This is a genomic window from Streptomyces sp. NBC_00425 (genome assembly GCF_036030735.1).
In the GTDB taxonomy this organism is placed as follows: Bacteria; Actinomycetota; Actinomycetes; order Streptomycetales; family Streptomycetaceae; genus Streptomyces.
In genome coordinates this window covers 516,198-572,079 of record NZ_CP107928.1, presented here as the reverse complement: position 1 = coordinate 572,079, position 55,882 = coordinate 516,198, and the positions used below count along the sequence as shown (strand labels likewise).

53 protein-coding genes and 8 pseudogenes (1 of these 61 running past the window's edge) are annotated in these 55,882 nt (G+C 68.6%); 28 read left to right on the top strand and 33 right to left on the bottom strand.

The window, feature by feature from the left end:
• The 7 genes in view from OHS82_RS02560 to OHS82_RS02530 are tightly spaced (at most 14 nt apart) and all read left to right on the top strand, a layout consistent with a single transcriptional unit that may run on beyond the window.
• A protein-coding gene (locus OHS82_RS02560; protein ID WP_328433159.1) for a lantibiotic dehydratase crosses the window boundary here: on the top strand, window positions 1-1,490 show its 3' portion. Its footprint begins 856 nt before the window's first position; the window shows 1,490 of its 2,346 coding nt (coding positions 857-2,346); its start codon lies off the left edge, out of view; its stop codon occupies window positions 1,488-1,490.
• The gene (locus OHS82_RS02555; RefSeq protein WP_328433158.1) at window positions 1,438-2,214 is read left to right on the top strand and encodes a thiopeptide-type bacteriocin biosynthesis protein; all 777 of its coding nucleotides are present in this window, start codon (window positions 1,438-1,440) and stop codon (window positions 2,212-2,214) included. Before OHS82_RS02560 ends, OHS82_RS02555 begins: the two co-directional genes overlap by 53 nt.
• Window positions 2,215-2,228: 14 nt before the next feature.
• Window positions 2,229-3,473, top strand: a complete 1,245-nt coding sequence (locus OHS82_RS02550; RefSeq protein ID WP_328433157.1) for a YcaO-like family protein — start codon at window positions 2,229-2,231, stop codon at window positions 3,471-3,473.
• Window positions 3,470-4,831 carry a TfuA-like protein gene (locus tag OHS82_RS02545; protein WP_328433156.1) on the top strand — a complete coding sequence of 454 codons (1,362 nt, stop codon included), beginning with the start codon at window positions 3,470-3,472 and terminating at the stop codon, window positions 4,829-4,831. Before OHS82_RS02550 ends, OHS82_RS02545 begins: the two co-directional genes overlap by 4 nt.
• Window positions 4,824-5,747 carry an MsnO8 family LLM class oxidoreductase gene (locus tag OHS82_RS02540; RefSeq protein ID WP_328433155.1) on the top strand — a complete coding sequence of 308 codons (924 nt, stop codon included), beginning with the start codon at window positions 4,824-4,826 and terminating at the stop codon, window positions 5,745-5,747. The genes OHS82_RS02545 and OHS82_RS02540 overlap by 8 nt, the downstream gene beginning before the upstream one ends.
• On the top strand, window positions 5,744-6,346 hold the full coding sequence (locus tag OHS82_RS02535; protein ID WP_328433154.1) for a DUF6445 family protein: 603 nt from the start codon (window positions 5,744-5,746) through the stop codon (window positions 6,344-6,346). Before OHS82_RS02540 ends, OHS82_RS02535 begins: the two co-directional genes overlap by 4 nt.
• The gene (locus tag OHS82_RS02530; RefSeq protein WP_328433153.1) at window positions 6,343-7,248 is read left to right on the top strand and encodes a cupin-like domain-containing protein; all 906 of its coding nucleotides are present in this window, start codon (window positions 6,343-6,345) and stop codon (window positions 7,246-7,248) included. The genes OHS82_RS02535 and OHS82_RS02530 overlap by 4 nt, the downstream gene beginning before the upstream one ends.
• A 28-nt stretch (window positions 7,249-7,276) precedes the next feature.
• Here OHS82_RS02530 and OHS82_RS02525 read toward each other — a convergent pair whose 3' ends face one another.
• Window positions 7,277-7,618, bottom strand: coding sequence for a hypothetical protein (locus OHS82_RS02525; protein WP_328433152.1), 342 nt, complete (start codon window positions 7,616-7,618; stop codon window positions 7,277-7,279).
• 454 nt (window positions 7,619-8,072) lie between these two features.
• Between OHS82_RS02525 and OHS82_RS02520 the strand changes: the two genes are divergently transcribed.
• Complete coding sequence (locus OHS82_RS02520) at window positions 8,073-8,429, top strand: hypothetical protein (RefSeq protein ID WP_328433151.1); 357 nt, start codon at window positions 8,073-8,075, stop codon at window positions 8,427-8,429.
• A gap of 126 nt (window positions 8,430-8,555) precedes the next feature.
• Window positions 8,556-9,026, top strand: coding sequence for a helix-turn-helix domain-containing protein (locus OHS82_RS02515; protein ID WP_328436013.1), 471 nt, complete (start codon window positions 8,556-8,558; stop codon window positions 9,024-9,026).
• Between the two features lie 118 nt (window positions 9,027-9,144).
• Here the strand turns inward: OHS82_RS02515 and OHS82_RS02510 are convergent, their stop codons facing one another.
• From OHS82_RS02510 to OHS82_RS02480, 7 genes are all read right to left on the bottom strand, one after another.
• Window positions 9,145-9,504: a hypothetical protein gene (locus OHS82_RS02510; RefSeq protein ID WP_328433150.1), complete on the bottom strand. Its 360-nt coding sequence runs from the start codon at window positions 9,502-9,504 to the stop codon at window positions 9,145-9,147.
• Between the two features lie 457 nt (window positions 9,505-9,961).
• Complete coding sequence (locus tag OHS82_RS02505; protein ID WP_328433149.1) at window positions 9,962-10,531, bottom strand: hypothetical protein; 570 nt, start codon at window positions 10,529-10,531, stop codon at window positions 9,962-9,964.
• Between the two features lie 142 nt (window positions 10,532-10,673).
• On the bottom strand, window positions 10,674-10,988 hold the full coding sequence (locus tag OHS82_RS02500; RefSeq protein WP_328433148.1) for a hypothetical protein: 315 nt from the start codon (window positions 10,986-10,988) through the stop codon (window positions 10,674-10,676).
• A gap of 397 nt (window positions 10,989-11,385) precedes the next feature.
• Window positions 11,386-11,511, bottom strand: coding sequence for a hypothetical protein (locus tag OHS82_RS02495; protein ID WP_328433147.1), 126 nt, complete (start codon window positions 11,509-11,511; stop codon window positions 11,386-11,388).
• A 23-nt stretch (window positions 11,512-11,534) separates the two neighbouring features.
• Window positions 11,535-12,026 (bottom strand): hypothetical protein, encoded by a 492-nt coding sequence (locus OHS82_RS02490; RefSeq protein WP_328436012.1) that lies wholly within the window; start codon window positions 12,024-12,026, stop codon window positions 11,535-11,537.
• Between the two features lie 147 nt (window positions 12,027-12,173).
• Window positions 12,174-12,536 carry a hypothetical protein gene (locus tag OHS82_RS02485; protein ID WP_328433146.1) on the bottom strand — a complete coding sequence of 121 codons (363 nt, stop codon included), beginning with the start codon at window positions 12,534-12,536 and terminating at the stop codon, window positions 12,174-12,176.
• Complete coding sequence (locus OHS82_RS02480) at window positions 12,533-12,748, bottom strand: hypothetical protein (RefSeq protein ID WP_328433145.1); 216 nt, start codon at window positions 12,746-12,748, stop codon at window positions 12,533-12,535. Before OHS82_RS02480 ends, OHS82_RS02485 begins: the two co-directional genes overlap by 4 nt.
• Before the next feature lie 174 nt (window positions 12,749-12,922).
• On the opposite strand from OHS82_RS02480, the gene OHS82_RS02475 reads away from it, so the two are divergent.
• From OHS82_RS02475 to OHS82_RS02465, 3 genes are all read left to right on the top strand, one after another.
• Window positions 12,923-13,660: a DUF6879 family protein gene (locus tag OHS82_RS02475; RefSeq protein ID WP_328433144.1), complete on the top strand. Its 738-nt coding sequence runs from the start codon at window positions 12,923-12,925 to the stop codon at window positions 13,658-13,660.
• 10 nt (window positions 13,661-13,670) lie between these two features.
• Window positions 13,671-14,528, top strand: a complete 858-nt coding sequence (locus OHS82_RS02470; protein WP_328433143.1) for a helix-turn-helix domain-containing protein — start codon at window positions 13,671-13,673, stop codon at window positions 14,526-14,528.
• 504 nt (window positions 14,529-15,032) lie between these two features.
• Window positions 15,033-15,671, top strand: a complete 639-nt coding sequence (locus OHS82_RS02465) for a substrate-binding domain-containing protein (RefSeq protein ID WP_328433142.1) — start codon at window positions 15,033-15,035, stop codon at window positions 15,669-15,671.
• 230 nt (window positions 15,672-15,901) lie between these two features.
• Here OHS82_RS02465 and OHS82_RS02460 read toward each other — a convergent pair whose 3' ends face one another.
• The 7 genes from OHS82_RS02460 to OHS82_RS02430 form a co-directional block, all read right to left on the bottom strand.
• A complete protein-coding gene (locus OHS82_RS02460; protein WP_328433141.1) occupies window positions 15,902-18,352 on the bottom strand; it encodes a hypothetical protein in 2,451 nt (816 codons plus the stop codon).
• A gap of 348 nt (window positions 18,353-18,700) precedes the next feature.
• On the bottom strand, window positions 18,701-19,000 hold the full coding sequence (locus OHS82_RS02455) for a hypothetical protein (RefSeq protein WP_328433140.1): 300 nt from the start codon (window positions 18,998-19,000) through the stop codon (window positions 18,701-18,703).
• A 524-nt stretch (window positions 19,001-19,524) separates the two neighbouring features.
• Window positions 19,525-20,646, bottom strand: coding sequence for an IS630 family transposase (locus OHS82_RS02450; RefSeq protein WP_328433139.1), 1,122 nt, complete (start codon window positions 20,644-20,646; stop codon window positions 19,525-19,527).
• 82 nt (window positions 20,647-20,728) lie between these two features.
• The gene (locus tag OHS82_RS02445) at window positions 20,729-21,043 is read right to left on the bottom strand and encodes a hypothetical protein (RefSeq protein WP_328433138.1); all 315 of its coding nucleotides are present in this window, start codon (window positions 21,041-21,043) and stop codon (window positions 20,729-20,731) included.
• 80 nt (window positions 21,044-21,123) lie between these two features.
• Window positions 21,124-21,351 (bottom strand): hypothetical protein, encoded by a 228-nt coding sequence (locus tag OHS82_RS02440; protein ID WP_328433137.1) that lies wholly within the window; start codon window positions 21,349-21,351, stop codon window positions 21,124-21,126.
• Window positions 21,352-21,815: 464 nt separating this feature from the next.
• Window positions 21,816-22,331 carry a transposase gene (locus tag OHS82_RS43375; protein ID WP_443061766.1) on the bottom strand — a complete coding sequence of 172 codons (516 nt, stop codon included), beginning with the start codon at window positions 22,329-22,331 and terminating at the stop codon, window positions 21,816-21,818.
• A 52-nt stretch (window positions 22,332-22,383) separates the two neighbouring features.
• Complete coding sequence (locus OHS82_RS02430) at window positions 22,384-22,851, bottom strand: hypothetical protein (protein ID WP_328433136.1); 468 nt, start codon at window positions 22,849-22,851, stop codon at window positions 22,384-22,386.
• 124 nt (window positions 22,852-22,975) lie between these two features.
• On the opposite strand from OHS82_RS02430, the pseudogene ku reads away from it, so the two are divergent.
• Window positions 22,976-23,859 (top strand): annotated as a pseudogene (gene ku / locus OHS82_RS02425) (non-homologous end joining protein Ku).
• 1 nt (window position 23,860) lies between these two features.
• Here the strand turns inward: ku and OHS82_RS02420 are convergent.
• Complete coding sequence (locus OHS82_RS02420) at window positions 23,861-24,208, bottom strand: DUF6233 domain-containing protein (RefSeq protein ID WP_328433135.1); 348 nt, start codon at window positions 24,206-24,208, stop codon at window positions 23,861-23,863.
• 184 nt (window positions 24,209-24,392) lie between these two features.
• Between OHS82_RS02420 and OHS82_RS02415 the strand changes: the two genes are divergently transcribed.
• Entirely contained in the window at window positions 24,393-24,830 is a 438-nt protein-coding gene (locus tag OHS82_RS02415; RefSeq protein ID WP_328433134.1) for a VOC family protein, read from the top strand.
• Between the two features lie 48 nt (window positions 24,831-24,878).
• Here OHS82_RS02415 and OHS82_RS02410 read toward each other — a convergent pair.
• Window positions 24,879-26,068 (bottom strand): annotated as a pseudogene (locus tag OHS82_RS02410) (IS110 family transposase).
• Between the two features lie 597 nt (window positions 26,069-26,665).
• Between OHS82_RS02410 and OHS82_RS02405 the strand changes: the two are divergent.
• A pseudogene (locus OHS82_RS02405) lies at window positions 26,666-27,423 on the top strand (IS6 family transposase).
• 493 nt (window positions 27,424-27,916) lie between these two features.
• Here the strand turns inward: OHS82_RS02405 and OHS82_RS02400 are convergent.
• The 4 genes and pseudogenes from OHS82_RS02400 to OHS82_RS02385 all read right to left on the bottom strand — a co-directional run.
• Entirely contained in the window at window positions 27,917-29,209 is a 1,293-nt protein-coding gene (locus OHS82_RS02400; RefSeq protein ID WP_328433133.1) for an endonuclease domain-containing protein, read from the bottom strand.
• A gap of 201 nt (window positions 29,210-29,410) precedes the next feature.
• Window positions 29,411-29,698 (bottom strand): annotated as a pseudogene (locus OHS82_RS02395) (HNH endonuclease); the annotation flags it as partial.
• Between the two features lie 152 nt (window positions 29,699-29,850).
• A complete protein-coding gene (locus OHS82_RS02390) occupies window positions 29,851-32,085 on the bottom strand; it encodes an arylsulfatase (RefSeq protein ID WP_328433132.1) in 2,235 nt (744 codons plus the stop codon).
• Window positions 32,086-33,049: 964 nt separating this feature from the next.
• Window positions 33,050-33,739: pseudogene (locus OHS82_RS02385) on the bottom strand (IS6 family transposase); the annotation flags it as partial.
• Between the two features lie 110 nt (window positions 33,740-33,849).
• On the opposite strand from OHS82_RS02385, the gene OHS82_RS02380 reads away from it, so the two are divergent.
• Window positions 33,850-34,341: a hypothetical protein gene (locus OHS82_RS02380; protein WP_157876271.1), complete on the top strand. Its 492-nt coding sequence runs from the start codon at window positions 33,850-33,852 to the stop codon at window positions 34,339-34,341.
• 168 nt (window positions 34,342-34,509) lie between these two features.
• Here the strand turns inward: OHS82_RS02380 and OHS82_RS02375 are convergent, their stop codons facing one another.
• On the bottom strand, window positions 34,510-34,713 hold the full coding sequence (locus tag OHS82_RS02375) for a hypothetical protein (protein WP_057574994.1): 204 nt from the start codon (window positions 34,711-34,713) through the stop codon (window positions 34,510-34,512).
• Window positions 34,714-34,792: 79 nt separating this feature from the next.
• Window positions 34,793-35,927, bottom strand: a pseudogene (locus OHS82_RS02370) (IS30 family transposase).
• A 145-nt stretch (window positions 35,928-36,072) separates the two neighbouring features.
• On the opposite strand from OHS82_RS02370, the gene OHS82_RS43370 reads away from it, so the two are divergent.
• Entirely contained in the window at window positions 36,073-36,210 is a 138-nt protein-coding gene (locus OHS82_RS43370; protein ID WP_443061827.1) for a DUF3885 domain-containing protein, read from the top strand.
• A gap of 147 nt (window positions 36,211-36,357) precedes the next feature.
• On the opposite strand, the gene OHS82_RS02365 is transcribed toward OHS82_RS43370, so the two are convergent.
• Together OHS82_RS02365 and OHS82_RS02360 are read right to left on the bottom strand one after the other, a co-directional pair.
• On the bottom strand, window positions 36,358-36,645 hold the full coding sequence (locus OHS82_RS02365) for a hypothetical protein (RefSeq protein WP_328433130.1): 288 nt from the start codon (window positions 36,643-36,645) through the stop codon (window positions 36,358-36,360).
• 296 nt (window positions 36,646-36,941) lie between these two features.
• On the bottom strand, window positions 36,942-37,934 hold the full coding sequence (locus OHS82_RS02360; protein WP_328433129.1) for a GlxA family transcriptional regulator: 993 nt from the start codon (window positions 37,932-37,934) through the stop codon (window positions 36,942-36,944).
• Between the two features lie 52 nt (window positions 37,935-37,986).
• Here OHS82_RS02360 and OHS82_RS02355 point away from each other — a divergent pair, with 52 nt between their 5' ends.
• Both OHS82_RS02355 and OHS82_RS02350 read left to right on the top strand, forming a co-directional pair.
• Window positions 37,987-38,382: a cupin domain-containing protein gene (locus OHS82_RS02355; protein ID WP_328433128.1), complete on the top strand. Its 396-nt coding sequence runs from the start codon at window positions 37,987-37,989 to the stop codon at window positions 38,380-38,382.
• Window positions 38,383-38,628: 246 nt separating this feature from the next.
• Window positions 38,629-39,408, top strand: coding sequence for an IS5 family transposase (locus OHS82_RS02350; protein WP_328433127.1), 780 nt, complete (start codon window positions 38,629-38,631; stop codon window positions 39,406-39,408).
• On the opposite strand, the gene OHS82_RS02345 is transcribed toward OHS82_RS02350, so the two are convergent.
• Window positions 39,374-39,928: a hypothetical protein gene (locus tag OHS82_RS02345; RefSeq protein ID WP_328433126.1), complete on the bottom strand. Its 555-nt coding sequence runs from the start codon at window positions 39,926-39,928 to the stop codon at window positions 39,374-39,376. The two genes, OHS82_RS02350 and OHS82_RS02345, sit on opposite strands and share 35 nt — an antisense overlap.
• Before the next feature lie 122 nt (window positions 39,929-40,050).
• Between OHS82_RS02345 and OHS82_RS02340 the strand changes: the two are divergent.
• From OHS82_RS02340 to OHS82_RS02330, 3 genes and pseudogenes are all read left to right on the top strand, one after another.
• Window positions 40,051-40,299: pseudogene (locus tag OHS82_RS02340) on the top strand (type I-E CRISPR-associated protein Cas6/Cse3/CasE); the annotation flags it as partial.
• A gap of 149 nt (window positions 40,300-40,448) precedes the next feature.
• Window positions 40,449-40,653 (top strand): annotated as a pseudogene (locus OHS82_RS02335) (type I-E CRISPR-associated endonuclease Cas1e); the annotation flags it as partial.
• 69 nt (window positions 40,654-40,722) lie between these two features.
• Window positions 40,723-43,185 carry a WD40 repeat domain-containing protein gene (locus OHS82_RS02330; RefSeq protein WP_328436011.1) on the top strand — a complete coding sequence of 821 codons (2,463 nt, stop codon included), beginning with the start codon at window positions 40,723-40,725 and terminating at the stop codon, window positions 43,183-43,185.
• Between the two features lie 353 nt (window positions 43,186-43,538).
• Here the strand turns inward: OHS82_RS02330 and OHS82_RS02325 are convergent, their stop codons facing one another.
• The gene (locus OHS82_RS02325) at window positions 43,539-43,661 is read right to left on the bottom strand and encodes a hypothetical protein (RefSeq protein ID WP_328433125.1); all 123 of its coding nucleotides are present in this window, start codon (window positions 43,659-43,661) and stop codon (window positions 43,539-43,541) included.
• Between the two features lie 129 nt (window positions 43,662-43,790).
• On the opposite strand from OHS82_RS02325, the gene OHS82_RS02320 reads away from it, so the two are divergent.
• A complete protein-coding gene (locus tag OHS82_RS02320) occupies window positions 43,791-43,994 on the top strand; it encodes a hypothetical protein (RefSeq protein WP_057574994.1) in 204 nt (67 codons plus the stop codon).
• Window positions 43,995-44,162: 168 nt separating this feature from the next.
• On the opposite strand, the gene OHS82_RS02315 is transcribed toward OHS82_RS02320, so the two are convergent.
• Complete coding sequence (locus tag OHS82_RS02315) at window positions 44,163-44,654, bottom strand: hypothetical protein (RefSeq protein ID WP_157876271.1); 492 nt, start codon at window positions 44,652-44,654, stop codon at window positions 44,163-44,165.
• 542 nt (window positions 44,655-45,196) lie between these two features.
• Here OHS82_RS02315 and OHS82_RS02310 point away from each other — a divergent pair.
• From OHS82_RS02310 to OHS82_RS02295, 4 genes are all read left to right on the top strand, one after another.
• On the top strand, window positions 45,197-45,643 hold the full coding sequence (locus OHS82_RS02310; protein ID WP_328433124.1) for a hypothetical protein: 447 nt from the start codon (window positions 45,197-45,199) through the stop codon (window positions 45,641-45,643).
• Window positions 45,644-46,042: a tyrosine-type recombinase/integrase gene (locus OHS82_RS02305; protein WP_199863678.1), complete on the top strand. Its 399-nt coding sequence runs from the start codon at window positions 45,644-45,646 to the stop codon at window positions 46,040-46,042. It abuts the gene before it with no gap.
• A 15-nt stretch (window positions 46,043-46,057) separates the two neighbouring features.
• Entirely contained in the window at window positions 46,058-46,444 is a 387-nt protein-coding gene (locus OHS82_RS02300; protein WP_443061765.1) for a helix-turn-helix domain-containing protein, read from the top strand.
• Window positions 46,445-47,202: 758 nt separating this feature from the next.
• Window positions 47,203-48,561: a hypothetical protein gene (locus tag OHS82_RS02295; RefSeq protein WP_328433123.1), complete on the top strand. Its 1,359-nt coding sequence runs from the start codon at window positions 47,203-47,205 to the stop codon at window positions 48,559-48,561.
• A 138-nt stretch (window positions 48,562-48,699) separates the two neighbouring features.
• Here the strand turns inward: OHS82_RS02295 and OHS82_RS02290 are convergent, their stop codons facing one another.
• From OHS82_RS02290 to OHS82_RS02275, 4 genes are all read right to left on the bottom strand, one after another.
• A complete protein-coding gene (locus OHS82_RS02290; RefSeq protein ID WP_057574997.1) occupies window positions 48,700-49,848 on the bottom strand; it encodes a helix-turn-helix domain-containing protein in 1,149 nt (382 codons plus the stop codon).
• 92 nt (window positions 49,849-49,940) lie between these two features.
• Complete coding sequence (locus tag OHS82_RS02285) at window positions 49,941-50,108, bottom strand: hypothetical protein (RefSeq protein ID WP_157876272.1); 168 nt, start codon at window positions 50,106-50,108, stop codon at window positions 49,941-49,943.
• A gap of 588 nt (window positions 50,109-50,696) precedes the next feature.
• Window positions 50,697-53,336, bottom strand: coding sequence for a DEAD/DEAH box helicase (locus OHS82_RS02280; protein ID WP_328433122.1), 2,640 nt, complete (start codon window positions 53,334-53,336; stop codon window positions 50,697-50,699).
• On the bottom strand, window positions 53,333-53,743 hold the full coding sequence (locus OHS82_RS02275; RefSeq protein ID WP_328433121.1) for a hypothetical protein: 411 nt from the start codon (window positions 53,741-53,743) through the stop codon (window positions 53,333-53,335). The genes OHS82_RS02280 and OHS82_RS02275 overlap by 4 nt, the downstream gene beginning before the upstream one ends.
• Before the next feature lie 11 nt (window positions 53,744-53,754).
• On the opposite strand from OHS82_RS02275, the gene OHS82_RS02270 reads away from it, so the two are divergent.
• Window positions 53,755-54,234 carry a hypothetical protein gene (locus OHS82_RS02270; protein WP_328433120.1) on the top strand — a complete coding sequence of 160 codons (480 nt, stop codon included), beginning with the start codon at window positions 53,755-53,757 and terminating at the stop codon, window positions 54,232-54,234.
• Window positions 54,235-55,111: 877 nt separating this feature from the next.
• Here OHS82_RS02270 and OHS82_RS02265 read toward each other — a convergent pair.
• Entirely contained in the window at window positions 55,112-55,501 is a 390-nt protein-coding gene (locus tag OHS82_RS02265; protein ID WP_079040970.1) for a thiol-disulfide oxidoreductase DCC family protein, read from the bottom strand.
• Window positions 55,502-55,882: the final 381 nt, after the last annotated feature.

Sequence of the window (55,882 nt, the reverse complement as noted above, 5' to 3'; positions counted from 1 at the left end):
CACAGCCCTGGAGGTCCGCAGTGCTGCGGCTTCGACGGGCCTGCCGCCTCCTCGAACGGGAGATGAGCACCATCCCCCTCGGACGGCTCCACGCGGTGCTGGACGAGGCCCGTACCATCCCCCGTGAACTAGCAGCCGAACTGGACGTCGAGCCTCCGCCCTTGCCCCGCTCCGTCCTACGCTGCGACACGAGCGCCCCGTTCAGCCTTGTCCTCGGACCCGAGGACAAGACACGTCTGACCGCCGCCGTCGCGGAATTCGATCTCTTCGAGCGATGTCACGGAGTCACGGCAGCCGCGCGTGCCGTGCATCGGAGGCTCGTGGTCAGCGGCCATGACAGGACGGCGCGCGAGAGCACGGCCGAATTTGGACGGGTGCCGACACAGGAGTCGGCCTGGCGCGCTTCGGGGTCCGACCACGTAGTCGGGCGACGGCTCCTGCGCTGGTCCGAGTGGCTGGCAGGCAGCACGTCGCCCAGCGACCACCTGTCCGACGGGTTCCCCGAGGAAGTGCTGCCCCCGCCCATCGGCGGGCTGATCGTCCGCCCGACAGCCACGGGCTACCGGATCGCGGCAAGCACGTCCGAGGTGGCCGCCGCCTACGGCCGGTTCGGACACCTCTGGTTCGGTATCGGCAGCAGGGCGCGTCGGAAGTTCGAGAACAATGCCCTGCACGGGTGGTACCGAAGGAGCCTGACCCGCGTCGCGCGAGAAGCGGATCTCGAAGTCGTCGAGTACGTCGGACCGTGCGAGGCCATGCCGAACATGCTCGCTCGACCGCCCTTTCCCTTCCTGCAGTGGGATCGATGGGGAACCTCGTCGTCCTACCGCAGCGATCAGCTCGGCGTGGTGCTGACCGCGGACGACGCCCCGATCGTGGTCGCCGCCGCGCAGGAGCAGGCCCGCCCCATGGCCATCTGCTGCTTCTCTCCCGCCAACATCGGCTACAGCGAGCCGCATCTCGAGACGCTGCTGCTGTCGTCCTTCCGGGACACGCCGGACTGGTTCGCTCTGGAGCTCCCCACGGAAGCCGAGCTCGCCCAGTCCGCCCCCTCTCCGGTCCTGCTGCTCCCGAGCGGCAACTCCGTGAAGCCGAGGAGAACCGTCATTCACGGTGCCACTCTCACGGAGCTCGCCCTGGCCCGGCGCTCGCGGGGTTTCCTTCTCTGGCAGGACCTGGCACGCCGACACGACTGGCCCGAGCTCCTCCTCGTGAGCCGAGACGCCGGCTCACCCCTGCTAATCCCCCGCGACAGCCCGCTGGCGGTGGAGGCGATGTTGCACGGGCTGAGCGACCGGGCCGGCTTCCTCTGCGTCGAGGAGCCCGGTGATCAGGTGCAACTCTTCAATGACGAGGGCGAGGCGTTCACCGTTGAGTTCATCGTGCCGTTCCTGCGCCGCCGACACGCGTGGTCCCGTCTGGTATCAGGCCAACCTGGTGCTGCCCGTCACCCGCACTCCGGGCAGCGACCCGATGCCCGGCATCTTTGACGCCGTATTCGAAATGGTCGACGAGCTGACCGAGAGCAAGCGGATTTCCTGCTTCTTCTTCGTTCGAAAGCCGCCAGGTCTCAGGCTCCGCTTCCTACTGTCGGAACCCGGCGGAATTGCCGAAAAAAGGATTAAGAACTGCTGTGATGTCCTGGTCGGACGCCGGATCGCCGAACGCTGGTTCGCGAGTGTCTATGAGGCCGAGACCTTCAAGCTGGGAGGCCCGGAGGCGGTCGAGGCCGTGCACTCCTATTTCTCCACGGACAGTCGGGCGTGGTGGCGGTGGGGGCGGATGGCGCAGAAAAAAGCGACCGTCGATGCGCGGCTGCTTTCCCTCGCAGTGCTCAACGACCTGTTCCTTCGATTTCTCGAGTTTCCCGAGGAAATCTGGGATGTCTGGTGTCGCGTCACCTGCCTGCACGGGGCCCGTGTCCTCGGTGAAAGCAGCGCCGTCGCCGTACCTACGATCGAGCGAATTATCGGCCATCTTGGGCCGGAAGAGTCAGCGATTCTGCATGCCTATGCGTCGGCGAATACCATAATGGCAACACGGTTCAGCGAGTTGCACGAGCAGGGCAGGCTCCTGTTCGCGTATCGATTCGTTCTGCCACACGTGGCTCTGTACCACTGGAACCGCTACGGCTTCACGCCGTCCGATCGCACCCACATGTTCAACGCCATGACGCACGCGTGGTCACCGCATGCCGTTGGCCCCGGCTCGTAGGACTCAAGGAAAACATGCGCATTTTCAACCGGGACTACCACCAGCCGAAGAGGTTCCTGCCTGGCACGAGACGAGCCCGAACTCCAGCCGAGACAATGCAGGACTTCGGACGGCACATGCCACAGGTCGGTATCACCCGCCTGGCCGACGTCACCGGCCTGGACGTCATCGGCATCCCCGTCGTCCAGGCCATCCGCCCCAACTCCCGTTCTCTTTCCGTCTCACAGGGCAAGGGCGCCGACATCGAGTCGGCAAAGGCCTCCGCGATGATGGAGGCCATTGAACTCTGGCATGCCGAGAACATCGAAATTCCGTGCCTCCACGGTTCCTACAACGCGCTGCGCCGTCGCCACAACCTCGTCGACCTGCACCGGCTGCCGTTGGTCAAGGGCGGGAGGGTACGGCTCGAACAGCAGCAGTCCTGGCTGCCGGGCTGGGACCTGTTGTCCGAGACACAGGTCTGGGTCCCGTTCGAGTTCGTCAGTATGAACACGGTCGGAGTCACCCAGGCGACGATGACCTTCCTGGGCACGTCCAACGGTCTGGCGTCGGGGAACCACCTTCTGGAGGCCATCGAACACGCGCTGTGCGAAGTCATCGAACGTGACGCGCACGCGTTGAGCTGCGCGCAGGGAACGGTCGACTCACCCGGTGCGAAGATCGACGTCGACACGATCGAAGAACCTTCACTCAGGGAACTGATCGACCTGTGCCGCGCCGCCGGCATGGAACTGGCGGTCCTGGAAATGGCTTCCGAGGTGGGCGTTGCGACGTTCCGCGCCGGATTGCTGGAGCGGGAGGAGCGCGGCCAATGGAATCGACTGGGCGCGGAATGGGGATGTGGCACACACCTCTCGCCCGTCGTGGCGCTCAGTCGTGCCGTCACCGAGGCGGCCCAGGCACGGTTGACCGTCATCGCCGCGAGCCGTGACGACAATCCGCCGGCGGTGTACGCGGGATCCCAGGGCATTTGGAGCGCCCAGGCATTCAGGGACAGCATCTTCACGGCCCCCGGTGTGCTGCCTTTCCTGCCACACGCCCGGCAACCGGAGACGGACTCCTTCGAGGGAGACCTCGAAGTCATGCTGACCGCCCTCCGTGCGGCGGATGTCGACCAGGTGGTGGTGGTCGATCTGACCAAACCGGACATCGGTATTCCCGTAGTGAAGGTGATCGTGCCCGAGTTCGAATCCGCGCCGTTCGTGGCCGGCTATGTGGAAGGCCGACGTGCCCGCGCCGCCAGGAAAGGGAAGTCATGAAGGCAGTCCACGTGTTTCTCGGACCCAGCCTGACCCGGGCGGATGCCCGCGCCGTCCTTCCCGCCGCGACATACTTGCCACCGGCGAAGGCGGGTGACGTCTACCGGGCGGTGCGGAATGGCGCCAAGGTCGTAGCGATCATCGACGGATACTTCGAACAGGTTCCCGCGGTCTGGCACAAGGAGATCCTGTACGCGCTGTCCAGGGGCGTGCACGTCCTGGGGGCCTCAAGCATGGGGGCGCTGCGGGCCGCGGAACTGCATCCCTTCGGCATGGTGGGCGTCGGGCAGATCTTCGAGGCGTACCGCGACGGCGTGTACGAAGACGACGACGAGGTCGCCGTCATTCACACAGCGGAGGAATCCGGCTTCGCAGTGCTGTCCGAAGCCATGGCCAACATCCGCGACGGGTTGCGCCAGGCGATGAAGCGCGGATACATCGGACTGGCGACGCACGACACGGTGCTACGGGAGATGAAACGACGCCATTACGCCGAGCGCACCTGGTCGCTCGTGCCGGAGATCGCGCGGAACACGGATCTTCCTCGGTCGGAGTCGGACGCGCTCGTCAAGTTCGTCGAGAACGAGGCACCCAACCGGAAGCGGCTTGACGCTCTCCAACTGCTCATGGAGATCGAGCAGGCCAGCTCCAGGTTCGAAGAACCCTTCAAGCCGCCCTTTGAGTTCGAGTCGACGGTCTTTTGGGATCAGCTTGTCAGCGGCGTTCGAAGCGGCCCGGGAGCCAGTGCCGGCGTTCCCATCGGGGCGATTCGCAGTCACGTCGGCGTTGTGGAGGACGACGCCGACGCGATCTTCGAGGGCGCACTGACGATGTACCTGGTCGTCAAGGAAGCCCACCGGCTGGGAATCCGGACGGAGCCGGAGCAGGTCGCACGCGTCACCGAGCGCTTCCGAATGGCACAGGGACTGGTGACGCCGGAAACGACACAGGACTGGCTCAGCAGGAACATGATGGCAGAGGAGGAATTCTCCGCCCTGATGGAGGTCCTCGCACTCGTCGAGAGCGTGGCCAGGCACCACTCGGCCGGACTCGACGCCTTTCTTCCCGCAGAGCTGCAACGGCGGGGCCGATTCGGGACGGTGGCGACGGCTGTCGCCGAAAAGCGCGACGCCCTGGCCGAGTTCGGCAACACTTTTCCCGCCGCGGAGGACGTCGGAACGACCACAGACGATCTCCTGAGCTGGTACGAACAACGGTTTCGGACGCTTGATACGTCGTTCGACGATCACATCCGTGCACGCCGGTTCCACGACGGCAGCCAGTTCGTCTGCGAGCTCCTCCTGGAGTACGTCCGGGAAGGCGAAAAGAAGACGATTACGGTGCGCGCGGATGGTTGAGCGTCCCCTCAGGATCGGTCTTCTCGACTTCAGCTGGGCCTGGACCAGCCGGTCCCCAGGCGAGGCACTCCAGGACACGTTGGCGCTCGCAGCACGCGCCGAGGCGCTGGGCTACTCGCGCTACTGGCTCGGGGAGCACCACGTACAAGGACATGCCTGCGGCAGTCCTCAGGTGCTGACCGGCGTCGTCGCCGCGGCAACGAACCGGATCCGGGTAGGCGTCGGGGCGATGCTCCTGCACTACTGGGCCCCGCTCAAACTGGCCGAGGATTTCCGCCTGCTGGAAACGCTGTTCGGCCGTGTCGACCTGGGAGTCGGCCGCGGCCGTGCGGACAGCCTGGCGTCACATCGCGCGCTGCTGGACGGGCGAGCGGCCGGCGACGGTCTGCTCGATGACCAGGACTACGGTGCGAAGCTCGACGACCTCGTCGGTCACCTGCGGAACTCCCTGGCACTCGGCCATCCGCATGCCGGGGCGCCGGTGATCCCGGAGAGTGCTGCCATGCCGGAGGTGTGGATCTGCGGATCGGCCGGCGCGGCACGTCACGCGGCGCGCGTCGGCGCACGGTTCTGCTGCACTCTCTTCCACGGCGGCATCGCTCCGCCGACCAATCTCATCCGCTACAGGAAGGAGTTCCGCCCCTCCGGCGAACTCACCGAGCCCTTTGCGGCCATCGCCGTTGCCGGTGTGTGCGCCGAGACCGAGGCGGAGGCGAGAGCGATGCGCGACTGCTTTCCCAATCCCAACTACCTGCCGACCGTGGTGGGAAATCCGGAGCAGTGCAAGTCCAGAATCGAGCAATTCTGTGCGGAATACGAGGTGGATGAGGTGATTCTGCTGGACATCGCCCCGGACAGGTTCAGCCGAATGAGGTCGGCAGAGCTTCTCGCGCAAGCACTCCGGCTCGGATCATGAAGCACTGCGTCCTCGTTGTGGACGACTTCTACGATGATCCCGACGCAGTGCGCGAAGAAGCGCTCCGACTGGTATACCTTCGCCCCGAAGGCGTCAACCACCCGGGTGTCACGGCCGAAGGCCCTGCCGACGTCTCCGCGACCATGACCCGCTTCTCGAAGCTGTTGGGCGGAATCGACCTCAAATACCAGCGGCCTCAGGGGTCGTTCCGGATCACCACGGCCGACGACATGGTTCTGCGTACTTCAATGGTCCATGTGGACACCCCCGACTTCAGCGCGATTGTGCACTTGTCGAAGGCGGAGACCGAAGGCACGTACTTCTACCGCCACAAGGAATTGGGCATCGAACGGGTGTCACCCGAGGACAACATCCGCCCAGAAGTTCGGCGCGCAATCGAAACGGACACATTGGATCCGCGTGCGTGGGAGATCGTGTACAACGTCCCCATAAAGTACAACCGTCTGCTCATCTTTGACGGCAAGTACTTCCACTCGGGCGCTCGCCGGTTCACGGGAGCCGACCTGGCCGACGGGCGGATGACCCAGAACTTCTTCTTCTACCGGGCTCAGGCCGATAATGAGGTGCAGGCAGGATGAAATCGCGGTCCGGAACAACTCCGCGGCAGGGCGACACCGCGATCGATCCACGCGCCCCTGCCTTGCCCCACCCCCTCGTCCGGGACGAGTACCAGGCGATCGCCGATCTGCTGCCGGAGTTCAGTGAGGAGGCGCTACGCAAGTCCTATCGAGGGCAGGCGATGGAAATCATTCTCGGCGCGCTCCGTGTCCGGCAGAGCTTTCCGCGGGCTCACCGATTCGACATGACCGAACTCCTCGCGTGGGAACGACGCACCAAGGCGGTGATGTCGGCCGGGCAGGCGTTCGACGTGATCCATGATCCGTCCTTTCGGACGCTGAAGCCGTACGCCGTCATCCCCGTACAGGCTTTTGGAGAGCCCTTGCGCTCCGTCATCATGGAAATTCACCGGCGACTGACTCTCGACCCGTACGGATTCGCGCTGCTGTGGATCGGCTGCGGCGGATACGTGACCCCCCTGCACCATGACGGCGAAATGGTGCACGGCCGTTGGAACCTCGTCGTGCGTGGCAGCAAGCAGTTCGACTTCGTTCCCCCGTCCTGCCGGCGCGTGCCGCGACTTCCGGTGTGGGACCTCTGCAGGCGGTTCAGCCCGATGTACACGTCCCCCGTCCCCGAAGCATGGCTCTCGGACGGTACCGGCGCCCGTCGCGCCCATCTCGGGCCCGGGCAGATGGTCACCTGGGGCAGACGCTGGTGGCATCGCGTCGAGATCGACGACTCCGCCGTCACCATCACGCTGTCCACCCGGGGCCACCGGCCGCAGGAGAGGCTCCGGCCACGGGCGCTCACCCAGAGGCTGGGCGTCAGGTTCTTTGGGGAGGTGGAGCAGTACCTTGAGTCTCTCGACATCCAGCCACCGGTGAGGACGCCGGACGAACTGCGTTCGCTGTGCCGATGACTGTCAGCGGCCCTGGGCGTCCGTGGTGTCAGCGCTCGGGTTGCTCGGCCTTGATGACGAGCCAGTCGGCATCGATCGGCTCTTCGGTCGTGAGTCCGCCGTGCCAGCACATCGCCGTCCCGTTCGCGCTCGCCTTGACCGATGCGCCGAGATTCGCGATCTCCTGCCGTACCCGGCGGTGCTCGCCGAGAACGGCCTGGATCTCGGACTCCGTGAAGGAGAACCCGAGTTTACGTCCTTCTTCGAGTGCCACCTTCGCGAACTCAGACGGGCTGAGTTCGTCGGTGCCGAGGCCCAGTTCCGGGTGTTCGGGAATGTAATCCCTGCAGAACTTTTCGAAGGTCATCTTTTCCTTGTTGGGGCGTGTCATGTCGTATCTCCTGTCATTCAACTGACGCGACGGGAACCGTGCTAATTCCTACCATAAGGAACATGACGTCGCATGCCATCCATCCGATGCGGGCGGGTGATGCAAGGCTGTTCGGGTGAATTCGCGTGCGAGTCGCGTGCCCGCGGTGAATGCGTCGAGCGTAGGAGAGACGCTTCCACACCCCCGCCGGTTACCATGGGCACTTCGTACCGCAGGCTGGAAGCGACAGTGGCCAGCTCCAGCCCAAAGCCTCTCCGTAAAGTTGTTTGGCGGTCCGGAAGAGTGGGGTGTGGCTCTAAAGTCGCTTGCCCCCGGTGGCTCCGGTGGAGTGGCCGCCTCGCTCTTCGGGACGCCCGGCCGCTGATTGAGATGTGCGATCTGATCGCTGCTTACGGAGCTGACGGTGGGTGTTCCTCGGGCCGAACGGCATGCTGCCTGAACCGAGGAGACGCACATGGCCGAGCATCAGACTCATCCCGACCCCGCCCGGTCACACATCCGGCTGCCACCGCCTCGCGTCGAGGCGGAGGCGCTGTCGTATCCGCGCGTAGGATCACTGCACGTGGCACACACCTTCGAAGAACTCGTGCAGATGCAGCTGACCGCCGACCAGGCACACGCAACCGTGCTGGCTCTACGCGATCAGGATGACCCGGCTGCCTACGAGGCCGCATGGCAGGCGTGGCGAGACCGCGCCGACGAGGTCCAGGCTGCGGTGACCGAACACGCGAAGGAGCAGGGCAAGATGCGCGGCGGCGTGGAGCTTGAGGTCAAGCGGCAGGTCCGGCACGGAGAGCCGGCGAAGAGCTAGTGGCTCGACTTGCATCCTTGGCCGGGTAATCGATGTGCTGCCCGGTGGTCAGCAGACTGTCTCCAGGATCTGATCTTGGAGGTGGTCGTGGGGTGTCGACCGAGTGTGTTCGTCGGGCCGGTCAGCATGGACGAGGGTCGCAGGCTGCAGCGGATCAGCCGAACTGCGAAAGACCCGGTCCGGCTGCGCCGAGCGATCGTGGTGCTGATGTCCGCCCAGGGCCAGGTGGCCACGGACGTCACCGCGCTGATGCAAGTCAGTGAGGACTACGTCCGCGATGCCATCCACGCCTTCAACGAGCGGGGGTTCGATGCGATGGACCCAAAATGGAGCGGGGGACGCCCGAAGGCGATCGGTGAGCGGGTGCGTGAGCCCATCCGCCTGATCGCCCGGACGTCCCCCGCGGACTGGGACATCGCCGCGTTCTCCACCTGGAGCCTGTCCAAGCTCGCCGAGCACCTGGTGGAACGGCAGGTGGTGCCGGCGATCAGCCGGGAGACCCTGCGGCGCATTCTGCGCGAGGGCAGAGTCTCCTGGCAGGCCGCCACCACGTGGAGACCTCCTCGACGACGACGGCCGGCTCCCCGCTATTCCTGAGGGCGTGCGAACGCCGTCAAGGGCCAGTTACAACCGCCCTACCTGCCGCCCCGAACTCATGGCCCCATCATCCGAGGCAGCCACACCGAAGGTGCCACAGACGTCCCCCGCGACGCCCTCAGGCCTCTTGGCCGCACAGCCCACTGCTCCAGCCCTGGAAGCGATCGCTCCCCAGGCCGCCGAGGAGACCGCGCTGCCAGACCCCGAACCGTCTGGCGACGCAGCCCCCGAGTCGTGGGAAACGCTCGTTGAATGCCAGCGTGTGGCCAACGCTGCGCGGGACGCCCTTCATCAGCTGAGCGATCACGAGGAGCGCAAGCGGCAACGACACGTCTGGTTCGAGGCCGCGCACGCCGCACAGTCCGCGGTCACGCGCTACGCCTTGTCCCGAGGCCTCAACCGGTTCGAGGTCGAGCAGACCGTGCGAGGCGCAGCGCGCGAGGAACCGGGTGTCGGGGCGTCGGCCGGACAACGCCACGCGCAAGATTGAAGGGGCGGCCGCAGCCAGGAGCTGCGGAACGCCCGATGGCGCGGAGGTGCCTCCGGCCGCCTGCCACGCGTTGACGTACTCGCCGAGGTCCTTCCCGCGGACGCGGGGGTGCGCCGGCTACGGAGCGCCCGCCCCCGAGCCGGTACGCGTCCTTCCCGCCGACGCGGGAGTCCTTGGCAGGTCAACTACGACGCGACCCGCGGCGACGAATGTTCACCGCCGCCGCGGGGGTGGTTCGCGACTGCACCGCACACGCAAGGGACAGCTCCGTCCTCCCCGCCGTCGCGGGGTGCTTCGCCCAAGCCGGCCGCCGCCGAACCCGCGACGCGCGCGTGGGAGAAGTGCTGTCTTGCACCTGAAGCCTGGGGCGCACTGCCGTCCGTTCGGCTTGCCGACCACCTGACCTCAGCCGTTTCCTCCTGGGAGCACATCTTGTTTCGGGAGCTCAGGTCCCGATTGGGCCGTCTGCGGGGATGCCGATGCTTCGTCGCATGGTGCAGCGCATGTCGCCGAGTTGTTCCCAGATCCCCTCGATCTGAGGGCGGGTCTGCTCCAGGGATTCGTCCTCCCGGTGTGGCGGGATCTTGCCGTCGAGACGCTTCAGGACCCCATACATCCGGTTGAGCTTGCGGTGGACGTCGTCGGCGGTGGCAAGCACGTCGTCCGGGACCCGCATCTGCGCCTCGGAGTAACGCGCACGATGCTCGCGCCGCGCGTCGTCCAGACGTGACCTCAGATCGTCGGTGACGCGGCCGAATCGGAGCCCGTGCCAGAAGTTGTTTAGCTCGGAGTGGTAGTCCAGGGAAGCCGTGTTGAGCATGACGTAGCAGCTTCGAACGGCCTCTGTCGTCGCGCGCTCGGTCTCGTACTGGCGTTCTTCAGCGTGCTGTCGATCGGAATGAGCCAGCTCTTTGGCCTTGGCCTTTTCGGCGAGCCGCTGGGTCATGAGACCTGACGCGAGCGTGCCGACGATACCCAAGAAAGCGATCGCCAGCGGAACCGTCGCACTGCTCATCAGCACCTCTCTTCCCACCTCCGATCATGGCGGGGCCACGCCGCCATGATCGGCAGCCGCCCCGCACGCATGGCAGTCGCTCCACCGACGGCCGAGCGCCAGCCGGGCCCGGGCGCGCAGGGCGCGCAGCCGACATCTGACGTCAATGGGCAGCCACACCCGCGCCCGTAGTTCGTCCCGTGCGTTCCGTCGTGCCTGCTCCCACGCCGCCGGTCGCCCTCCGCTCGGGCGGAGGGCGGTCGGCCAGCGGGTTCGGTCGCCAGCTGCCACTGGTGATCAGGGCGGCCAGCGGCGGAGCGGCACGGGAGGGGGAGCGGGAGGCGGACTTCAGGGCCTGGCGCTGCTGCGCCTGAGTCAGCTCGGTCAGTCCTTTGACCTGGGCGCACAGCCGCTCCCAGGTGTTGGTCGTGCTGAGCCGGGCGGTGTGCTCGAGGACGTTGCGGGCGGCGTCCGCCACTGCGTCGATGTCGGTAGGGACAGCGGTGGGGACAGACGGGGGCGCGTGCGCCGTTCAGCCGCCGCGGGCCGCGCGGGGGCCTGCAGGCGGCCGTCGGCAGGAAAGCGACTCGCGTCTTCGGCTTGGCCGTCGCAATGGTGGGCGCCAGCGGGGTGCGTTTGCCCCAGGCGTCGATCCGTCTGCGCTGTTGACGGGTCAGCCAGAATCCGGCCTCCTCGCCCTTCATTCTTCAGCTGGGTCACCAGGTGCTGCTGCTCGCCGGGGCAAATGGTGACTGAGGCGCCGGTCGAGCCTTGAGGAAGAAGCCGGCTCATCCCGGGTGGTCGCTCCGGCCTGGACCAGGAGCCCGCCCGCCCCCATGACGCTTGGAGCACGGGGCGGACGGGACGCTGTGCTGTCAGCCCTTGGGCGGGACCATGAACGCCCGCCTGGGCTGCGGTTGCGGGTCACGGGACTGAGGCTGCTGTGTGCGTTTCCACGCCGCCACCAGCTCCGCATACCGCGGGTCGGTCCACTCGGACATGTCGCCTCCCTTCAGCAGGGAGGCTAGACCACGCCGCCGGGCTTCGGCTTCGGCGTGATGACGATGGTGCAGTTAGGGGAGTGCTGGCACTTCGCCGCCACGGACACGAGCGTCTCGTCGGACGGCGGCCCCCACAGCTGTGGGTCCGCCTCCCAGCCGAGTTCGGTGATCTTCTCGCGGGTGCGGTCGAGGATCGGCGGGTCGTAGTTCGTCGGATCCCAGCCGGGATAGTGGTGGACGAAGTCGCCGCCGAGCTTCTGGCAGAGGCCGGCGTACAGGGCGGTGTGCAGGATGAGGGCATGCCATCCCTCGTCCACGATCCGCGACGGGGCGAGGCCGACGCCCGGGTTGCGGGAGCCGGCGGCCACGAACTTGAGGCCCTCCTCGACGATCCGGCCGGCCGCCTCCTCGGCCATGTCCGGGTTGCCGTCCATGACGGTGGTGCGGCAGCTGGCGAACTGCTCGTCGGTGATGAGCATCCGGGCGAACGCGGGCAGGGGCCCGGGGTCCGGCATGGGTCCCGGAGGTATCGTCACGTGCATCTCCTTCGCTGGTTGCGGATGGGGACACACGCCCGGTCCGGGTTCTTCGCGGGATACGGACCGGGCGTTCCTGCTGTCGGCGCGCCGCAGCGCAGGCCGGCGGCAGGGGCCTGGGTGTGCTCAGCTTTTGCTGAGCCTCTCGTGGTGTGCCCCCTCGCGGGCGAGCTTCGCCAACGCCTCGCGGTCCGGGCAGGGCGTCGGTACCCCGGGGCAGCGCCCGCAGGCCTCGAGGTGGACGTCCAGGACTCGACGCGCCTGGGCGCGGGTGCACGGGTCGCAGGCCCGGGGGAACCACGGTCCGTATACGCCCATGTACCGGCCCTGACGGCGGTCGAGGGACACCGCGGCGGCGGTCAGCCGGACGCTGCACCACACACAGTGCGCGCCCCGCACCTGCTCAGGGCTCATGTCGTTCTGTCGGGGGACCGGGATCACGGTCACGATGTCGGTGGGCGGGACCTCGGCCTGCTGGGACGTGCTCATGGCGTGGGCTCCCTTCGCTGGAGTGCGTGCGCCAGGCGTACGGCCACGTCTGCGCGGATCCGCCCGAGGTCGACGAGGTGGAGCGCGGGCGTGCCCGGGTCCACTGCCAGGGACGGCAGGACGATTCCGGCCTGGTCGAGGGCCACGCGCAGCGACTCCACGGCGGCGAAGGGGTCGGCGTCGGCGTCTCGCGCCGAAGGTGCAGAAGCCATGAACCGGACGGTAGAAGTATCGAGTTGCTTCCCGCCCAGATAGTTTCTCGAAGTTTTTTGACCTCTTCGCGAAGTTGCAGGAAGTTTCCCATGTGGGTCGGTCCGGTCTCGTGTCCGGCACCCGGGCGCCGGGGAGGCTGGCCCCACTCCACGGCTCCGATGAAGGGAAAAGACATGCGACGGCTGCGGTTCAACGGCACAGGCTCTGGCGGCGGCGGATGCCCCAGCATCCACGAAGACCTCGACACCGGTGACGTCATCGTGCACGGCCCGCCGCTCACGGACCCGGAAGACCTCGCCCAACTCCAGCATCTCGACGCCGACGAAGTCGCCGTCATCGTCCCGCGTAACACCCTCGTCGACTTCGGGCCGCGCGATGACACCCCCCGACTCATCAACGCCGATGAGGAGTTCGGCCGCCTTTTCACGACGTTCCAGCACACGGCGTGGAGGCTGGAGACCCGCGGCCGGTACGCGAGCGACGAACAGACGGCCGAGTGGGCCCAGTTCACGGCAGGACGGCGCATCGACTGGGACTACGACGACGACTGGTGCCGCAACGTCCGCGCCCAGACCGGCGAGGGCAAACGGTTCGAACGGGTTCGGCTCGTCGACTCCCCGGCCACACCGGGACAGACGTACCTGCGCAGCAACGCCGCCCGCAACTGTGCCGTAGGCGAGGACATCCGCAACCTCGCCCGCACCGACGCCGAGCGGCTCCACCTGCCCGCAGAGGACTTCTGGCTGTTTGACTCGCGGCTCGTCGCCCGACTGGTCTTCGACGAGGACGACAACCTCACCGACGCAGAGCTCATCACCGAGCCGGCCGCGGTCAACCGCTACTGCCAGGCCAGGGATGCAGCCTGGCACTATGCCGTCCCGTACACGAAGTTCGAGGTCGACCAGAAGTGACGGAGCCCCGGTGACAACCGACTACCAGCAGGCGCGCGAGCCCCTCGGGCTCCGACTTCGTGAACTGAGGCTCTCGTGCCCTGACGGTCGGCTCACCGGCGCCCAGCTTGCCGAGCGCCTCGGATTCGGGTGGACCAAGTCCAAGGTGAGCAAGCTGGAGAACGGCCGGCAGACTGCCGGTGCCGAGGAACTACGGGCGTGGGCGCAGGCCACCGGGCAGCCGGACGCCTACGCCGGTCTCCTCGCGCAGCTGCGCGGCTTCGAGTCACACATACGATCGTGGCGCCGCCAGCTCTCCGCCGGCCACCGGCCCGTACAAGAGGCCATCACCGCCGAGCACGACCGCACGAAGGTGCTGACCATCTGGGAGAACAACCTTGTGCCCGGCATGCTGCAGACCGCGGACTACGCTCGCCACGTCTTGACCCGTCACGCCAACCTGATGCAGTCGCCGCGTGACACCGAGGACGCTGTGCGGGCCCGTATCCGCCGCCAGGAAGGCCTGTACGAGCCGGGCCGGAAGTACCGGGTCATGATGTGGGAGGGGGCTCTGTACGCGCTGGTGTGCCCGCCCTCCGTGCTCGCCGCGCAGCTCGACCGGCTCACCAGCGTGATCGGTCTGGACACGCTGGAGCTCGGCGTGGTCCCGTTCTCCGCCTCGTTGAAGATCTACCCGGGCAACGGGTTCTGGGTGTACGACGATCGGCGGGTAGTCGTAGAGGACTGGCACGCCGAGCTGTGGCTCGACAACGCCGACTCGGTGGCGACGTACCTGCGGGTGTGGAGCACGCTGCGGGAGTCGGCCGCGTACGGGGCCGACGCCCAGAACGTGATCAGTCGCGCTCGCCGTGCCGTCAACCCGCGCTGACGAGGCGGGCCCGGTCCAACCCCACGATGCCCGGGAGGCCTGACCATCCGCGCGGACTCCGCTGGGACGGCTCTCGGCCAACGGAGCCGCTAGGCTCACTCGCTACTGGGCCTGGGACTTTACATCGGTCCGTGGCGGTCCATTGCCTATGGAACTTGAACTCGTGATGTCGGCCTGACCTCGGGTGTCCGCCGACACCAATCAACTTGCAGTAGCTGACTCGGCTTACCAGGCGGGGCGCTTGTCCTGGCGGTCCGTCGAGAAGCTGGTGGGCACGGTCGCTCCGGTCCGCAACAGCAGGCCGGGGGTCGGGCGGAAATTCATCGGTTGTCGGCGCTGGGCCGTGCAGGCGCCTATGGCCCGGGACCGGCAATTCGACCAGCACACCGTCGCGCATCAACCACAGCCCGAAGCAGTCATCCTCCTCGTCATGGATCAGTACCTGCACGCTCGCCGGATACGGCCACGCCGCTCGCCGAGCTGTGGCAGCACGTCCAGCCAGCGGTGGTCGTCGCGTTCGGCAGCCTGCCGTCCGTCGACGCGCAGTCACTGCGGCGGGCGGAAATCCCCCTGATCGACGGCGTGTTCACACCGGACGGCACCAATCTGACCGGGCTGAGCCAGGAAGACATCGGACGGCTGCAGATCGAGCACCTCGCGGCACGCGGCCACCGGCACATCGGCTACGCCGCACTGGACGACCCCCGCGAGCGGCCCTTCTGCCTGCCGCGCCTGGAAGGAGCCACCCAGGCTTGCCGCAATCTCGATCTCCCGGCGCCGCAGGTGGTCAGCGTGCACTACTCCCGGGCCAGCGCCCGGGACGCCGTCGTGGAGTGGACCCAGGGCACCACCCCGGTCACGGCGGTCGGCGCGTTCAACGATCTGATCGCTCTCGCCGTCCTGGCGAGCTGCCGCACCCAGCGCATCGGGATCCCGGACGACCTGGCACTCATCGGCGTCTACGACCTCCCCGTGAGCTCGCTCGCGGTACCCGCCCTGACCACCATCGGGATGGACCTCACCGCCGGGGCCGGCAACCTCACCGCCGCGATCCTCGCGACGGTCGGCGCTCCGGTCCGGGCGGCACCGAGCGGGCCTGTCGCGGGCGACATCCTGGCGCTCATCCAGCGCGAGACGACGTAGCCGCGGTCGTTTCCTGAGATCCCGCGACTTCGTCGGTGATGCGGTCGACGGTGTGCGGGTCGAACCGGTCGAGGTCGTCGAAGACGATCTCCAGGCGCGGGGTGCGGCGCCCAGTGCAGCGATCGAACCCGCCAGCGGATTCCGCTGCCCACCGAGCCCGGTGTCACGAGCCCCCCGCCCGGACGGCTCCGGGCAGAGGGCAGGTGAAACAGCCCGGCGCGGGCGGACGCCTACTCGCCGCCGCCGAGTTGATGCTCCAGCTTGCGGACCCGCTTCACCACATCGGGCTTGACCCGGCGGCTCTCCAGGGTCCGGGCGAGACCGCTCACCAGCTGTGTGGCGGGCTCGCCCGCGCCCTGCTGGCCGAGCGACCGGGCGATGCGCTCGATGTTGCGGGTCAGACGGATGTGGCCGAAGGTCTCGGCCGCGGCGTCCAGGTCCCCGTACGCCTGCTCGGCGCGCTGCCGGCCCGCTTCGGTGTCGGCGGTCGTGAGCTCCAGGCGCGGAGCCGCCCCGTCGCCACCGCCCTGCATGACCTTGCCAGGGACGGTCTCGGCCAGTGCCAGGCAGGCGGCGGCGTGCTTGGCGACGGCCTCGCCGGGAATCCGCTCCACGAGCTCGCGCAGCACGTCGTTGGCACCGTTCAGCACCCGGCTTCCGCCCAGCGCCAGCACGCGTCCCACGGTGTCCGTGTAGACGTCGTCGGCCAGCCGCTCCTGCTCACGGCTGGCCGGGCGCTCCACCCGGAGCATGAGCGGCGCGGCCATGACCTGTCCAGCCGTGGAGCCGGCGGCGGATGTCGTGGCGCCGGCGGCGGCCGTGCGTAGCGCGGCGTACACGCGGTACGTGCCCGGTTCGGCGATCTGCCAGCCGCCGAGTCCGGAGCTGAGCACGATCTGCCCGTAGAGCGCCTCGCCGGGCTGCAGCACCACCGGGGCCGGGCGCATGCAGTACTTCAGGTACGGCCGGTGCATCCGGGCCTCGGCCTCCCCCTCACGCTGGATGACGACGCCGAGGTCGTCGCTCATCAGCTTGTTGCGGTCGACCATCACCGGGTCGGTGGAGGTGTTGGCCAGCTTCAGCTCCCCGATGACCGGCTCGAGCATGCCGTAGCGGTACGCGCCCTCGTGGTCGCGATTGCGGCTGACGCGGAGCGAGAGCGTCAGAGGGCTGGGGGCGGAGTATTGGCGGACCTGCTCGAAGGCGTGGTGGTCGAACCAGGGGATGTTGCCCATCTGAACGAACCGCTCGGGTGCGTGCCGCAGGAAGCGCAGCTCGCTCTCCGAGAAGAAGTACCGGAAGTCCGAGAAGAACGCCCGCGGACCGCCGGACACCAGGAACGGATAGTTCATGAAGCTGCGGGACTCGGGCTCATCGGGAAGCGGAACCCATGCAGTCCCTCGCGACTTGTCCCAGGCGTGCGCGAGGTTGAAGCAGTGGCCGATCTCGTGCACGGCCGTCCAGTAGCGCATCCGGCGGGCGAACGCCTCGGGTGCGGGGTCGTTCGGCGGCAGATCGGAGATGAACGAGTCGGAGAAGATCGCGCAGCCCTGCCGCTGGGCGGTCCCGATGTCGTCGAACATGATGCCGCCGAGCTGGCGGGGAGTAAAATCCGGGCCCGGCTCGTGCAGGCCCGCGAACAACGTCCACACCTGCCACTGGGCGACGCCCTGCCCGCCGGGCCCGGGCTTCCACTCGGACCAGTGCTGCTGCATCGCGTCGTGCATCTCGATGTCGGACCACTTGTCGTCGACGGAAGCGGAGCGCGGGATCACGTTGCCGCCGCCGCTACGGGTGACCTTGATTCCCTGGCGGTTGAAGGCGTCCTCGATCGTGAGGGTGATGTCGGGCAGGCCGTCGGGCCGCACGGGGTGGTCGTGCAACGCGTACGCGTCGGTCTGCTCGGCCCCCTCGACGCGGTCGAACTCGATCCCGACCTCGCGGAACGCCGACCGCGCGAAGGTGTAGCCGAGGACCAGGTCGGCCGCGCCCGGGCGGCGGAAGGCCACCCGTGCGGCGAGCGGCTGCAGCGGCGGGCTGCCGGTCAGCTGCACGCTGATCGAGGTGGCGGGGCGCAGGGAGCCGTTGCCGTCGCGGTAGCTGATCGGGCCGGTGTACGAGCCGTCCGGCTGCTTGGTCACCTTGGCCATCCAGGTGAGACCGCCGGTGATGAGCCGCCAAATGCGGCCCGAGACGGTCATCGTGGGGGCCTGCCCGTCCACGTCCACCCGCAGTTCCTCGAACAGGTCGAGGGCGGCGCCGGGCGGGATCGTCTCGGCTGGCGGCTGACCGGTCCGGGGCTGCTCGACCGCCATGGCGTTCTGGTCGGTGAGGGCGCCTGCCGGCATCGCCGCACCGGTCGGCCGCACCTCCAGCGCGACCGTGCCGGGCATCGTGGTCACCTCCTGCACGATCTGCATGCCGTCGTGGTCGGGGGTGGGGACGACGGGCAGGTCGGTGCGAACGTACACGCCGCTGCGCTGGACCAGGAGGGCCGCGGCCGGCGCTGCCGGCTGAGCGCCGGCCGCTGTGCCCCAGCGGTCCTGGACGCCCTCGGCATACGGGCCCGAACCGTACCCGGCTCGTTCCTGGCCGTCACCAGCGCGACGGGAGATCTCCTCAACGACGGCGCGGACGAGCTCGTCGAGCCCACTCGCCGGGCGGTGCTGTTGTGTGGTCATGCAGGCCTCTCCTCAGCCCGGGCTCCCTTGCCCGGGCGTGGTGGTACCGCGGAAGGGGTGGATGTCCGGCCGCTGCGGCGCGCGTGGTGCGCCTCTGCGGGCGCCTGGCCTATCGGCATGGCGTGCCGCATCAGGACAGGGCGCTGCAACGGTCGGGATGCCTGAGCGCGATGCGGACGGCTGCCGAACCCGGCCCGGATCGTGCGCCCCGTCCTGTTGCGCAGTCGTGCGCACACCCCTGCCGTCGGCGGGCCGCACCCTTCAAGTGGAAGCCCGACCAGCCCGGTTCGCAATTCGAACGCGGCCGATCGAGCCCTCCTGGAGCGCCTCGCCCGGCCGACAGGCCGGTCACAAGTAACCGGGGAGATCTCCGCTCGCTCGGAGGGTGAGGCCGTCGTCGGCGTCGAAGTCGACCAGCACGGCCTTGCTGATGGTGCTGTCGATCTCCACGCTCTCGCGTGGCCCTCCCTGGACCGAGACCTCCACCGTGACCGCGCCGTCCCGTACCGGAACCTCGACTGACCGGGCCAGGCCGATCTGCCGTCTGGTGCGCACCGAGGGGTCGTCCAGGACGACGGTTCCGTCCACGGCGACCACGACATGCTCGCCCTGGAAGTCGTCCTGCAGTGCGATCCGAAGCACGCTCATGGCATCCGCCTCCCTCGGTGGGCCTTCCCCACCAGGCTTCCAACGCCCCGACGATACGGCGGCCGACCCCGTACGGCCTTCCGAAGCCGACCCGCCCGGCGGGAGCGAGCCGCGCTCCCTGCCAGACGTGGCGCACCGATGCAGCGTTTGATCACATCACGCTCTAGACCAGTTCCTGCTATCCCGCTCGAACTGGGTGTTCTCCCGCCGCAGCCACCGCTCCAGCTCGTCACCTTCACCGTCCGACGCGGTCCCGGCCCGGCGAGCGCGCGAGACTGGCGTCGGGGGTAAGCGGATCGCCCAACCCGATGAAGCCACGACCCCCAGCTACGCGACCTCCCACCTCACCGCTACCTGCCGTACGCCCTGAACACCTACCGAGTACTGGCCACCAGAGGCACCCAGGGAACCCGTTTCTACTCACGAGACGACAAAACGCAGGAATTTCTGCAGAACCTCATCTCCCCGCACGTCGGATAGAACCCGTCTGCTAGTGCTCTGACCGCATTGGTTCGCCGGGTTGGTCAGGCTGCGGTCTTGAGAGGGTGTCCGCCCCAGCGGATGCCCTTCTCGCTGCGAATGCGGGCGCGCTCTTTCCGTTCGGCGGCCAGGACGTTTCGGTGACGGGCGTTGGCGTTGCGCCAGCGCAGGTAGGAGTGCAGAGCCCGGGTCTGCACGGTGTGGTTGGGGTGGTTCGAGTTGGAGATGGTGAACTGCCGAAGCGGTCCGAGATGGGCTTCGATCGGGTTCGCCCAGGAGGCGTAGGTCGGCGTGAAGCACAGCTCGACCTTGTTCTTCTTCGCCCAACGGCGGATGTCGGCGCCTTTGTGGGCGGACAGGTTGCCCAGGATGCCGTAGATCGGTGCGCCGTCGGGTCGCGGGGCGCGGATCGACTTCAGTGCGGCCAGCGTGTTCCCGGCGCCCTTCCTGCGCCGGTTCACGCCCCACAGGGTGTCGTCGCCGAGCGAGTAGCAGCCGTGGAAGTACCGGACTCCGTGGGTGCGGTGGTAGGTGGCCGGGTGCCGCTCGGGGTGGCCGCAGGCGGCCCAGCCCGAGCCCATCGTGGGCCGGATCCCGAGCGGGCCGAACTCATCGAAGGCGAACACGCGGTCCGGGAAGCGGTGAAGGACCTCCTCGATCCGGTCCAGCTTCGCCTCCCGTTCCGGGTCTGGGGATTCCTTCCAGGTCTTTGTGCGCTGGAAGGTGACGCCGCGACGGGCGAGCAGGCTGCGTAACGCCTCGCGGCCTATACGGATGACGCGGCCGTGGGCTTTCCGCAGGTAGGCGGCGGGTTTGCGGATGGACCAGCGGGTGAAGGGCTGGCCGAGTTTGGTGGGGCGGGTGGTGGCCGTCTTGATGACGAAGTCCTCGTCGTCAGGCTTGAGCAGGCGGGGACGGCCTCCCGCCCATTGAGGGTCCAGGCAGGCCAGGCCGATCTCGTTGAACCGGTGGATCACGTCACGGACGGTGTCCTCGTCGGCCTGGACCAGCTGGGCGATCACCGGGACCCGGTTGCCGCCGGCCGAGGCCTGCAGCATCATCGCCCGCCGGTAACGCACCGTGCTGGTGCTGCCCCGGCGCACGATCTGCTGCAGCTTCTGCCCCTCCTGGTCGGTCAGTCTGCGCACGCGGACAGGCTCGGCCACCACACCCCCAGCGATCGGATCGGACGTCACCGCACACCAAACGTCCCGATCATCGCCCCGCCGAACGTTCCATGCCAGAGGACTACATGTCGCGCTGGACCTCGATTTCGGCGGCCATAGCAGCCATGTCGCGCACGTGCGTGTAGTACCTGGTCGCGTACTCGTCGTCGATCGCCGGAAGGACCCGCTCGACCACGGTCATCAGCCGCGACAGGCCCGCGCGGCGCCGTTCGTTGAGCGGACCTTTGACGACGCCGAGGGCATAGCCATAGGCGTCCGCGTCGAGCATCACCATGTCCTGGCTCTCGATGTCGAGGCCGCGAAAGCCGGGTGGGAACGGCATGGCCATGTGCTCGGCCATCCTCTGCCTGAGGGCGTCGACCTTCTCTTCGGACATGCGGAGATCTTGCCAGGAACTCACCGGCGTCGAGGTTCAGTTCGCGGACCCCGACCCGGCGAACCAATGCGGTCAGAGCACTAGAGAAGTGCCCGGTTACCCACCTCTTGAAGAGAGGCAAGGATGTTTCCGATCCCGTTGTTGACCGCGTCGCCGAAAGACGTGGAGTTGAAGTTCGCCGACTCGTCCCGTGCAACGCTTCCGATGTCGCCGGTACTGTGCCCCTGATCAGCCATTGCGGTTCCCGCGGACGACAGAGCGGCCACGGCGATGCCGACAGCAGCAAGTGCGCGCATGGTGTTGTTCATGCCTGGTCAACGATCTTGAAAGCATCAGGTTACGTGGGCCTTTGTGGCTTACGTGCCGCCACACCAGACATGCATGGGCACGGCACTGTCGTGACCACTGTCTTGCGCCGCCGCCTGCTGCTCCTGTCTGCGGCTGTGGCGGCACCCCTCCCCCCTCGGTGCCGGCGGCGCGCTCCGAGCTGCGACTGGTGCTCGGGGAGCCGTCCTGGCCGGGTGACGGGGCGCCTCGGTCGACCAGGAGCACGAAGTTGCGCACGCGTCTGCGGGTGGTGTTTCCCCTTGCCCAACGTGCGTGTCCCTCAGGTGGGGTGGTCATTGGAGGGGTGTGATCGGACAGGGGAATCCTGCTCCTGCCGCTGCGAGGCGGGCGAGTAGGCCGTGGTGGTCCGGCTGCCTGGGCATGGCGAGCGTGGTGGTGTGGGGGTTCGCGGCGGCGGCTGCGCTGATTTTCCTTGTCATCGGCTTCAGCCGTCTGCGCGGTACCGGTTTGCCGGTGCCGGAGGACGGTGCTTCCCAGCAGGCTGCGCGTCTCGTGGCCGCCCGGATGCCCGAGCTGGGGGAGGAGCAGGTCGTCCTTGCCTTCTCTTCCCGGCAGTTGCGCTCTGGGGACGCTGCGTATGAGGCGGCCATGGCGGCGGCGCAGGCGGCCGCCGGGGTGCGGGGGAGCGGCGGGGTGCTGGCCCTGCCTGACGTGCGCGGGAAGGCCAGTCGAGTTCGCCGGCCGCATTCAGCTCGGCAAGCAGAATGCGGTGCAGCCGGTCGAAGACCCCAGCCTGCTGCCACCTCTCCAGACGCCGCCAGCAGGTCTGTCCGGAGCCGAACCCCAGCTCCAGGGGCAGCAGTTGCCAGGCTATGCCGTTGTGGAGCACGTACAGGATGCCCTGCAGACACAGCCGGTCCGCCACCGGCCGAGGCCCCGGAGATCGCTCCGGCCAGGGCGGCAACAGCGGCTCGATCAGCGTCCACAAGTCGTCATCCACGATCCACGGCCGAGCACTCACACCCTCCCGAACGGCTGAATCGTCACATCGGTCACGCCCGGCCAGGACACCTCAACAAGATCGTGTTACGAGCTCGAAGGGCCTGATATGCCCGGTCATAGTGAAGCCGCCCGGTGACGTACTCGCTGCTGTCTCGACCGAATCCGTCAGCGACCACATCGCGCAGGTCACGAAGCCGCCGGAAGGAATCGTCGGACTTCTCGACCACGTAGCGCGGCGCGCAGATCGACAGCTCGTATCGCAGGCTCGTGCAGGCTTCGAACGCTTCCCACACTGCGCGCCTGCGCTGCTGAGGATCGGGATCCGGCTCGCGCACGGTCACGCGGCACGCGTGACGCGCCGATGCGAGAGCAGAGAGGTAGGAGACGTAGAGCGAACGGCGGCCCTCGATGTGCTGGTCGCCCCGCTCCCGTCTCCACCGGCGATGATCAAGGATTCCGGCCGATGCGGTCGCGATTCCTCCACCCACGATCGTGCTGGCCAGTGCGACCCATTCCATCGGCACCCCCGGGAGCTGAACTGTCGGGGTCCAGGGTGTCGCTGCCTGCCCGCGCCGTCGAGGTGCCGGTGTCACGACCGGCTCATAGGCTGACCCTGTTCGGGGCCCGCGGCGGAGGTGCCCTATGCCCCGAACAATCTGGAGCGGCGCGATCAGCTTCGGCCTGGTCACGGTGCCGATCAACGTGGTCAGCGCGACCGAGGACCACAGCATCCACTTCCACCGGTACCACCTGGAGGACATGGGCCGGATCCGCACCCGCAAGGTGTGCGAGATCGAGGACCGCGAGGTCTCTCAGGCGGAGATCGGTAAGGGCTACGAGCTGACGAAGACGCAGGTCATCCCCATCAGCGAGGAGGAGCTGCGGGATCTGCCGCTGCCGACTGCCAAGGCGATCGAGATCGAGGCGTTCGTGCCCCTGGAGTCTGTGGACCCGATCCGGATCGCGGAGGGGTACTACCTGCAGTCGGCCGGGCAGGTCGCAGCCAAGCCTTACAAGCTGCTGCGCCAGGCCCTGGCGCGTTAGCGAAGGTCGCGGTCGCCAAGTACGCATGGTCGGGCCGCGAGCGCCTGGGCCTGCTGCGGGTGCGCGAGGACGCGATCGTGCTGCACGCGATGCGCTGGCCGGACGAAGTCCGCGACCCCGCCGAGCTGCTGCCGCCGCCGGTGGAAGTGTCCGAGGGTGAAATCGAGGGCGCGCTGGCGCTGATGGAGACCATGGGCCGCGATGACCTCACCGGTCCTGAGTTCGAGGATGCCTACACCGACGCCCTCGCAAAGATCATCGAGGCGAAGCGGGCGGACCAGCCGCTCCCGGACGCCCCAGAGCCTGAGAAGCCGGGCGAGGTCCTCGACTTGATGGCCGCCCTGACCGAGTCCGTATCCAAGGCGAAGGCCGCCCGCGGCGAGGACGCCGACGTGCACAAGATGCCGAAGTCGAAGAAGACGGCGGCGAAGAAGCAGCCGGCCAAGAAGACCGCCGCGAAGAATCCTCGCCGCAGCGCCTGAGTCACCCGTCGAGGAAGCTGAGCACCGTGTCCGCCCGGCAGTGCGAGTAGGCGGCCACACCGCTGGCGAGCCAGCGCAGCGCCTCCGCCCGTGTGATGCCGTGCGCCCTCTTGCCCGCCATGTGGCAGTGGCCCTCGTGGATGTACACCGGGGGAGCGTCTCGGTTGAGACCGAGCTCCAGGAGCCAGGCGGGGGCCGGCGGCCGGGCGGCGACGGCGCGCTGGCGTTCCTGCTCCTGGCGCTCGGCGTCCGCGATCTGCCGCTGCACCCGGTCCAGGGTCAGGATCAGCCAGGTCTCCAGCGTCCGAAGACGGGGGAGGTCAGGCGGCAAGTCACTAGAATCGTTCACCCGTTCGAGTCTAGTGGGCAGGCTGCCCACCGGCGGCGCCGTCTGCTGTCCCGTGTCAATGAACCTTGACCGCGCGCCATCGATTCCTAATGTCGTTCGTCAAGCCGCGGCGCACGCTTGAGGTAGCGGGCAGGAGGTGTCGGAGGTGCGCGGTACAGTCCGTTCATCCGACTGGGGAGGGCTCATGGCGACCAAGTGGAGCTTGACGATCGACTGCGCGTACCCGGGGAAACTGGCCGCGTTCTGGGCGCTGGCGTTGGGCTACGAGGAGAAGCCCGCGCCCGCAGGGTTCGGGAGCTGGGAGGAGTGGTTCTCGCATCATGAGGTTCCGGAGGACGAGTGGGATGACGGGGCGTACCTCTCAGATCCGGACGGCGTGGGCCCTACCTTGTCCTTCCTGAAGGTGCCGGAGCCGAAGGCGGCGAAGAACCGGCTGCATATCGACGTGCAAGTTGGTGGCGGCCGTGAAACCCCGTGGGAGGTGCGCTGGCCGCGCGTGGTCGAGGCGGTGGAGCGGTTGACCGCTGCGGGCGCGACCGTGGTCCGTGAGGACGAGTTGCAGGGCAGGCCGGATCACGTGGTGATGGCAGACCCGGAAGGTAACGAGTTTTGCCTGGTCTGACGGGGTCGGTCAGGCCAACTGGACGCGCGCAGCGTGTCGCGTCCCTTCCTATGCGGCAGCCCTTGCCGGCGGAGCTGGCTCGTAGCGCCGTCCGTCGCGCAGAAGGGCCCAGAGGACGTTGACGCGGCGGCGAGCGAGAGCCAGGACGGCCTGGGTATGGCGCTTGCCCTCGGCACGTTTGCGATCGTAGAAGCGCCGGGATTCCTCGCAGTGGCGGATGCTGAACAACGTCGAGGTGTAGAAGACGCGTTGGAGGCGGCGGTTGTACCGCTGCGGGCGGCGCAGGTTCCCGCTCAGCTTCCCGGAATCGCGGGGCACCGGGGCGACGCCGCCGAAGCCGGCGAGGCGGTCGGCGGTGCGGAAGACAGTCATGTCGCCGCCGGTGGCTGCCAGGAACTCGGCGCCGAGGATGATGCCCAGGCCGGGCATGCTGGTGATCACCTCGAAGGTGTGGTGGTCGCGAAACCGGGCCTCGATGGCCTTGTCGAGCTCGGCGACCTGCTGGTTGAGGCTCATCACTTCCTTCGCCAGGGTGTGTACCAACGTGGCGGCCAGCTTCTCGCCGGGCAGGCTCGTGTGCTGCCGTTCGGCGGCCTGGACGGCGGTTTCGGCGAGCCGGTCGGGGCGGACGACGTGGCGGTTGCGCAGCCAGGTCTCCAGCCGCTTGACGCCGATCCGGCGAATAGCCGCGGGGGTCTGATAGCCGGTCAGCAGGGTGAGCGGGCCGGTGTTGGTGAGGTCCAGGGCCCGCTCCAGGCCGGGGAAGATGCCAGTGAACTGGGCACGGAGGCGGTTGACGGTGCGGGTGCGGTCGGCGACCAGGTCCATGCGGCGGCCGGTGAGGATCTTGAGATCGATGACGGTGTCGTCGCCGGCCCGCAGCGGATGCAGATCGCGGCGGACGCGGACCTGGTCGGCGATGACGGCGGCGTCCTTCGCGTCGGTCTTGCCCTCGCCGCGGTAGCTCTCGGAAGCGCGGTGGATGGCCCGGCCGGAGATGTAGTGGACCGGCTGGTCGCGGTTGACCAGGAGCGCGATGGCCAGGGCGGCTCCGCCGTCGGCCAGGTCGATGCCCCAGGTCACCTCGTCCCCCAGGGCCAGGATGTCGGCGAGAAGTTCGAGCAGTTCGGGTTCGTCGTTAGCGACGCGTCGCGACAGCACCGGCGGCCGCTCTCGTCGATCGCGACGCAGTGATGGTGGGCTTTGCCTGCGTCGATGCCAGCCCAGATGGCGGCCATGTGGTGCCTCCGTGCGGTGGTGTTGCTGGTGCCTCCCACGGACGACCTCGCTGTCGATTCCCTACGTAGCGATCATTCGCAATTCCTAATTGGCAGCCGAGTCGTCGTGGGGCGTCGGGCGGCCAATCGATGGAAGCCACAAGTGGCAGAAGTTTGAAAGCCACACCCGACGCCCCTGGGTGGATGAACCATACGAAGGGCTCACCACGTCCCGCAGAACAACGTAGGGAAGGGCTCACCACGTCCCGCAGAACAACGTAGGGAAGTTTGATCGATATCACCCCTGGTCAGCGCGCTGCGGTGTCATGTGGTCCCCGGAGCGCCGCGCTCGACCGCGTAACCCGCGCGGTCACCCAGCCCGGCCATCGAGAGCCTCTGACCAGGGATGATCAAACTTCGATGACTCAAACTCGCGTCCGTCAAGGTTCGTTGGCAACGGTCAAGGTTCAGTGGCACGGGACATCTGCCCCTGTGTCCGGTGTCATCGAACTCTGAGCGTGTGCCACCGAACCTTGATGGACGCGAATTCGGTTCACAGTGCGACCGGCGCGGTGTTGGTACTGCCGGGGGCGCTGTCACGTTGGCTGAGCGGGTGGGATGATCTTCTGGTTGATCGTGTTGGAGGGGGCTGTTTCCGTGGGGGCCGTGGCTCCGTCGTACAAGGGGCACCGATACCCGGTCGAGGTCATCTCCCACTGCGTATGGCTGTACCACCGCTTCCCCCTCAGCTTCCGCGAGGTCGAGGAACCGATGCTCGAGCGCGGGATCGTCCTCTCCTACGAGACGGTGCGCCGCTGGTGCGCCAAGTTCGGGCAGCGGTACGCCGATTCACTGCGCCGCCGCCGGCCCCGGCCTGGTGACAAGTGGCACTTGGACGAGGTCTTCATCAAGATCAATGGGGAACAGAAGTATCTGTGGCGGGCGGTCGACCAGGACGGCAACGTCCTGGACATCTTGGTACACAACCGCCGGGACACCGCTGCGGCCAGGCGCTCCTTGCGCAGGCTGATGAAGAAGACCCGCAGGTGCCGCGGGTGATCGTCACTGACAAGCTCCGCTCCTACGGCGCCGCCCGCCGCGAGGTCATGCCCTCCGTCGAGCACCGGCAGTCGAAGTACCTGAACAACCGGGCGGAGAACAGCCACCAGCCAACAAGGCAGCGCGAACGGGCGATGAAAGGCTTCCGCGGCACCGGCGCAGCCCAGCGGTTCCTGTCCTCGTTCAGCGGCATCTCACCCCACTGCCGGCCCCGACGCCACCGGCTGTCCGCACACCACTACCGAGCCGAGATGGCCGTCCGCTTCGCCATCTGGGAGCAGATCACCGGCGCCGCCTACCCCTCCACCACGGCCTGAGCACAGCCCGGAACCGGGCTCCACCACGCCACGACGCACCATCAGACACCCACCCACCCAACAACGTGACAGCGCCGTTCGTGCAGCTCACGGGCTCGGAACTCTTGATCGGGATGCTGGTTGAAGGTGTTCACGATGGCCTGGTAGGCGGTGTTCGTCTCGGGTGGTGCGGGTTGGTCTCCAGTCGGTAAGCAAGATCGAGGTTAGCGTGAATTCATGAGACAAACATCCTCGCCCCGTGGACAGATGGTAGGCGTCCATCCGCATCCACCTGCGGAAACGGGGCGGCAGCGGTGGACAAAGTGTTCACCACCACTTCCTTCAGGGGGTGGCCTACAAGCTGGGCAGCGGTGCCGTGACGCTGCTGATCCTTTGGTGGGAGACCCGCCGCTGACGGCGCTGCGGTCCTGACCGCCGGATGTCCGTGAGGCCCCGTACCGCGCTGCTGTGCCGGTTTGGGGCCTCACACGCGTATCCGCGGGGGGTCGGATGTTCATGCACGCGTCTGTGTGCCCAGCGCCGCTTGCGCGGGCACGGTTACGGTGCCCGGCCGCGCGGCGAGCGCCTGGTCGACGAAGTCCCGTACGAGCGCCAGGGTGTCGGGCACGGTGACGTCCTTCGTCCACGTCGTGTTGTGCTGCCAGCATTCCAGCTCGAAGCGGTGTGCCCCGTGGGCGAGTTCCACGTGCCGGGCCCACGGCTGGCGCCGGCACGGGCGGCTGCGGTGTCGGTGGCGCTCGGTCGCCTCCAGATGCTTTTGAACGAGGCCGACGTGGTACCGGCCGGGCAGGATCCGCCCTTCCAGGCAGCCGCGGCATTCCAGGAGGTGCAGGACGGCCTCCTCCTTCTCCTCGAGAAAGTGGCGCGGGACGCTCTTGCCCTCGAAGGTGTTGCAGCTGCCGCACAAAGGCCCGCGCAGATAGCCGTGGTCGTGGCAGTGATCCCACGCGGCCGCCCGGCGTTCGGCGCACAGCCGGCACAGGTAGTCGTCGGCTCGGATGCCGCGCATGCGGCGTGAGTCGTACAGCACGCCGCGCAGGTGCCCGGTGTGCCGCTGGAAGGTGGCACCTGAGCACGGCGGACACAGGGTGACGTAGCCGAGCGGAGTCTGCGTGCGCCAGCCGCCCCAGCGCGGGCCCTGTGCACGACAGCTGGAGCAGGTCCGGGCCTCGCCGACCAGGTCCTCCTCCACCTGCTCCCAGCGGTCCAGGAGCTCGGAGTAGGCCCTCGGCAGGAACAGGCTGCCGCCGGAGCAGGTCATCAAGTCCAGCGGCCGGGTGTTGGCGATGTTCTGCCGGTGCCGGACCCTGCTGCGCGCCGCGACGAACTCGTCCCACGTCAGCGTGCCGGGCAGCCCGTTGGCTCCGAGGCGCTTCCAGCTGTCGTTCCACTCTTCGTAGGGCCGCCCCTCCTGATGCTTGCGGCGGGCCTCCCAGAACAGCCACGACGCGATCTGGGGCCGCCAGGCGGCCGGGCCGCGGTACCCCATGCCCTGGTCGTCGCCGTCGGCGGCGTCGAAGTAGGCGGGCAGTTGCACCTCCACGACGTCGTCGACGTCCAGGCGGAAGTCCGCGAACGTTTGGGCCGCGCGGCGGATCTCGCGTTCGTCGTACGTCCCCTTCGACTTGTTCTTGAAGCAGCGCACCGCGATGTCGCCGAAGATGGCGCGGCCGTGACGGCGCACATGAGCCATGTGCAGGAGGTCGTCTGGGTCCAGCGGAACAGGGGAGTCGGCGGAGATGTCCGCGAAGAAGGCGTGGGCAAGTTTGGGGCTGATCTGGGCCATGGCCGGATGGTGACAGCGGGGTCTGACAGAGCCCATCCCGCATCCGCACACGTGAGCGGTTTCCCGTTCGTTCGTCCGAAGTCGGCCCTGGGCGGGGCTTACTCGCCGGCGTCGAAGGCAAGGTTGAAGCCCATCGCGGAGCAGGCGCCGAACGGGTTCCGAACCACGGGTTCGGAACCCCTCGAGCGTGTATCTGCATGGTCAGCGGGCGAGAGTGACCTCGATGGGTGCGTTGGGGCAGGCATCGAGGATCTCGGAGATCGCCGTCTGTTCAGCGGGGTCGATGGCAAGGCTCCACCTGGTCTTGATGGCGACCCAGTCGGTTGCGTAGGTGCAGCGATAGCCGGTGGTCGGGGGTTGCCAGGTGGTGGGGTCCTGGTCGGCCTTGGATCGGTTACTGGCCGCCGATACCGCGATCAGGGCGCGGGCGTCGTCCAGGTCGTTGGCGTACGCCTGGCGTTCGGCGGCGGTCCAGGCGGAGGCGCCAGCTGGCGGGGAGCGTCATTCGAACCGTGCGGTATTCCCTGTGGGCCGGTAGTGGAGTGCCTACGTTGGGCCTGCTGTACCCGGTGGATCGCCTCTCCTCGCGCAGGTGTTGCCCACTGCGGGGTTGGTCCGCGACTCCGTAGGCCACCCGCGGGTCACTGGCGGGCCATGTGCATGCGCATCTCGCTCTCGGCGTCGACGATGAGGTCGCCGGACAGGTCGACGGTGACGCTGTGAAGAGTGCCGGTGAAGCGGAACGGCGCCTGGTAGTCGGGGGTGACGGCAGATCCGGGATTGGCGCCGCAAGCCATGCCGCCCGGATTGAACGTGATCGGCGTGGTGACCGGCATCTCGGTCTCGCCGACGAGGCGGCCGTCGATGTAGAGCTGGGCGCGGCCGGGTGCGCCCTTGCCGTGGGCGATGTCGGGGGCGCCGGTGGGCTCGAACTCGAAGCGCAGCGCGTGCCGCCCCTCGGGCACGGTTTCGCTGGAGGCGACGTGGTGCAGGGCCCGTTGTACGTAGTTGTGGGCGTAGTGGAGGTGGCCGTCCTTGACGTAGAGGGACCAGCCACCGGCGTTGGTGCCCTGGCAGAGCAAGACGCCCTGCGCGCAGCCGGGCGGGATCTCGACGTCGGCGGTGACGCTGTGCGGGCGGTTGAGGACCCGGGGGGCGACTGCGGCGGGCACGGCCTGGGTGCCGGAACGGAAGGTGTAGCTGGTGCGGTTCTCGGTGATCTGCGGGCGCTCGGTCATGATGCGCTGCAGGACGCTGCCGTCGATCGGCATCACGTTGTACTTGCCGGCCTCCACGTACCACAGCGCGATCATCTCGATGAGTTTGCTGCGGTGCTCCTGGGCGAGGTTCCGGGTCTCGGCGATGTCCTCGCCGACCTGGTAGAGCTCCCAGTGGTGGGCGTCGAGGTCGTCGAGGTCGGCCATGGTGATCGGAGTGCCAAAGGGCCGCTCGGCCTCCTCGAATGAGGGACCGGGCCAGGGACAGACCGCCCGCCATCCGTCGTGGTCGATCGCCCGGTGCCCGAGCATCTCGTAGTACTGGGTGCGGTGGCGGCTCGCCGCGCCAGCGTCGTCGAAGGTGTGCGCGAAGCTGACCCCGTGCAGGGGTGACTGGGTGACCCCCCGAATGGTCGTGGGCGCCTCAATGCCGAGCACGTCCAGGACGGTGGGCACCATGTCGATGATGTGCGCGAACTGGTCGCGGATCTCACCTCGGGCCTTGATGCCGTCGGGCCAGTGGACGAGGAACGGGTCGCTGACGCCACCGCGGTACGTCTCCCGCTTCCACCGCCGGAACGGCGTGTTGCCCGCCCAGGTCCATCCCCACGGGTAGTGGTTGAACGTGGAGGGGCCGCCGAGCTCGTCGATCTGCGTCAGGCTCTCCTCCAGCGTCTCGGGCGCGTTGTTGAAGAACTGCACTTCGTTGGTGGTGCCGGTCGCCCCGCCCTCGGCGCTCGCCCCGTTGTCGGATACCACCATGATCAGCGTGTTGTCGAACTCTCCGGTCTCCTTCAGGAAGTCCACCAGCCGCCCGATGTGGTGGTCGGTGTGGGAGAGGAACCCGGCGTAGACCTCCATCATCCGCGCGGCAAGTCTCCTTGCCTCCGGGGACAGCGACTCCCACGTGGGCACGTCCGGATCGCGCGGGGACAAGCGGGCGTCGGCGGGCACCACGCCGAGCTGCTTCTGCCGGGCGAAGGTCTGCTCGCGGTAGGCGTCCCAGCCGTCGTCGAACCGTCCCCGGTAGCGATCCGCCCACTCCTTGGGCACATGGTGCGGGGCATGCGTCGCACCGGGGCACAGGTTCAGGAAGAACGGCTTGTCCGGGGCGACCTGCTTGGCGTCGGCGATGAACGACATCGCCCGCTCCACCAGGTCCTCCGTCAGGTGGTAGCCCTCCTGCGGCGTGGCCGGCGGCTCGACCTGGTGGTTGTCGTACACCAGGTCCGGATACCACTGGCTCGTGTCGCCGCCGAGGAACCCGTAGAACCGCTCGAAACCCCGCCCCAGCGGCCACCGGTCGTACGGCCCGGCCGCCGACTCCTGCTCCGAGGGCATCAGGTGCCACTTGCCGACCATGTACGTGTTGTAGCCGTGCTGCAGCAGCATCTCCGACAGGAACCCGTTCTCGAACGGGATCTGCCCGTTGTAGCCCGGGTAGCCGGTGGCCAGTTCCGTGATCGCGGCCATGCCGTTGGCATGGTGGTTGCGGCCCGTGATGATGCAGGAGCGCGACGGCGAGCACAGCGCGGTGGTGTGCATGTTGCTGTACAGCAGCCCGCCTGCGGCCAGCGCGTCCAGATTCGGCGTCTCGATCGGACTGCCGTAGCAGCCGAACTGCCCGAACCCCGTGTCGTCGAACACGATGAACAACACGTTCGGCGCACCCGCCACCGCCCGCACCGGCTGGGGCCACGCCGGACTCGACTCATCGGTCGTCCGCCCGATCGCCCCCGGAAACCGCTGCCCCGGCCTGTACTCACTCCACGACGACTGCGCCATCTGTCTCCGTCCCACCAGCGGCGCGAGCACCGGTGATGTGTGTGCTGCTGAGCGGCCTGCTGCGACCACAGAGCCCTGCCGCGACGCGGGATCCGTACCGAACGGCCCGGGCAGGAGGCCCCGGCTGGGGCCACGGTCCTGGGCTACTCCACGCTAGGACGCCGCCACCACCACGGCGAGCGGGCTGCGCCGTCTGGCCCTCCATGCGAGAAGGCACTACGGGGCGGGGTGTAGGCGACGGTGCCCCCCGCCCCAGCCGGCCACGATGTCGCACAGCCGGTCCTGCTCGTCTTGGTGGTGGATAGGCTGGACAGGTCAACAGGTTCCTTCCCAGCACCCGGTCGCTGCCACCCCTTGCAGCTGAGCTGCGGGCCTCTACGAGGCAGCGCGCTCGTAGACGACAGTCGTGTTGGGCAGTCCTCAGCGAGTCCGAGAGGTGCCTGGCGCTCAGCCTCGTCGACGGCCAGGTCCCAGCGGAGCTTGGTGCCGACCCAGGTCGCGGCATACGTGCAGTGGTAGGAGCCGTCCGACGGAAGCCACTCCGCCGGGTCCTTGTCGGCCTTGGACCGGTTGGAGGCGGCGGACACCGCGATCAGCGTGTCCGGGGACGCCTGGTCGTTCGCATACGCCTCCCGGCGTGCGGCAGACCACGGGGTCTGTTCCGAGTCGTAGACCTCGGCGAGCTGCACGAACGGCGCTGTCACGTTGTTGGGTGGGTGGGTGTCTGATGGTGCGTCGTGGCGTGGTGGAGCCCGGTTCCGGGCTGTGCTCAGGCCGTGGTGGAGGGGTAGGCGGCGCCGGTGATCTGCTCCCAGATGGCGAAGCGGACGGCCATCTAGGCTCGGTAGTGGTGTGCGGGCATCAGGTGGCGGCGGGGCCGGCAGTGGGGTGAGATGCCGCTGAACGAGGACAGGAACCGCTGGGCTGTGCCGGTGCCGCGGAAGCCTTTCATCGCCCGTTCGCGCTGCCTTGTTGGCTGGTGGCTGTTCTCCGCGCGGTTGTTCAGGTGCTTCGACTGCCGGTGCTCGACGGAGGGCATGACCTCGCGGCGGGCGGCGCCGTAGGAGCGGAGCTTGTCAGTGACGATCACCCGCGGCACCGTGCGGGTCTTCTTCATCAGCCTGCGCAAGAAGCGCCTGGCCGCAGCGGTGTCCCGGCGGTTCTGTACCAAGATGTCCTGGACGTTGCCGTCCTGGTCGACCGCCCGCCACAGATACTTCTGTTCCCCATTGATCTTGATGAAGACCTCGTCCAAGTGCCACTTGTCACCAGGCCGGGGCCGGCGGCGGCGCAGCGAATCGGCGTACCGCTGCCCGAACTTGGCGCACCAGCGGCGCACCGTCTCGTAGGAGAGGACGATCCCGCGCTCGAGCATCGGTTCCTCGACCTCGCGGAAGCTGAGGGGGAAGCGGTGGTACAGCCATACGCAGTGGGAGATGACCTCGACCGGGTATCGGTGCCCCTTGTACGACGGAGCCACGGCCCCCACGGAAACAGCCCCCTCCAACACGATCAACCAGAAGATCATCCCACCCGCTCAGCCAACGTGACAGCGCCGCCGCGCGACCTCTGAGAGCCCGCGCGGGCATGGCCTTCGTACTGATCCCAGTAATCAGTGATTCCAGAAAGGGGACTCTCATGTCCGCTTCCTCGTCCGTATCCTCGCCCCGCCCGTCACGGCCGAGGCTCGCGGCCGTCTCCGGTCTGGCGTTGACCGTGTCGTTGGTCGGTGCGGCCGTCGCGCCGACAACGGCCTCCGCGGACACCGGCGACCGCACCAGGACCGTCGACTGTGCATCGCTGTACGTGTCGGACAGCGGCGGCACGGTCCACGCCAGGACCAGGAACTGCACGGTCACCTGGGGCAAGAACATCCACGACAACGACTACTGGCAGACCGTGAAGTTCCAGCTGCTCGACGACGACACCGACGGTGTGTGTGCCAAGGCGAACGCGATCGCATCCGACTCGGGGAAGAGCGCCTCGTTCAGCGAGTGCGACGGTGTCTGGACGACGAAGACCGCCACGCTGAACGGCCGCAGCTCCAACATCTTCATCAGGGTCGCCTACGGGTCGCACTCCCAGCACGGCAAGATCAGCACGAACATCGGGGCGCCTTCCGGGTTCTGACCGGCGGGCTCGGGGCGGGGCCGGGGACGCTCTGAGGGATTCCGAACCAGGGCAGTGACGGCAACGGATGGGCCGATGGGACAAGGCGATCGCAATCCACAGGTCCGCCGAGTCCCCGCGGCGCCGCTCCGACGCCTCCGCCTCCTCCTTCTCGTCGGCCGCTTCGATTTACGTCGTCGGTACGGTCACCTGCGTGCAAGGGAGTTGGTCGGCGACGGCGTTCGCGTAGGCGCCCGCGCGTTCACGGCCGTCGGTGAGGCAGAACCCCGGCGTGCGGTTGGGCGGGGTGGTGGCCCAGACGCTGAGAGCCGCCGCGCGCTCGTCGCCGGAACCCCCGTCGTCCCCGTCGGGCAGCAGCCGTGCTCGAGCCACTGATGCTGGAAGGCAGGATGACTCAGGGCTGGGCGGATGAGCGGTGGAGGCGGATTCTGGCGATCATCGCAACACGCGATCACTCAAGTGTTGCGACGAGCCTAGCGAAGAGCTCGGCGGGTGTCTGCCAGCGAGGGTCTTGCGGGGGCGTTCGTTGAGTTCGGCGGCGACGTAGGCGAGGTCTTCGGCGCTGTAGATCGACAGGTCCGTGCCCTTCGGGAAGTACTGCCGCAGCAGGCCGTTCGTGTTCTCGTTCGAACCGCGCTGCCAGGGGCTGGCCAGCTCGCAGAAGTAGACCGGGATGCTGGTGGCGCGGGTGAACTCGTCGTGCCGACCTATCTCGCTGCCCTGATCCCAGGTCAGCGAGCGGGCGAGGTCGGCCGGCAGGCTGGCGAAGGTGTGCACGAGGGCGTCGCGGACGTGCTCGGATCCCCGGCCGTCGGGCAGGTGCAGGAGCTTGACGTAGCGGGTGGTGCGGTCGACCAGGGTGCCGATGGCCGACCGGTTGCCCTGGCCGACGATGAGGTCGCCCTCCCAATGTCCCGCGACCAGGCGGTCGGCGACTTCGGCCGGGCGCTGGCTGACCGGCTCGCCGGGGTAGACGAACCGGGTGGTGCGCTGGTCTGCGCGGCGTCTGCGGCGTCGGGAGCGGCGGCCGGTGCGCAGCACGCCGGGCGTGCGTTCCAGGCCGCCGCGGTGCGCAGGTAGATCGCCTGGTAGATGGTCTCGTGGGCCAGGTGGCGGTCGGGCTCGTCCGGGAAGGCCGAGCGCAGGACCTGGCTGATCTGCTCCGGGCTCCAGCGCCGGTCCAGGTGCTGCTGGATGAACTCCTTCAGCTCCGGATCGCGGCCTATCTTTCCTTCCTTGGAGCGGGCGCGGCGCAGGGCCGCTCGTCGCTGGGCCTGGCACAGGCGGTACTTGCCGGTGCGCGGGTCGCGGTTGCGGCGCACCTCACGGCTGATCGTGGCCGGGTTCCGGCCGAGCTCGCGGGCGATGGCGCGCAGGGACTTCTTGGCCCGCAGCAGGTCGGCGATGACGATCCGCTCGTCCTCCGACAGGAACCGCGGCGAGCCCGCGCCGGTGTCCCGTTCCTCGGTGATGGGCAGGTAGACGTGCTCCCGGCCGGACCGGTCGACGACCTTCCGTCCGTACCTCCACCGGTTCCCCGTCTTGCGGTTGACGCCCACCTCTCGGCACGCGGCCGAGTTACTCAATCCTTGCGCCATGAGCCGAAGGTATTGGTCACGCTTCTCGGCCAACGGGGCAGGTCCACGCTCCTTATAGGTCCGCCGCGGCTTGGTCAATGCAACACCCCTCAGGGTCTGGTGTTGCGACCACCTCTAGAACCCAAGCGTTTCGCTGGGGCCAGAGAAGTCGTTCACAGCCAATCACCCCTATGACGGTGGCGGGGATGTATTCGCGCCCAGCGCCGCGGTCAGGGACGATCTCAAAGCCGCGCACCCCGACTGGCTGTCCACGCATCCCAGCGGCATGTGATGCCACGTCTTCAAACGTGATCAGCACCCCGCAAACGCCGAGATCCCGCCCCACCTTTCGGCGGAACGGGATCTCGTGACGTTTCTTGAGAGCTACTCAAGAACTGTCGGGCGTAGAACTGGAAGAGGTCCTCGCTGGCGCTGAGCGCTACGGGGTTGCCTCGGCGTTCACGTGAGTCACCTGGGCTCCGGCAATTCCCAGGGCTGCGACGATCCCATGGACGGTGTCCCCGCAGAAGAGCCCCTCGGAGACACTGAGTACAAAACCATTTGAAGGCGGGTGATGCAGCTCCCGCTGCAGGAAGAACGCCTCCCCCTCCGCTGGGGTGAAGGCGAAGCAAACCCACTCTGCGAGGTCATCGCGGACTGTATCTGGGCTGCCCCAGCGTTCCTCCAGCGCCGCAGCATCAAGATCGATCTGCGCGAGATATCTCATGTCCCTAAGGGACACGTCCCCTTCGGGAACCCTTTTCAATCTTACAGTCGGATCCATGCCTACCGTGCTTCTGTGATGATGACCGGAATGGAGGCCCATTCTTCGCCATCCTTGGTGAAGGAGTTGATGCCGGCCTCGACGCCAGCCTCCCAAGACACGTATCCAGGTGGTGTGCGGTCCTGAGGCTTGGGCTTCAGAAGCCGTTGTCGTACCGATCATGTTGAGCGCGAGTTCGACTATGCCGACTCGGTCGTGTGATCTTTCAGCTGGCTTGGCATGGATGGACGTCCTTGCCGTCAGTTCACCTCGGGTCCGAACCGGCGCTTGTACGCCGACGGAGTGATGCCCGTTTCGCGACGCATCAGCGTGCGCAGGTTGGCAGCAGTGCCCAGACCGCTCCGTCGTGCGACTACCTCGAAACGTGATTCGCCTCGCTCGATCAGTCGGCAGGCCAAGGCGAGCCGTTCCCCCGTGAGCCACATCAACGGGGTCGTTCCCAACTGTGCCCGGAAGCGGCGGTGCAGCGTAGCCGGGCTGACCCCCGCCCGCGCCGCGAGGTCTGCGATCGTGAGTGGTGAGTCGAGCCGTTCCTGCGCCCAGGCCAGTACGGGTGCCAGGGACTCGTCGGGGAGGTCGGGTATGGGACGCTCGACGAACTGCCGCTGCCCGCCGTCGCGGTGTGCCGCGAAGACCAACCGTCGGCTTACGGAGTTGGCAACCTCGGCGCCGTGGTCGCGGCGGACCACGTGCAGGCCGAGGTCGAGTGCGGCCGCGCTTCCTGCGGCGGTGAGGATGTCACCGTCGTCCACGAACAGCACGTCTGATTCGAGGTGGACGGCAGGGAAGCGGGCACGGAAGGCATCAGCCCACTGCCAGTGGGCTGTGGCCCGGCGCCCGTCGAGGACTCCGGCCTCGGCCAGGGTGAAGGCGCCGCTGCAGAAGCCGATCATGCGTGCGCCGCGCGCGTGTGCCCGTCGAATGGTGTCGAGCACGGCGGGTCGGCGGGGCACCTCGACGTCGGGGCGGTTGGGGACGATCAAGGTGTCTGCTGTATCGGCTGCCTCCAAGCCGGCGACTGCTGTGAGGGTGAAGAATCCGTCTCGCATCGGGGTGGAGGGCTCGGGGGAGCAGAGCCGGAAGTCGTAGAGATCGCGGCCGATCTCCGGCCTGCGCAGGCCGAAGATTTCCGTCGCGCAGCCGAGCTCGAACGGGTTCGAGTTCTCGTCCACGATCACGACCACCCGATGTACGCCTGCCGCGTGAGCTTGGTGCGAGGATTCTTTCGCCATGTGCAATTCTTAGCACTCACGCTGCCCATGCGAAGCTGCCGAGGATGAGGCCATGAGCAACCAGCCGATCTCTCTTCGCCAGGCCCTGGCCTCCTTCGATGCACTATGGAGTCCGCGCATCGTCACGCGCGTCAACGACTACGACGTCCGGGTCGCCAAGGTCGAGGGCGAACACATCTGGCACGTCCACGACGACACGGACGAGTTCTTCTTGGTGCTCGACGGGGAGCTGCACATCTCCTTGCGCGAGCCTGAGGGTGAGCGCACGGTCCTGCTGCGGCAGGGGGCGATCTTTACCGTCCCTGCAGGTACGGAGCACAAGCCGTACGCGCCGTCCGGAGCCGCGATCCTCATGTTCGAGCCGACCGGGACGCCGACCGTGGGCGACCGCCACGACGAGATCCCCGCTCACGTGGACGCGACGACCGGACACATCCTTAACGCGTGAGCGGACAGGCAGAAGTCGGGACCACCAACGGGTGATCTTGCCGCAACCCAGGCATGAAGGCGGGGACTCCTGACCAGCTCGGGATTGTCGAATTCCCAACGGGCTGATCAGGAGGCCCTTGTGTCGCAGTCTTGCGGTTCCGAGCCGGCGCAGTCCAACTCGGGTGCACGGTCGTGTGATTGCCTCGCTCACCGGTTCGGGAATGCGGGCGACCATCCGGATCGGGAGCCGCGGTACCCCTCGGACATGAGCGACGCGGAGTGGGCGGTCGTGCGGGATGCGATGCCGGTCCCGCCCTGGCTGGAGGGCCGGGGCGGGCAGCCGGAGGGCTACTGTCATCGGCAGATGCTGGACGCTGTGCGCTACCTGGTCGCGGGCGGCATCACGTGGCGGGCGATGCCGGGCGATTTCCCCGTGTGGGACCGCGTCTACGCCTTCGCGCGACGATGGGGTGCGAAGGGCCTGCTGGCCGAGCTGCACGATCGGCTCCGGGGCCTGGTCCGCGAGCACGCCGGCCGCAACCCGGAACCGACCGCCGCCATCGTCGACTCGCAGTCGCTGCGGGCCGCGGCGACCGTGCCGGCCTCTTCACGGGGATACGACGCAGGCAAGAAGGTGCCGGGGCGCAAGCGCCACATCGTGGTGGACTGCCTCGGCCTTCTCCTGACGGTCATGGTGACCACCGCGAGTGTCCAGGACCGCCACGCGGCCGTGCCCCTGATGAAGCGCGTGCGGAACCGCTACAAGAAGGTCGTCCTGGTGTGGGCCGACGGCGGCTACGCGGGCCGCCTGGTCACTTGGGCGAGGCAGAAGCTCCAGCTCCTGCAGATCGTCAAGCGAAGCGACGATGTCGCGGGGTTCGTGGTGCTGCCGAGGCGCTGGTGCGTGGAGCGGACGTTCGCGTGGTTGTTCCGCTCGCGCCGTTTGGTGCGCAACTACGAGACACTGCCTGCCGTCCACGAGCAAATGGTGCTGTGGTCGATGACGATGCTCATGAGCCGCAGGCTGGCCCGTCGGCGAGCGTGAACCGGCCCGGCGCCGGCTCCAAGGCCCAACCGCGGTCCGCGAGCCGCTTCATCTTCGACCGCACTCCCTCCACGCTGGCCGGGCACACCTCCAGCCCGAGCACGACGGCGATCTCCTGGCACGTCATCACCCCGCCCCCGCCCGAGCGGCGTTCCGCCAACGCGGCCAGGATCCGCTGGTAGTCCACCGCGAGCATGTTCGCCGACAACGCTGGCCGCCACACCGGCACGACCGAACGCGCCCGCACGGCCCCCGGCACGGGCGCCCCCGCAGGCACCTCGGGGACGGGGACCGCCTCAGGCACCGACAGTGCCTCGACCAGGGCCGGGCCGGCCACAGCAGTCTCGCGCGGCACGGACAAGACCTCGCCCACCCGCTGTCGGGCGATCACCCACTCCTGCCAGTCCGTCTCCGCCACCGCGAGCTCAGCCAGCACCCGGTCCGCTTCCTCGCGCAGCCCCTCCACGCGTTCCCGCGCGGCCAACTCCCGCTTCTCCAGCAACCCCACGACCGACGCCACCCGACACCTCCACCGGCGAGACAACCCGACGGCCCGAGCCTTCCTCGCCGATCCGACATCATGCCTGAACTGCGGAAACGAGCCCACCAAGTTCGGTACGACAACGGCTTCTCAAATCCATCGTGGCACTCACCGGCCCCGCCGCCGTCCAATGGTGGCAAAACCAAGCCAGCCAAGCCGGACTGAAACTCGACACCATCCACGCCACCCATCTGGACGCCGCCACCGGCACGAAAGGACCGGACAAGCAACGCATCCACAACGCCCGGACACGATTCGAAGGCAACGCCCTCATCAGCGACCCGGTACTGCTGCGTCAGCGAGTCGAGGAAGGAATAGGACGAGGCAAGGCCTACGGCTGCGGCCTGCTCAGCCTCGCGCCCGCCCGACCGGTGACTGATCACGCCTGCGCCGCAACGTCGCGCGACCGCACAAGCCGAGCAAGACGGCAAACCGCAACAACGAAGGGGCGGCATGAGCTCCTTCACCACTTCGACGCCCGGCAGCTCCCACATGGGCCATGCTGCCCCGCGTCGCGGACTCCCTGTCGTTCCTCTACCTGGACATGGTCCGCGTCGTTCAGGACGACACCGGCGTATAGCGCACAGATCCAGGTCGCCGATGACCGGACCGACCTGGTCTACCTCCCGACTGCCGCCCTGTCCCGCCTGCTCCTTGGCCCGGGCGTGTCCATCACCACCCCCGCCCTGACTACGCTGGCGCGCCCTCGACACCATGCCGAGCGGCCCGCACTCCGAAAGTCGTTGTCAGTGCGGCCCCATAGCTTTGGGGCCATGATGGAAAGATCTGATCACGTGTCCCGGGAAGCGACTTCCTCGCATGAGCCTGCCTCTTGGCGGGCGGACTGGACGTGCGGTTCCGCGTCCGACCCTCGGCTGCTCCGTACCTTCAGCGGTCACGAAGGCCCCGTGGTCGCAGTGGCGACGGTGGTCGTCGACGGGCGTCCGGTTGTTGTCTCGGCGAGCCGCGACGCGACGGTGTGTGTCTGGGACCTGGCGACGGGGGAACGGCTACATACGCTGACGGCAGCTCCTCCCGACGACATATCGTCGTTGTCGCCCGAGTTGGTGGCCCTGGCCACGGTGGTGGTCGACGGGCACCCCCTGGTCCTCACGTGCCACACTGACGGGACCGCGAGGCTGTGGGATCCGGAGACGGGGCGCTCTGCGGGCGAACTGGCCCTGGGGCTGGCGCGGTTGGTCCTGGACGGCCGGCACGTGGTGCTGGCCATCGAGGCGGACCGGACGCTGGGTGTGTGGGACCAGGCAACCGGCAGTCGACTCGGCGTGTTCCCCTGGATGGTGGGCATAGGGGAGCTGGATGGACGCAAGGTCGTTGTAACGTGTCCACCGGACGACCACACACAGGTGTGGGACCTGGCCACCGGCCGCGAGGTCGGCGAGTGCCTGCCGGCCGAGGGCCCGTGGACACTCGAAGGACGGCACATCGCCGTAACCAAAGAAGAGGGCCAGGCGGGCCGTGTGTGGGATCTGGACCGCCACGTGTTTCTGGCAGCCGACCTGCGGGAGTTGCTGGCGGATTCCGAGTACGGTGACGCAGTGTCAGCCCTGGCGGTCGTCGACACAGTGTCAGCCCTCACGGTCGTCGATGGTCGGGTCGTGGTCCTCAGCTCCCACTACGAGGGCGCACCGGAACTCGTCGGCGACCTCGCCCCTGTTGTTTTTCCCGACGGCCCGTCCGCGACACTGATCCTGGAAGAGCGCTGTGTCGCGCTCGCTGTGGGCGTGGACCACACCCTGCGCTTCTGGGACCTGCCGACGAGCCTCATGGACCCCACAGGCCCTGACGGCACGCGGAGCATTCGCAGCATCCCTTTGGAAGCAGCCGCAGGCAAGGAGTTGATCAGGAGCGATCCGAGAGACCTCATCGACCTGGCACGCCTGATCTCCGCCCGGACGAACGGCCTGCTCGCCGCCGAGTGCTTGAGGGCCGCTTCCCGGAGCCTGGTGCTGGGGGACACGCCCGTCTCCCTCATCGCCGGTCCGGACGGCACCGTAACGCTTTGGCACACGCTCGACCCGTCGCACGCGGGCAGTGTGCTGACCGGTCACACCGATCGGGTGTGGGCCATCGCCAGCACCCCGGTCGGGACGTGCACCCTGGCGGTCACGACATCCCGCGACCGCACCGTACGGGCCTGGGATCTCGCCACCGGCGAACAGGAGGGTGAGCCCCTCACCGGGCACACCGGACAGGTGTGGGACGTCGCCACGACCACGGTGGACGGACGCGGTGTCGCCGTCACCGCAGGGGAAGACCACACGGTGCGCACCTGGGACCTCACCGCTGCCCGGGGAGATGGCGGCCGACTGCGTGCCGGACACACCGAATCCGTCCTGGCGGTCGCCACAGCGGTCCTTGACGGTGTCCCCGTGCTCGTCACCGCAGGCGCCGACCACGCCGTGCGCACCTGGGACCTGACCACCGGCTCGCAGACCTCCGACTCCCTGAGCGCAGAGGTGTCCGCCATGACGACTGCGGTGGTGGGCGGACACTCGGTCGTCGTCACAGCCGCTCCCGACGCCACCCTGCACATTTTGGAGCTCGCCACCGGCAAAACCGTCCACCGTCCGTTCCCCAGCGGCCACGGCAGAGTCCTGGCCATGGCCTCGGCGACCCTGGACGGCCTGCCCGTCGCCCTCACCGCAGGCAGTGATCGCGTCGTGGGCGTCTGGGACCTCACTACCGGACAGCCCCTGGTCGCACCTCTCACCGGCCACTCCAGCCGTATTACCGCAGCCGCCACCACGGTTCTCGACGGACAGCCCGTGGCAGTGACGGGCAGCTGGGATAAGACGGTGCGACTGTGGGACATCGCCACCGGCCGACAGCTCGGCGAACCCCTGACCGGCCACACCGACTGGGTGACCGCCGTGGCCACCGCCACCCTGGGCGGAGTTCCCATCGCGATCAGCAAGAGCCGGGACCGGACGATACGCTTGTGGAACCTGTCCACGGGGCAGCAGATCCGCGACGCCCAGGCCGCCGAGTCAGGCTCCGGCAACACACTGGCGGTCTCAGCGATGGCCGACGGACGGCTCGTCGCGGCCCTCGGCGATGACCGCACCGTGCGGTTCCGCGATCTCACCGCAGGGCGCTCAGCCGGTACCGACCACCTGCTCCCATTCCCCGTGCACTCACTCGCAGCGGCACCGGGCGGGCGCTTCGCGGTCGGGTTCGGCTGCGAGGTCGGGGTGCTGTCGAGGACATCCTGACAAGCCAGGGGCCTCGCCGGGGTAGCGACGGTCTTCGCCGAGCAGCAGGTGTTGCTCCACACGTTCCGTCGGCATGACGGCTTCGGCATCGGCGAGATGCCAGGGACACAGCAACGCGTCACCTTCGATGCAGAGTCGGCTGTCCGGAGGCGGCGAGAGTACCGGCGGGTATTGCTGGAGTGACCAAGGAAGGCGTGATCAACATTGTTCAAGGGCGGCCACCTGTGCGGAGACGGAACAGCTCAGTCCCTCGGAATCTGCCCAGGTCGAGGACCTACTCCCTTGTCATGTGGGGCTCAGACACAGCTTCTCAGGAAAGGGCGCATGCCACGGCTCCGGCCGCGAGGAGCAGGTCAAACGCAGGGCTGGGCCAACGTCTTGATCGCCGCGTGGGCGTGCTGCTTGTCCTCGGCGTTGTGGATGTCCTGGATGGTTTTCTTCGAGCCGTCGGCGCGTCCCCTGACCAGGGTGAGCACGCAGGCTTGGGCTCCTCCGGGCGGACGTTGAGGTGGATGCCGTCGGCCCAGACGTACACCCGCAGCCCACCCGTCAGAGCATCCACCGCTCATCCGCCCAGCCCTGAGTCATCCTGCCTTCCAGCATCAGTGGCTCGAGCACGGCTGCTGCCCGACGGGGACGACGGGGGTTCCGGCGACGAGCGCGCGGCGGCTCTCAGCGTCTGGGCCACCACCCCGCCCAACCGCACGCCGGGGTTCTGCCTCACCGACGGCCGTGAACGCGCGGGCGCCTACGCGAACGCCGTCGCCGACCAACTCCCTTGCACGCAGGTGACCGTACCGACGACGTAAATCGAAGCGGCCGACGAGAAGGAGGAGGCGGAGGCGTCGGAGCGGCGCCGCGGGGACTCGGCGGACCTGTGGATTGCGATCGCCTTGTCCCATCGGCCCATCCGTTGCCGTCACTGCCCTGGTTCGGAATCCCTCAGAGCGTCCCCGGCCCCGCCCCGAGCCCGCCGGTCAGAACCCGGAAGGCGCCCCGATGTTCGTGCTGATCTTGCCGTGCTGGGAGTGCGACCCGTAGGCGACCCTGATGAAGATGTTGGAGCTGCGGCCGTTCAGCGTGGCGGTCTTCGTCGTCCAGACACCGTCGCACTCGCTGAACGAGGCGCTCTTCCCCGAGTCGGATGCGATCGCGTTCGCCTTGGCACACACACCGTCGGTGTCGTCGTCGAGCAGCTGGAACTTCACGGTCTGCCAGTAGTCGTTGTCGTGGATGTTCTTGCCCCAGGTGACCGTGCAGTTCCTGGTCCTGGCGTGGACCGTGCCGCCGCTGTCCGACACGTACAGCGATGCACAGTCGACGGTCCTGGTGCGGTCGCCGGTGTCCGCGGAGGCCGTTGTCGGCGCGACGGCCGCACCGACCAACGACACGGTCAACGCCAGACCGGAGACGGCCGCGAGCCTCGGCCGTGACGGGCGGGGCGAGGATACGGACGAGGAAGCGGACATGAGAGTCCCCTTTCTGGAATCACTGATTACTGGGATCAGTACGAAGGCCATGCCCGCGCGGGCTCTCAGAGGTCGCGCGGCGCATACGTGCATCGTGCCGCCAGGACCTTGCGGAAACCTTGTGGCACGCGTGCCGCTCCCGGTACGGCGCCCGATGGCATCCATGGCCTCTACCTGAAAGGCCAGGTTCGGCCGGGTGTGGCCGTTGCTGGTCAGGGTGGATGGGTGCCTGGTCGGGGATGTGGTCGGTTGTTCGGCATGTGTGAACTTTCGTCATGAATTGCCGGTGGTGGGGCTGGAGTCTGGGCGGGTGATGGCTGCGAGGGCGGACGGTGGCGGGGTGGGGTGGGTGGATGAGTTTGTGCTGGCGTTGGCGGCGCGGGGGGTGACGGATGGGTGGGTGGGTCAGCAGCGGGCGTGGGTGTGTGGACTGCTGGCGTTCGCGCAGGTCCCGGTGTGGGGGGGGGGTGGGGCCGGGGGATGTGGATGGCTGGCTGGCCGCTGCCCGGGATCGTGGTGCGGGGTCGCAGACGCGGGGGCAGATGGCGCAGGCGGTGTACCGGTTCTATGTCTTCGTCGGGGTGCGGCACGGGCGGCTGGTTCAGGAGTTGACGGGCCGGCCGGTGCCGCAGCCGGTCGATGAGTTCAACCGGCCCCGGCGTCTGGCCAGGGTGGGGGTGCGCCTCCCGCCCTCGGCGCGGGAGGCGGAGGAGCTGTTCGGGGCGTGGCGGGCGTCGCTGCCGCGCACGCCGGGCCGCGGCCTTTTGGTGGCCGCGCGGCATTATGTGGCGGCGTCGTTGTGGCGGCGGGTGGGCTTGCGGATCAACGAGACGGTCCGCCTTGAGGTGGGGGACTGGCATCCCCGGGTGGGTGCGCACGGGGTGCTGCACGTGCGCTGGGGCAAGGGCTCCAGGGGCAGCGGGCCCCGGCAGCGGCTGGTGCCGGCGATCGACGGGGTGGACCGGCTGCTGGCGTGGTGGCTGGCCTAGGTGCGGCCGCAGTTCGGCGACGGGCCGGCCGGCGGGCGGGCGGCGCTGCTGCCGAGTAGGCGGCACGCGCCCGGCGGCGGATGGTGCGCGGCGTGCGCGGTGACCTTGCGGCAGGGGCTGGCGGTCGCGGTCGAAAGGTGGCTGCCGGCGTGGTCGGGCAGGCTGACGCCGCACCCGCTCAGGCACTTCTGCGCCTCGCACCTGTACGAGCGGGGTGTGGGGCTGGAGGCGGTGGGGGCGTTGCTGGGGCATGTGTGGCTGTCGACGACGGCTGGTTATGTGCATGTGCCGGCCGAGCGGATCGAGCGGTGCTGGCAGGAGGCGAACGCCCGGGTCGCCGGGCGCCTGCTGGACGTGGATCCGTATCCAGCCGGCGCAGCAGGGCCGCTGTGGACGTGAGGGCGAAGAGGGCGGGTGGAGTGCGTGCGGTGGGAGTTGCGGCTGCGGGCGGCCGAGCGGGGCGTGTTCAAGGCGGTCGAGATGCGCCGGCTGCTGGCCGAGGCGGGGCTCGAGATCAGTGCGGGGAAGATGTCCGCGCTGTGGTCGGCGCCGGTGGCGCCGGTGTCGGTGCGCCTGGACGACGTGGAGGTGCTGTGCCGGGTGCTGGGCTGCGACGCGGCCGGGCTGCTCGTCCTGGACACCCCTGCCGGCCGGCCTCCGCACCCGGCCGGCTTGGGCCCGGCCGCCGGAGGAGCTGGTACGTGGGCCGGCGGGGGACCGGCCGCCGGCCCTGCGGGAGCGGGGGCGGGCAAGGGACCTGGCGGAGGCGGTGTGGTGCGGCCGTCACTGCCGCCGGTGTAGGCGGCCCGCGCCCGAAAGGCCGACCCGTGCCTGAAGGGCTGGGGCAGGCCTGGGAGTTGCCGCGCGGCGGCCGTACCGCCCTGCGGGCTGCCTCCGACCGGGCCGCAGGGCAGGCCCGCACACCCCTCAGAGGGGAGGGGGCGGCGGGGCTGCTTCGCCCGGCGTTCTTTACGCGGTGATCGATGCAGACCGGAACCGGGAGGGAGCGGCCGATGGGGGCAGCGGGCGGAGCCGGCCGAGGGTCTGCCGGGCCCGGGCGGGCGGCCGGGGGCCACGGGTTCACGTCGGCGGTGGGGATGACGGCCGGTCAGGAGGTGTCCGCCCGTCGCGATGCCGCCCGCGGGGAGGCGGAACGGGCCAGGGAGTTGGCCCGGCGTGCGGGGAAGCCTGCTCCATGTTCCGGGTGCGGGCTGCGGCCGGCGGCGTTCACGGTGCCGCGGGTCGACGTCTGCTTCGTGTGTCTGCCCGGGGGTCCGCACACGCCGCCGCCTTGCACCGCGTGCGGGAAAGCGGGCTTCTTTTACCACCAGGGCCTGTGCACCGGCTGTCACCCGTTCTCGCCCGACCGGCGCGATGCGTGTCCGGACTGCTGCGCGTGGGGCACCAGTCGTGCCTCGCGCTGGCGGTACTGGGGCTGTCTGGCCTGGCGCCGCAAGTTCTCCCGGACCGGTCCGGGCGGGCCGTGTGCGTGGTGCGCGCGCACGGTGGCGGTCAACCGCGACCGGGCATGCCGGATGTGCTGGGTTCAGCGGGCCAGGATGCGCCGCGCGACGGGGGACACCCGCCTGTCCTATGCCGCCGCCCTGGAGGGCGGCTGGGTGCAGCTGTCCTTCGCCAACACCCGCGCCCAGGAACGCCGCCCCCGGCCCGCCGGCGGACCGGCCGTGCCGGGCACACGGCCGTCCCCGATGCCGTCCCCGGCGCCGGTGGGGGCGGTGACGCACCGGCAGCTGGCCTTGTTCGCCGCGCCGCCCCGGATCCTCGCGGCCGCCCTGGACGTTGCGGCGGCCGCCCCGGTCGCGGCCGCCTGGCTGGGCGGGCAGCTGACCGGCTGGGCCGCGGCCCGGGGTTGGACGCGCCGCAGACTCAGCACCGTCCGCCGCGGCCTGCACATCCTGCTCGCGGTGCAGGACCCCCCCGGCGCCCCCGTCCCCGCGACCCTGATCGACGAGCTGACCGGGATCGGGCTGCCCGCCCGCCTGCTGCACGAGTTCCTCGCCGCGCACCACTTCGCCGAGGACAACCGCGTCCCGGCCGTCGACGCCTGGTTCGCGCGGGCCACCGCCGGCCTGCCGGAGCCGATGACCGGCCAGCTCGCCCACTGGACGACCGTCCGTCTGCACGGCCACCCCCACCCCCCGCGCAGCCGGCCCCGCTCCGCGGTCACCGTGCACCACCAGCTGCACTTCGCGCTGCCCGTCCTCGCCCGCCTCGCCGACGCCGGCATCCGCGACCTCACCGGCGTCACCCCCGGCCAGCTCCGTGAACACCTGGCCGCCTGCCGCCTGACCGGCGCCGACCACACCCACACCGCCTCCGGGCTGCGCGCCGTGTTCACCCTGCTGCACGCCCACCGCATCATCGGCCGCAACCCGGCCGTCCACCTGCGCGTCGGCACCCCCGCCCAGACCATCCCTCTGCCGGCTGACACCGCCCCGATCCGCCAGGCCCTCACCGACCCGAACCCGGCCCGGGCAGCCGTCACCGCCCTGCTCGCCTTCCACGCCCTGCGCGCCGACGAGATCCGCCACCTCACCCTCGCCGACGCCGGCGGCCTCGGCGACGGCCGCCTGCACCTGCCTGGCCGCACCGTCCCTGTCGCCGAACCGGTCCGCACACGCCTGACCGCCTACCTCGCCCACCGCACCCGGCGCTGGCCGCACACCGCCAACCGGCACTTCTTCATCACCGTGCGCACCGCCCTGTCCACCACCCCCGTCAGCCGGCCCTGGCTCTACCGGCACTACCCCGCCTCCAGCCACCTGCTGCGCGGCGACCGCATCATTGACGAGGCCCAGGCCGCAGGCGGCGTCGCCCGGATGATCTGCGAGCTGTTCGGACTCAGCATCCAGGCCGCCACCCGCTACATCGTCACCGGGAACTTCCCCGCCGTGTGACCGTCGGCCGCGCAGGGCCCCGGGCCGGCCGAAGGTTCCGGTCGGCCCGATAATCGTCAAATCGACGATGGCGGCCGCGGGCCGACGACCGTCATACGGTCGAGGGCACGCCGAGCCGGTACAGGTGTGGTGGCAGGGTTATCCGTCCTTGAGCCGGCGGATCTCTTCCTGGAGCTCCCTGATGCGCTGCTGGGCGGCTTCATGCCGCACGCTCAGCAGACTGAGCTGGTCGCCGGGGTAGGGGGAGGAACGCAGAGCATTGTCGTACAGCTCGAACAGCCGCTCGTGTGCGTACTCGGGGAGCGGCTCGCCGGACTCCCTGACTGTGCGCACCAAGCCCTCGATGAACGACCGCGGGGGGACGCGAGCGCCACTGAGATACCGGGAAAGGGAGCTGACATTCAGATAGGCGCGGGCGGCGTAGCTTCGCATCGGCATATCCAGCGAGGCGAACAGCGTGCGCAGTGCACTGGCGAGTTCCTGCACCTCAGGCCGGATGCTGCGGTCCGTGGGGGCCTCGTGTCTCTTGATGAGCCCGACGTACTGCTGCTCCTTGACCGCACCGGACTCTTCCCCGACTGGCCGGACAGGCGGACGCGTGCGCCTGACGGAGGCTGAAGGGCGGGGCGTTGCGGAGACACCGGTTCCGGACGCGTGACGCCGGGTGAGTTCCTGCGAGGCGATCTGGTGCCACATGTGCAGGAAAGCGCGTTGCGCCTGTTCGGCCGTGACAGCGATCGGCACGTCCTGACTGAGCCATGACCGGTGCTCGCAGGCATGGCGCATGCATGCGAGCACCAGACGGGAGGTGACGTCGCGGCTGGGGAGGCCGGCGCGCCCGGGGGCCAGCGCGTCACAGAGAGTGGTGCGGCCCAATCCGGTCAGGCGGGCGAGCTGAGTGTAGGAGGGCATGCCAGCCCACAGCCTCAGCTGGCGAAGGGCCTCAACGAAATCGGCCGCAGACGCCGCTGTGCTCGCGGTAGGCGGCACCGCGGCCCAGGCGCCTGCCTGTGACGGCAGAGCGTCTCCTTGCGCGAGCAGCCACTGTTCCGCCCAGTGCTGCCGGTTGCCGTGGCACGCCGTCGCGTAGGCGAGAGTCACCTCGAGCGAGGGAAGACGGTCGCCGCCGGCGGCCTTGGCGAGCGTGGTCACCGACACCATGCCGCCGATCCGCCGGGACATGGCGTCGTAGGTGGGGTTGCCCGCCTGCCGGCGCAGAGCGCGCAGCTGCAGAGCGAAAGCAGCGAACGGAGCATCAAGAGCGATGGGTTTTTCAGGCCGTGCCATGGATGGCCGCACCCCTTTCCCGGTATGCGACAAGCGGCGGTGCCACTACCGGTGGCACCGCCGAAGCGGACATCAGACCGAGACGGGAAGGCTCAGGCTGTGCGCCCGAGTTCCCGGGCAGCGGCGCCCGCGGCGATCACCGCGGCGATGGCTGCGCTGATGTCGTAACCGAGAAGGACGAGGACGACGACGATGACGATCACCGGGAGGTAGCCGGGAAGGTCCACGCTGCTGCCTTTGGGCAGGTGAATGCGGCACATGTGCATGAAGAAAGATCCCTTGGTCCGGACATGATTGAGGTGGCGTCAGGAGTTGCCGCTCGCGACGCGTGGTCCACTTTTCCAGGTGGACAACCCGGCCGACAGCAGATCGCCCGCCCTCGTTTTCCGGATGCGTACTGCCCACGAGGCCGGCGCGTCCGCGCTGTGCACCCGTTGTCCGCCACCATGACAGCCCAGCCGGACAACCCCGAACATCTGCGCAGATCACAGCCTGAGTTGTCCGCGAACGTCCGCCGGCATTCGGCAGCACGTTGCCGCTGTTGCAACACACGCGCCGAACCGAAGGTATATCCAGTCGCCGCCTTCTGGCTGCGAAGCCGGGCGACGCGGCCTGTTCTCCCTTGGTCCGGACAGCACGCCGCAGCGTCGAGGGGAATCACATCCGTTGCCGCGGATGCCCCGCGCGCCTGGGGACAGGAACCACTGCCTGCCCCCGGGCGCCACGCACTGCTCACGCTCCCTACTGGCTTCGGCAAGTCGGCCTCACAGCAACTCCCATCACCGTCAGTCGGCCTCACGCGGCATGGGTCACCAGCCACGGCTTGGCGGGAAACAAACTCAGGGCTGCTACGCCCACTCCGCTCCCAGCTTCCGTAGTGCGTCGAGCTGGTCGGCGTCCAGCCGATCCCGCCTTGATTTGGTGTTGGAGACCCATACGCCCAGCTTCACGACCACCGGCTCTGTCTCGCCGTTGACCGTGATCGGTTCGCTGTGGTTGCGGGGTACGGGCCGGTGGACGCCTTCGCGTTCGATCCACTGTGCGAGGGCTGTAAGTCCGCGCTGGAACGCCTGCTGCGCCTTGCTCGGGCCCTTCGTCGCATGCGGGACCGCCGGGGCCAGAGCGGGCGCCTGGACGGGCTGTGCGCCCAGCTTGGTCAGCCGTTCCTGCTGCTCCTCGGACAGCTGGGCCCAGGTGCCCGGATTCTTCTGTCGCTGCAGCCATCGTCCGAGGTCGTCGCCTTCGAAGAGGACGCCGGGTGCGATGTTGGGGAGGTCGGCGAGTACGCGGTGGTGGCGTTGCCAGTCCAGTGGCCAGGGGCAGTTCCAGTCCGGGTCGATCGCGGCCAGCTGCTGCGCGCGCTGTGCTGTCCGTTCCGGGTCTTTGCCCAGGCCGCCGTTGCGGCGGAGGTTGGCGATGTGCTGCCCGATGGGCACCATCGCGTCGTCTTCGCCCCACACCGCGTCCTGGCGTGGGGCGAGGTGCCCCAGGGCCCGCCGGTAGGACCGCAGCGCGGCGAGCTTGTTCTCCCACGCTTCTTCGCCGGGTTCCCAGACCATCCCGGCTTCCGGGGCGTCCAGCAGGGTCTTGCGCCGCTCCTCGAGTTCTCCGGCTCGCAGGGCCTTGCGCTGTTGGTGGACCCACCGTCCGAGGGGGAAGTCCTTGGTGACGCCGACCTCGGTCTCGACGTCGTAGGGGACGGCGTGGAGGCCGGTGATCTTGTGGTGGGTGCGCCAGCGGATGAGGGCTTGGTAGCCCTCGAGCCAGACGAGGGATTCGGGCCGGTAGACCCGGGTGCGCAGGAACGCTGCGATCGTGGCTGCGTCGCGCGGGCTGGAGAAGTGCAGCAGGGCGGACTCGGCAGCGGCGTCGGTGTCGTCCTGCTCCTGCTCATCGCCGTCGCCCTCTCCGCCGGCCCCGACAATCCACCCGTCCTCATCGCGCTGGAGGTGGATCTTGCGTTTGCCGCTGGTGAGTGCGCGTGAGGCGAGCTGTTCGACGAGGCGTTCCGAGTGCGAACGCAGGTCTTGGAGGACGGCTACGAGGGGGGCGAACGAGGCGGAGGCGACCATGTCGGCGGGGTCTTCGCCGGGCTTCAGGAAGACGGGCACGATGATCCTGGCGGTCTTGGCCGTGCCGTCGGGGTTCGGGCGCAGGGCCCGGCCGATGTTCTGCACGATCTCGACCTGGGAGCCGCGGGTGTCGGCGAAGCAGATCGCCTCCACACCGCGTTCGCCGACGATGTCGACGCCCTCGCCCAGGACCCGCACGCTGGCCAGGAACGCCCGGTGCACGCGCCTGTTGCCGGCGTCGAGGCCGCCTGCGAACTGGCGCAGGACTTCGCGGCGTTCGGCGACGAGGTGGTCGCCGCACAGCCATGCCGACCACACGCGGTCCGGGGGCACGTGGCGGCCGGCCTCCAGCTCGTAGAACTCGGCGTCGATCGACGACTTCGGCAGGGTCTCCGCGCCGGCCAGGTCCCTGTCGGAGACCTCGGCCTCGTAGAGTCGCGCTGCCGTCTGCGGCATCTTCTGCGCGAACGCGGCGGCTTCCTCGACACGCTGGTGGAACGTCATGACGGTGCGCAGGTTGCGCGCGGCGGCGTGCTCCAGGAGCGCGGTCTGCAGCAGCGCCAGGCGCCGGCCCCGCTGCGCCTCCTCCGATTCCGCAAGGACGGGGGAGGGATCGTGGATCTCCAGGACGTCGATCTCGAACCCGGCGAGGATGCCCCGCTCGATCGCCTCCGACAGCCCGAGCTCGAACAGCCACGCGCCGTAGGGGCCGTCCGGGTCGGACGCCATGGTCGCGATCTCCAACTCCTGGCCGTCCGCGCCCTTCTGCGGGCGGGGGGAGGCGAGGATGCGCGGGGTCGCGGTCAGGTAAAGCCGGAAGTCGGCCGGGATGCGGGTGTTGTCGTGGATCGCCGCCCACGGCCGCCCGAGATCACCGGCGGTTGCGTGGGCTTCGTCGACGACGGCGAGGTCGAAGCCGTCCATCGTCTGCCCGTACAGCCGCTCCCCGCCCGCCAGAGCGGCCTCCAGCGGCCCCCGCACCTTCGCCCGGCCCGTGACGTCCTCGGGATCCTCACGGTCCACGAGGGAGGCGTACGTCGCGAACACGACCACCGGCCCGTGCCCCGCCCACAGCGCCAGCTGGATCGGGTGGGTGGTCGTCCGCACGCCGAGCTGCTCCAGGACCTCGTCCTTCTCCAGCGAGCACACCGCGGCCATCGGCGCGTGGTGGCCCACGCTGCGCCACGCCTGGGCGGTCTGCACGAGCAGGTCGAGCGTGGGCACCATGACGAGGATCCGCCCGCCACGAAAGCACTCCAGCGCGGCCCACGCGGCCGTGATCGTCTTTCCGGAGCCGGTCGCGGAGACCACCGTCGCCCGAAGCCCCTGGGCGGGCGTGGACGACCGTACGGGAAATCCCGCCCACGCGCGGATTCGCGAGACGGCCTGCGCCTGGTGTTCCCGAAGACTGATCACGACGCATCCCCCGCCTGGCCGGCAGGCTCCGGGCTGTCCCGCGGCTCCGGACTCTGGGACGGCGGCTGCTGGAGCGGGGGAGTCTGCTGCCTGCGGCGTCGGCGCAGTTCGCGCTGGGCCTGGGCGCGGGCGCATTCGCGGGTGCAGTACTTGATGCCGCTGGTGCGGTTCTGCCCGTACTCGGCGCGGCCGCGCTGGCGCACGAAGCTGCGGCGGCAGGTCTCGTTGGCGCACTCGCGGATCGTGGCGTCCTCGGCGAGGTGGTTGTACAGCTGCAGGAAGACGACCGAGAGGATGGTGGGGTAGCGGTCGTCCAGGCTGCCGATGCCGATGCTGAACGGCTTCAGCGCCGCGTTCAGCTCACTCTCCAGGTGGGTGATCCTGAATTCCAGGACGAGCTCGCGCAAGGGGAACCAGGGTGACGCAATGGCAGGACCGCCAGGCGATAGGCGACATGCACGAACGTCGGGTGGCAGCCGCGCTGCGCGCCCGCGGCTGGACCGTCCAGCCCTGCGGACAGGGCACCTACCCGCCCGCCGTACGCGAAGCCCTGCGCCGGACCCGCTCCGCCCTGCGGCACTTCCCCGACCTCATCGCCGCCCGCGGCGCCGACCTGATCACCATCGACGCCAAAGACCGCATGCCCAGCACCGACACCGACCGCTACGCCGTCAGCGCCGACACCGTGAGCGCCGGCCTCTTCTTCACCGCGGCCCACGCCCCGACTCCGCTGTACTACGTCTTCGGCGACCTGAAGGTCTTCACCCCCGCCGAGGTGGTCCACTACACCGCCCACGCCCTGCGCCACCGCAGCGGGGCCTTCCACCTCGTACGCACAGAGCAGGCGCACCACTTCGACGAGGTCTTCGGATCGGCCGGCGCAGCGGCTGCGGCATGACGGCCACCGGGCCCTGCTGCCCGCCAAGAACGATGTGCCCGGCCGTGTGCTCAGGGTGGGCGAACGACGCGGCCCCGAACCGGCCTGCGCGGGGGCCGGCATGCCTGGCCGCTGGCCACAGGGCGGTGGTGTTCAGGGGCTGAGGGTGTGTCCTTGGGGAGGGTCCGCGGCGGTGAAGAAGGCGTCGATGACCCAGCTGTGGAAGTCCCGGGGGCTTGTGCGGTCTCGCGGGGTGGGGCCCAGGCCAAGGCGAACAGTGCGAGGGTCCAGCAGAGCGCTGCTCCGTATTGGTCCATGTCCGCCGAGAGATGACTACAAGTCCACCTGGACGACCGTTGGAACGAGGGCTGCACCAACGCGTGGAAGCTGCGGGAGGAGATCGTGCCACTCGGCTACAAGGGAAGCTACCAGCGCGTTCGCGCCTACCTGCACGATAAGCGCACCGCACGACGGCCGGTGACCGCCCGGCCGCCCTCGTCCCGGACCGTCGCCGGATGGATCCTCCGCCATCCGGACACCCTCATCGAGACCGAGCAACTTCACCTCAAGGCCGTTCGGACGCACTGCCCCGAACTCGATGCCCTCACCGGGCACGTCCGGTCCTTCGCGACCATGCTCACCGGTCGACAGGGCGAGCGGCTGCCGGACTGGCTCGACGCCGTCCGACAGGACGATCTACCCAGCCTCCATACCCTCGCCGCAGGCATCGACCGCGACCGTGATGCCGTCATCGCCGGCCCGACCCTGCCCTGGAACTCGGGTCCTGTCGAAGGCCATGTCAACCGGATCAAGATGCTCAAGCGCCATGTTCGGCCGTGCAGGTTTCGCCCTGCTCCGCAAACGTGTCCTGCCGTCCTGACAGTGCTGGGAAGTTCGGCTACAGCCCAACCGCTCGACGGTTGGGCAGAGCGCATGCCGCGGTACCTCCTGGCATGCGGTGACGATTGTTCGCGACGAGTCGATACACACCGTGGGCAACCCACCGTATGGGAGGCAGCATGAGCAACGCACCCGCCAGCGCCCATCCTCCCCCCGCGCTCAAGAGCGCCTTCGCGACAGCCTGAGCGCCTCCATACACAACGCCTCTGGGAGTCACCCACAAAACTTCATGCTCGGCTCGTGCTGAGGTGACACCAAGAGCTTCCAAGTCCGCGAACTGCCAAGGAATGGTCTGGCAACGAGGCTGTAGGCGTCGCTCAGCGAACCTCACCGACGTAGAGCAAAAGCTGCAATCCCCATCAAAAACAAGTACAGGCTGGTTCCGCATGACCGCATCATGTCGCGCCTGCCGCAGGATGGCCGCTTCACCGACGGATACAGGCCACGGAGCGTCATCGAGCACGGAAGCTGTGCCAGAACCCAAACTCACGAATAAAGCCACCGGACGGTAGCGCCGGTCGGCCCCGCACCTGCGGCCCAGGAGCGGTTCAAGGGACGGACGCCCGACGGGGAGGCGATCCGGCAGACGCTCACCGGATCGCCTCGTTCGCGGGAGAGCTCTTCCTGAGCCCGGCCTGACGAAGCAGGAAGGCGTTCAGAAGATCGCTTGGGCCTCCGCGGCCCCCGCTCCTGCCGCCGAAGCCAGCGCGCGCCCCTGCAACGAGCGGGGCCGTTACTGCGGTGCCGGCGCGGCGGGGGACGGTGGATT

Coding starts and splice junctions, on each gene's coding strand:
- OHS82_RS02360 (WP_328433129.1), bottom strand. CDS start 37,934: ATGGCGAAAGAATCCTCGCACCAAGCTCACGCGGCAGGCGTACATCGG.
- OHS82_RS02355 (WP_328433128.1), top strand. CDS start 37,987: ATGAGCAACCAGCCGATCTCTCTTCGCCAGGCCCTGGCCTCCTTCGAT.
- OHS82_RS02495 (WP_328433147.1), bottom strand. CDS start 11,511: ATGTCCGAGTGGACCGACCCGCGGTATGCGGAGCTGGTGGCGGCGTGG.
- OHS82_RS02535 (WP_328433154.1), top strand. CDS start 5,744: ATGAAGCACTGCGTCCTCGTTGTGGACGACTTCTACGATGATCCCGAC.
- OHS82_RS02480 (WP_328433145.1), bottom strand. CDS start 12,748: ATGGCTTCTGCACCTTCGGCGCGAGACGCCGACGCCGACCCCTTCGCC.
- OHS82_RS02540 (WP_328433155.1), top strand. CDS start 4,824: ATGGTTGAGCGTCCCCTCAGGATCGGTCTTCTCGACTTCAGCTGGGCC.
- OHS82_RS02460 (WP_328433141.1), bottom strand. CDS start 18,352: ATGACCACACAACAGCACCGCCCGGCGAGTGGGCTCGACGAGCTCGTC.
- OHS82_RS02415 (WP_328433134.1), top strand. CDS start 24,393: ATGGCGACCAAGTGGAGCTTGACGATCGACTGCGCGTACCCGGGGAAA.
- OHS82_RS02525 (WP_328433152.1), bottom strand. CDS start 7,618: ATGACACGCCCCAACAAGGAAAAGATGACCTTCGAAAAGTTCTGCAGG.
- OHS82_RS02330 (WP_328436011.1), top strand. CDS start 40,723: ATGATGGAAAGATCTGATCACGTGTCCCGGGAAGCGACTTCCTCGCAT.
- OHS82_RS02545 (WP_328433156.1), top strand. CDS start 3,470: ATGAAGGCAGTCCACGTGTTTCTCGGACCCAGCCTGACCCGGGCGGAT.
- OHS82_RS02295 (WP_328433123.1), top strand. CDS start 47,203: ATGCGCCGCGCGACGGGGGACACCCGCCTGTCCTATGCCGCCGCCCTG.
- OHS82_RS02440 (WP_328433137.1), bottom strand. CDS start 21,351: ATGAACAACACCATGCGCGCACTTGCTGCTGTCGGCATCGCCGTGGCC.
- OHS82_RS02550 (WP_328433157.1), top strand. CDS start 2,229: ATGCGCATTTTCAACCGGGACTACCACCAGCCGAAGAGGTTCCTGCCT.
- OHS82_RS02285 (WP_157876272.1), bottom strand. CDS start 50,108: ATGTGCCGCATTCACCTGCCCAAAGGCAGCAGCGTGGACCTTCCCGGC.
- OHS82_RS02520 (WP_328433151.1), top strand. CDS start 8,073: ATGGCCGAGCATCAGACTCATCCCGACCCCGCCCGGTCACACATCCGG.
- OHS82_RS02475 (WP_328433144.1), top strand. CDS start 12,923: ATGCGACGGCTGCGGTTCAACGGCACAGGCTCTGGCGGCGGCGGATGC.
- OHS82_RS02400 (WP_328433133.1), bottom strand. CDS start 29,209: ATGGCCCAGATCAGCCCCAAACTTGCCCACGCCTTCTTCGCGGACATC.
- OHS82_RS02310 (WP_328433124.1), top strand. CDS start 45,197: ATGGCGCAGGCGGTGTACCGGTTCTATGTCTTCGTCGGGGTGCGGCAC.
- OHS82_RS02455 (WP_328433140.1), bottom strand. CDS start 19,000: ATGAGCGTGCTTCGGATCGCACTGCAGGACGACTTCCAGGGCGAGCAT.
- OHS82_RS02290 (WP_057574997.1), bottom strand. CDS start 49,848: ATGGCACGGCCTGAAAAACCCATCGCTCTTGATGCTCCGTTCGCTGCT.
- OHS82_RS02530 (WP_328433153.1), top strand. CDS start 6,343: ATGAAATCGCGGTCCGGAACAACTCCGCGGCAGGGCGACACCGCGATC.
- OHS82_RS02485 (WP_328433146.1), bottom strand. CDS start 12,536: ATGAGCACGTCCCAGCAGGCCGAGGTCCCGCCCACCGACATCGTGACC.
- OHS82_RS02380 (WP_157876271.1), top strand. CDS start 33,850: ATGTCCGCTTCCTCGTCCGTATCCTCGCCCCGCCCGTCACGGCCGAGG.
- OHS82_RS02350 (WP_328433127.1), top strand. CDS start 38,629: ATGAGCGACGCGGAGTGGGCGGTCGTGCGGGATGCGATGCCGGTCCCG.
- OHS82_RS02365 (WP_328433130.1), bottom strand. CDS start 36,645: ATGAGATATCTCGCGCAGATCGATCTTGATGCTGCGGCGCTGGAGGAA.
- OHS82_RS02265 (WP_079040970.1), bottom strand. CDS start 55,501: ATGCGGAACCAGCCTGTACTTGTTTTTGATGGGGATTGCAGCTTTTGC.
- OHS82_RS02505 (WP_328433149.1), bottom strand. CDS start 10,531: ATGAGCAGTGCGACGGTTCCGCTGGCGATCGCTTTCTTGGGTATCGTC.
- OHS82_RS02315 (WP_157876271.1), bottom strand. CDS start 44,654: ATGTCCGCTTCCTCGTCCGTATCCTCGCCCCGCCCGTCACGGCCGAGG.
- OHS82_RS02515 (WP_328436013.1), top strand. CDS start 8,556: ATGGACGAGGGTCGCAGGCTGCAGCGGATCAGCCGAACTGCGAAAGAC.
- OHS82_RS02430 (WP_328433136.1), bottom strand. CDS start 22,851: ATGGAATGGGTCGCACTGGCCAGCACGATCGTGGGTGGAGGAATCGCG.
- OHS82_RS02445 (WP_328433138.1), bottom strand. CDS start 21,043: ATGTCCGAAGAGAAGGTCGACGCCCTCAGGCAGAGGATGGCCGAGCAC.
- OHS82_RS02490 (WP_328436012.1), bottom strand. CDS start 12,026: ATGCCGGACCCCGGGCCCCTGCCCGCGTTCGCCCGGATGCTCATCACC.